The sequence below is a fragment of the Cobetia sp. PS-4MA genome (assembly GCF_057670765.1).
This window is the reverse complement of the sequence record NZ_CM173107.1, coordinates 2,245,540-2,303,210: the sequence shown is the minus strand read 5'-3', so window position 1 is coordinate 2,303,210 and position 57,671 is coordinate 2,245,540. Positions and strand designations below refer to the sequence as shown.

Sequence of the window (57,671 nt, the reverse complement as noted above, 5' to 3'; positions counted from 1 at the left end):
CACTTTTTTCCGCTTGATATAGGCATAGATCGTTGAGATGAACCCCTATCATGGATACAGAAAAGTGTTCTGACGTTACCTCGTGTTGTATCCCGGATCGCCTGGCTTTTTCAATAAGATTATGAGCTTCTTCAGAGCGCCCTAGCATAATAAGCAGGCGGAGCCGTGTCATTAATAACTGTGTTGTGTTTCCTACACCGCTTGCGTCCAGCTCTTTTTGCGCTTCTTGACTATTCCCTAGTTCCAACCAGCACTGCGCACGTAGATTTGCTGCAGCTATTTTTTTTGCGACAGGAATATTACCATGCAATATCTCAAGCGCCCTTTGGGGCTGGCCCGAATTGAGTAGCATTAACGCATGCAAGGACTTAAGTGTAAAATCTTGCGGCCAGCGTAGACGGCATTGCCGAATATAGCGTTGTCCAAGTCCATGGATATGGGTAATTTTTAGTAGATTGCATAGTCTACGTGCTTCTAGTAAATTTCGCTTCGACTGACGGCAAGAGCGGTAGATAGAAAGGGCGGCGTGCGGCCCATCGGTGCACAGTGTAAATTCGACATTTACGTCATTTTTTGCTTGTTGTGTTAGATGCCTAGTTAACCTTTCTTTTAATGCGGAAGGCGAATGATACACTTGCGAGGCAATAGTTTTTTGAAATAGTGTTAGTACGACATCTTTGTCTTTCGGTCCATGTGAAAACATGGCATCACATGTTAAAGATACTTCTTTTTTTTCTGCCAGCTTTTCAGCATTAAATAGTAATTGAAGTTTCTCCTTTTCATTCAGGTATTGTATTTTTTCAATAATAAACTGAATAATACTGTGATAGTTGTTCCGACTTACCTGTGAGGCGGCTTGCGTGGTGTCTATCAGAGATATTGCATGTAAAAGCATTTGTATGTCTTGTTGAGAAACGTCATTTTTTTCCTTGATTGCTTGATATGTATTAATAAGATGAGAAGAGTATTCACCTTTTTTAAAATTGGCTATCAATGATAACCAGAGCTTCCTGCCGTTAAGATGGTTTGTGTGTTGTGCGAGCAGTGTTTGCAATACACTTATTGCAGCTTCGATTCGGTTATTGGCTTGATAAAATCGCGCAATTGCCAACATCACACTGGGGTGAACTGTCTTCGCATCGTATAGCATGCGAAGTAGTGAGAAAGCAGGTGATTTAAGATTGATCATACGCAGCAAATCTAATTTCGCACAACATAGTCCTGCATGTAAATGATGTTTTATCAACTCTTCGTCGACTAATGAGAGTGCTTGCGAAAACTCTCCCAGTGCCATAAGAATTCTAACTCTCAGAACCTGTAGTTCTGGATCATTTGGCCTACGTGTGTGTGCTCTTGTAACTCGTTCAGATGCAAGCTCTATTAAGTCTAATTCTAGTGCCACTTGTACCCATAATTTCCAGATGACAGGGTTAAAGATATTATAGGTAATGGCATCCGTGAGCACTTTATCCGCTTTTTCAAGCTGACGCTTATTAATCGCATACTGTGCGATATGAACTGCCAGGGTTTTGCCTAGGGCAATGGCATTAGTATGAATTGGCTGGTGAGTCAAGAGAGAAATGACAACAGAATAAGCAGCATCGAATCTACCATAGGATTGGTACCAGCGCGCTATTGCCATCTGTATTGCGGGATGAGGATCTGTATTTTTTCTTGTGTTGCTGACGAATTCTAAGCCTCTCGTTTTGAGTTCCTTGCCCCGTAATAGATCAAGCTTAAGACATACAAGATCCGGCGCCATCGGCCATTGGATAAGCGCTTTATCTACGATGACTTGAGCTTCTACATCATTCCCTTGTGCCTTTTTAATACGCCCGTAGAGCTCATGTATGGGGCGATGATAGGGGTGGTCTGAGATAGCTTGCACAACACGATGACTGGCTTCCTCCAAGTCATTTTGCCGATAGGCGAGTAGTGCCCAGTACTGCCAAGTACGTGCACAGGGAGTCTGTGCTTCTAATCGAAGTGCGAGCAACTGTGCCGCTTGTTCAAAATGACTATTGGCGATCGCCTGTTGAATTTTGTGCAGCGAGGGTTGGCTTTTATTTTGTGAGCGATATTCATGTACGGACAATGTTGTCATTACCTTGTTGAGGTCTGAGTAAAGAGTTGACGTACTCTTAGGTAAAACATAATAGCGGAGCCATGAACACAAAAACACCCACGTAACAGATTGATTCTGTCACGCGGGTGTAGGTGTACTACCTTATGCTCTGGCGGAGCTTATCAGGCGGCTTGGGTCGCCAGTTGCGGCTCCTCAATGCCAAAACGCTCACGAATGGCCAGTGGCAGCAAGCGGCGCGCAGAAATGCGCGGACGCTTCATTTCGGTGATGGTTGTGTCCATGCCGTACAGTGACAGGTACTCATCATAGTTTTCGAAGGCCTTACGATCGACGTAGTCGATGTAGGTCTCTGCGGCAGCACCATTCGCCAGAATTACTTCGTGATTTTCTGTCTCGATATGATAGTAGGTGACTTCCTTGGGAAGTTCACTCGCTTTAACGGTGGTGATCGTTGAGCCATTGACGAGTGCGCCGGCGTTGATGACCAAGCCATCGATGATCATGCCGTGACTGGCAGTGACTGTCAGATCCTGGTTCGGCAGTCCTGGAGCAATAGCGTTTTCTTGGAAGCGAATAGCCTGGAACTTGTCTTGCGCCTTTGCCGGGCGGACTGTCTGACGACCCACCCACTTGACGGCCACGGTATTACCTTCGGCAGTCACGACCATATCGCCAATTGACAGATTTTCGACAGCGATCTCACCTTCCGGCGTGGAAATCATGGTGCCTTCAGCGAAGCAAACCAGGGTGAAGCCGTTTGCACCGTTTAGCAGGCTTGGATCATCAATGTATGCCTGAGCTTCCGCTTCTGTCATGGGGATATTGGCGACGACGTCCCCTTCGCCTAACACCCCACTACCTGAGTTGGTGATATGCAGGGCGCCATTTCGATAAGCTTCTGTGAATACTCCCTCATCCAGCTGCCAAGTATCACCAGCGATGCTCAGCGTGTCGCCGGTTCCGAGACCTGTGACATTCAGCGTGGTGGTGTCCAGAAGGCTGACATCTGAAGCGTCGTAAGTGAAGTTACCAGCGCCTTCTCCGGTGAAGTTCACATCGTAGGAGCTGAGCCCAGATAGAGCAGAGATACTGGAAGCATCGACGCTGATGCCGCTTGCACCATCAATGTTGTAAGTGACACTGCTGAGGGCGCTGACATTCAGCAGGCCCTGGTCGATATTGAGCTGGCCACCGTTAGTCGCCGTGAAGGTCGGCTGGGCGCCAACTTCAACCCCTGCGATGCTGAGCACATTGGTTTCAACACCGTCGGACACCAGCTCAGAGGAGCCCAGCGCGGTGATGTTGACACCATCGTTTGGAGTATCAATGACTTCTGTTTGAGTACCAGCAAGATTCAGATTGAGCACTGCCATCGCGATGTTCCTTTTGCGTTACGGTTTCACTGTTGTGTCTGCACACCGCGACAGCTAATGCCGAGGTGTGCAGGGCAATAAGCGTTATTTTTTCGTTTAACCATATATTGTTGTCGAAGGTCTCCGCCTTCGTGTAACTAAGAGTATGCGCAAGAATATGTCAATTTCAATCGCAATAAGGAAGAAAGTAGTACTCCGAGCGGAATAAATTCCTTTTTTCCTATGCTGGGCAAGAAGTTAGGAGAGTTCTAAAATACAGAAAGACCCCATTCTGACGGCGACTATAGTTGGTTCAACGATAAATAATCCTAAATATCGTTAAATTACCGAATAAGATAAATTTAAGGCTAAAGTCTTATGGTTTACCTTTACTTGATGATGCGATGTGACACGTAGCCGAGTATCACGAGGCAGAGGATTGCGTCGTTTCTGCGCCCTGGGGATTCGAGACTTCGTCAGGAATCAACGACAATGCTAGCCAGGAAAAACGCCGGATTCGGCCATGCAGAAGTAGAGGGGCAGCGTGAGGCGCTCATGTGGACCTCGGTGAGCGAAACATGTCACGGGGAGTTGCCGCCCGCGTTGTCGGTAAATGCCATCACCTTTAAAACGCGAAGCATGCTCAAGGACGTTTTCTGGGCTGTATGCCGACACGTGAGGCTGCCCTGCCAACTTGCGTGCGCAAGGCCCAAGAGTTGACGAGAGGGATGAGTGAGGCAGGGGCGAACCAGTGAGTGTACACGCAGTGAGTCGCCGTAATTGCTCACGCATTGACAGCCCCCATGAACAGCGCGGGCCGTGCAAGAGGTCCTATCAGAGAGTCCCGCCGGGGCAGGGGAGGCGGGAGTGCCACTACCCAGCCAAGTGATTGATTTGGGGGTTCACGCTCAATAAGGGCCGTTATCATGGCCGTTGACAGGTATCGGCGACTGCTCATGTTAGCTGACGTATAGTGGCCTCCTGGGTGGAGTGTGGTGTGTCATGACCAGGAAGGGATGGTGATCAGCGGGGGCTGGGTTCATGGAAAAATTGTCAGTGTTGCGCGACTGCGTCGCATCCTGCCGGCGGTGGCTGGTACGGGGGCTTCTGGCGGGGGGGGGTGATCGTGTTCACCCTTTCGCTTGAGGTAACTGCCGAGGCTCAGGCCTCCGAGACCAGGGCAGCGATCAGGATTGCCAATGATTATAGTCCGACCACCTTGATGGGGGGCTGATCGAGGAATATAGGCAGCGTGTCACGATCCTTTCCAATGACACCTTGTCATTCTCGACACGGTCAGATATCCCGCCGCAGTCGCATCTCCCGGCCATGCGGGCCAAGGTCATCGAGATGGCCTCGACGCTTGCCAGTGCATTGTCGCGGGACGATCCGATGTTTGCCTTATCGACCTTGCCGGGCATCACTCGGACCCTGGAGGAGGCCCAGCGCCTGTACCGTCTATCACGCCCCGTCTATGGAGAGTTGCTTGCTGCTCGTAATCAGCGCTTGCTCTTTGCCGTGCCGTGCCGTGCCGTGCCGTGCCGTGACCGCCCAGTGGCATCTCGTCCCGAAAGCCGATTGATAGCCTTGAAGCGCTGAAGGGCCTGAATATTCGGACCTTTGATACCAATGCCTCACGCTATTTTCTGGATCTTGGGGCCGAGCCGCATTTGCTGAGCTGGGAAGTATTGCAGGCCAGGCTCGGAGATGATGATCTTGATGCGGTTCTCACCTCAGCCTCTGGAGGCATCGTGCTGGGGCTGGAGGAGGCGTTTGCACATTACACGCCAATCAATTACGCCTATCCATTGAATATTGTCAGCATCAATCAGGAAGCGCTGGATTCATTGAGTGCTAAGCAGCAGAAAGCGCTACTCAATGTGGCGGATGAGATGGAGCGCCTTGGCTGGCAGAAAAGCCGCGCCAGCGAGATATCGGCCTATGAAGAGCTCATGGCGATAGGGGTGACGGTTCAGGTCAGGCATGCCAAGGCTCTCAATAGTGCGATGGCAGCCTCCAATCAACGAGTGTTACAACAATGGCTGCAGAAGGTTGGCTGGGAGTACCGTGATCTCGTGAACTATTACCTGGCATCCCGTGTCGAGAGTAATGGATAAACGCCATGCTCTTGGGAGGGCCGCCATTCTTGTCGGTGCGTCAGCGCGATTCTCTTTTGCCATCATGGAGACACCACCAAGAGGTGTTCTCAAAAAGCTAGTGATATGCCCGCGAATCCTAGAATGCCAGGTTGGGAGTCGAAGCGTCAGTGTCGTGCGTCGGGGTCACGCTCAGTGTCATTCCAGTCAATGACATGGCTGATAATCTTCCAGCCTGCCTTACGGGCAGCTTTCTCGGCCTGTATACGAGCTTCGACCTTGGAAATGCTATCAGTTTGCACCGTAAAAGGCTCCTCGAGTGCCAGTCGACGTTGCTTCACGCCAAGCGTAACTCTGAGTCCCTTGAGGGGGGTGGTTGTCTTGCGAGCACGAGGGGCTGGGCTGCGCTTCGATGTAGTGGGGTAGGGGGAATTGCTGTCGGAAGTAGGCCGGGAGCTTTTGACAAAGCGATCAAGCTCTTTTTTGATGGTTTCTTCAAAATCTTCTATGGAGAAATCACTCATCTCTGCTGTTCCCATGATATGTGATGGGGATGCTCAACACTCTTATTTCACATCAGCCCAAAGGATAAGCCTAGGCTGTGAAATAGTCGTGGCCTGGGTCGTGCCAATGTACGCCAATCTGACGGCGTCCATGGGCGAGAACGGTCTTGCATCACCTCGCCTCGAAACCGAGACTCTCTGTCAGGCCAAGAGTAGCCCCTGTTAGCATCTTTTGTAAGTACAGGTTACCGCTTTCTGATGACAGATAATGCGGGAGGGTTGATGGTATTCCGGCATGCCCTGCATTGCTCCGTCAATATCGGTAATCGACTTTTGCTCGCCTACCTTAATCGGTGAATTGGGCATGAAAGACGCTCGTCGTTGATGTCGCCTACGAAGAGTGACGAGGATTGTGATGTCAGGCAGCATGCCAAGGGGATGCCACGGCAAGACCTGGGCACGATACCTCATATCATCCACCTTGAAGGATAAAAGATTCCCACTGTGGAGGGTAGCCCTCATGGGGCAATGGAGAACGGTGGTCGTCACGTGCCCTCTCGCCCGATACTCTCGTCAGTTACCTGCAGGGGCGGTCGCTACCAATGACAGATATCAGGTGGTGGCGCTGCTTGGGTGAGACAAAGCATCACTGCGGGGTCTTCTCACCGCTTGTGTTCGAGCGCTGCGGCATGTTTCGGGTTGGTACCCAAGCCCCTACGTAATGTGTGTCTCCATATCGGCTGATATCGCTCTATTCAGCGTGGCGTCGCTCGTAAATCTTTTGGTGTCCTGATATCCCCCAACATTATGGCTGGAATGCGTAGGAATCGTCTGCGACATGATGAGGACTGAAGTGGACCCCATCCTTTGGACCACCTGACGGGTCGTCTAAGCTCGGATCAGGTCATCATCGGCGTCAGGCCGCCTGGGTCAGTGGTTGAGAGAAGTACACTTCATCAGGTGTAGCATCGTCCAGCCCTTGGTGGGGCCGCTCCGTGTTGTACCAAGCGAAGTAACACTTCAGATCCCTTCGCAAGTGGGCGCCACTCTCGAAAGCCTTCAGGTAAACGCACTCGTACTTCACGCTGCGCCAGAGTCGTTCCACGAAAATGTTGTCCTGATAGCATCCCTTGCCATCCATGCTTATCCGGACATCATGGGCTTCCAGCACTTCGGTGAACGCCTGGCTGGTAAACTGACAGCCTTGATCTGTATTGAATATCTCGGGCTTTCCATAGCGCGCCAAGGCTTCCTCCAAAGCATCGATACAGAAGTCCGTATCCAGGGTGTTGGAGACCCGCCAGGCCAGCACGCGACGGCTGTGCCAGTCCATGATGGCCACCAGGTACATGAACCCGCGCGCCAAGGGAATGTATGTGATATCGGTCGCCCACACTTGATTGGGGCGGTCGATGACCCGCCCCCGCAGCAAGTAAGGATAGATCCGATGCCCCATGCCCGGCCGGCTGGTGCATGGCTTTGGATAAATAGCCTGTAGGCCCATCTCGCGCATCAATCGCTGAACGCGCTTGCGGTTCACCGCGTATCCCTGGCGATTGAGATGGGCTGACATCCGTCGTGAGCCATAGACCGGTGTGCGCAGATGCTCCGCGTCGATCAGACGCATTAACTCCAGGTCATAGGCCCCTAGCGCCTTGCGCTGATAGTACATTGAGGAGCGACTGATACCGAGTAGCTGGCACTGACGCCGGAGGCTGATGTCGGGCGCCTGCGGCTCGACCAGTGCCACGCGCTGGGCCCGGCTCAACGACCGAGCCCGCGTGACAAAAAATCCCGTTCCACCGTCAGCTTGCCGATCTCGCGGTAGAGCGTATCGATCTCCTCCTGGGTCTTCTGAGCGGTTTTACCGGAACTCTTGCTCTCGAAGACGCCGGTGGCGTTGTCCAGCAGTTCGCGTTTCCACTGACTCACCATGGTGGGGTGGATCTCGAAGCGGGCCGCGATCTCCGACGTGGTCTGCTCTCCCTTGAGGGCGGCGAGGGCTACCTTGGCTTTGAACTCACTGCTGTACTGTCGACGTTTCCTGCTCATGATCAAGCTCTCCTGGTCGGTCTGATCAGAGCTTAGCGCCTGGTCCGAATTCCGGGGACCACTTCAGACTGCCCCCTCTCGATGTAGTGTGACGTTTCTCCGGACTGAGTGCCTCTCACTGTCACGATAGGGTGAGTCACTGTGACTAGCGTCCACGCGAGCTGTTTGTATAATGCCCTCTCTCTAGGCGAGTAGCATTCAACGCACACGGAACCCTCTCTGCTGTTACCAATAGCGTATCGTCTACTAAGGGGATGTACGTAATACTCCGGGTGTTGTGTAGGGAATAATGTCTTGCGGAGCGGAACTGTAAAATTGCTTCATGAATGTGGAGATAATCCTCATGCAGCTTAGTAAAGGAGCTGAAAATAGCATAAGTACCTGTGGGACACGGCGTTATGTGCAGAGGGGGCTCTCGGAGGTCATCCTGACCCTCGAGGATTCCTAGGATGTTTCTCTCCTTTTGCGTGTAGAAGCTGCGTGACTGGGCAGGCATTGGCGCCAACGCTCACACATAAAATTACACGTATAATGTCGATGTGCTGAGTATTATCATCCAGGCGGTGCGTAGAACCAACGCGCGCCACGGCGACAGTGTATGACCGAAGGGCGCGGCAGGCTGTTATCTATAGGACAAGACTCATGGTATCGAGAGCTTGACGAGACGTCATCGGGGGGGATCGTGTCAAGTGATATGGGATAAGCCGGCAGGCTTGCGTTCGCGTAAGGTTCGTCGTCGACAGTGAAGAGCAGGGCAGGCATCTAGGTTAACAGCTCTCAAGGATAGGGAATGACACAGAGACTTTTCTTGGTATCGCTTGGTCTGGTTGCTTTCGCTATTGCCTTGCTGGGGCTTTGGCCTCGTGCCGGTCATGAGGCCAATACGATACTTCTGATCATGCTGACTCTACTGGCAGCCGGCCAGACAGCCTGGCATTGGCGTAGTGCGCTTCTCAGTCGATTGTTTCTTGGAGCGGCATTGACGATCAATACGGTGCTGATCGGTACTTTTCTTTTCCCGGAAAGCTGGGTCAGTGCCGATCACTGGAGGGCGTTACTGACTGGGCTACCCGGTGACTGGTACGTCGCCAATATACGGCCTCCGATGTTAATTCTCCTGTCCTGCCTGGGGCTTAGCTGCTGCGCTTTGTTACGCATGCGTCTGGGGTATGGCGCCGCCACCCTGCTGGCGCAAACCACTCTCGTACTGGCATTCACCATCGTCACCCCCCCCCCTGAGCAGTCTTTAGCCAGTATGCCCCTAATTGGAATGGATCGCCTAACACTGCTGATCTACCTGGCAATTCTGTTATTAGCGCAATGGCTGGAACTGCTTCCAGTGTTGACACGTAACTGGCGAGACAATCTGGTACCCCTGATGATTGCAGCGGGTATTACCTTCATCTGTCTGTTGGCATGGCAGCATCAAAGCAGGAACGAGAACGAGCGTATTGCCCAGGAGACCTACATCCTGGGCGACAGGATCGCGATACAGCTATCTTCTGAGGTTGAGGGGCAGCTCGCTGCCATGCGACGGTTCGCCAAGCTCTGGAGCTTGATGGGTCAGACCTCGGCGCGTGAGGAGTGGGAGCGATTGGCACGGAACTACTACAACGATTTTAGCCACTTTATGAACATCGCGTTCATCGATCGTGACAGCGTGATCAAGCTGGTATTTCCCGATGAAGGAAAAAATCATGAATTACTAGGCGTGAGGCTCTTTGATGCTCAACCTGACAGCCCCTTGCGTAACCCGCTTGAACTGGGCATTGAAGGTCATACTGGCATCATTGATCTTCTGCAAGGCAGCAAGGGTATGGTGACCTACTTGCCAGTACGTGCCCCCCGTGATGATGACATTTTCGGGGCTATTGCCATGGTGGTCGATCTCGATTCCTTGCTGGATCATGCTCTCAGGGCCGCTCATAGTGACATTTTCGCTATTACCTTGTCAGAGCGTGGCCAAGTCTTCGTCCATGTCGGGCCGGAAAGCCGTCTCGCTCCCTGGGGGCATCAAATTCCTATCGAACTCCCCGCCTCGAACCTGATGCTGAGCCTTCAGCCGACGCAGCATTTCCTCACGGTAGCTCGTGGGCGCTTACCCGAAGCCACTCTCCTGACGGGCATCATGCTCGCGTATCTCGTCTTTATGGTGCTCTACATGTATCGACACGTGTTTCAGGAACATCGTGTCTTTGAGCAAGCCAATAATGGCTTGAAGAAAGAGATGGCGCGTCGTGAGAAATTAAAAAACGAGATTCAGTGGCTGGCACGCCATGATGAGTTGACTCGACTGCCCAATCGTCATTTTTTTCTCGAGCAGGTACATCTTTTCAAAGAGCAGATGCCGCTGACGATAATGATACTGGATATCGATTTCTTCAAATCGATCAACGATAAGTTGGGGCATCTTGAAGGTGATCGCTATCTTCAGACGGTAGCCTCGGTATTGAAGGTGCCTGTTGAGTCGGCTGGCGGGATATTGGCAAGATTTGGTGGAGAAGAATTTGTCGTTTTTCTACCCGATTGCCCCCGGGCCGTTGGTCGTATGCTCGCAGAGGAGTTGCGTCGTAATGTACAAGCAGCAGGGCTACCCCAGCCGGCTACGGACAGCGTCGTGACCGTCTCGATTGGGATGGCGTGTCTGGCCAAAGAGCCCTTTGCATTGGAATCACTGCTTCAAGCGGCTGACGATGCGCTTTATCGGGCCAAGTCCAGTGGACGCAACCAGGTTCAAGTTGCTGATTGACATCTCATAAGGTCATGCCTTTCCCGTGATGCCTTTGGGCAGGCTGGGGTCTGCTCCATGGACGCAACTCCTAGTGCAAACCCTATCTGCGTGATATCCAACCTCCAACCTGACTTGCAGTTCTTGGGAGGGAAGAGTGTTTTGCTTCGTGCGAAGCATCTCCCATGAAGAGTCATGGGAGCGGTTTTCAGTGGCTTCCTTGAGCCCTGGGTTAGGCGGTAAATCGTTATTGCTTCGGCTTCAGGATATTTTCCATATAGATAGTTTGCTTAGTATCTAGGTTCACGTATCATTCATGTTCTCGGTCCGTCAACGCCACACGAGCGTAAGCCATTCGTTTGGTGCTACTACCCAGTGAGAACTCACACCATGTCATTTTCGATCAACCGACGTCAGTTACTGGCTGGTGTAGTGGTCAAGTGTTTTTGGCCATCGAGCTTTGAGCATTCCAGTAGTTCTTTTCTGCCAAATTCGGCGGTAACCCATCGTTATGCTTGTGCGGCCTGAGCCTGCTGTAGTAACCGATCATATAATCAGTGACAGATCGCTTCGCCGCAGCAACATCGGGATAGCCGATCTCTGGCACCCATTCCGTTTTCAGGCTTCTGAAGAAGCGCTCTGTTGGGGCATTGTCCCAGCAATTGCCACTGCGACTGAGACTCAGGGTCATTCGGTAGCGCCAGAGCATCTGCCGGAATGCCCGGCTGGTGTACTGGCACCCCTGATCCGAATGAAACAGGATATTCCGTGGCTCTCCACGCGATTCGTAGGCCATGGTCAGCGCCTTTTTTACCAACGCCGTGTTCGGCGATAGGGACAATGCCCACCCCACGGGTTTACGAGCATACAAGTCGATGACGACTGCCAGATAAGCCCAGCGTGCCCCTGTCCAAATATAGGTAATGTCGCCGGTCCATACCTGATTGGGCTCCTTTACATCGAACTCCCGATCAAGGGCATTCGGTATATCTAGGTGTGGTTGATCAGCCTTCTTGTAGGCGTGCCTCGGCGGCTGCGAACTCATCAGCCCTAACTGCTTCATCCGTCTGCCGGCCCGATAGCGACTCAACTGTATTCCTGCCTGCGTGACCATTTTTGCGATGCTGCGAGCGCCAGCAGAGCCGTTACTGACGGCATGCGCCTCGACAACCCGGTCCAGCAGCTTCTGCTCTGTCTCACAAGGTCTTCTATCCCGACCACGCCAAGCCCGGTAGCTACTGCGATGCACCCCAAACACCTGACACAAGTGCTGCACCGCATAGCTCTCTTCAAGTCGCTCGATTATCGAGAATTGCTCAGGGAGTCCGACATCAAGAGAGCGGTAGCCTTTTTTAAGATTGCCTTCTCTTCTTCCACTCGCCGCAGCTTGCGCTTCAGTTCCTGGATCTCACGCTGTTCCGGTGTCATAGCTTCACCTTTCAGCGGTGCCTTGCCTGCCCGCTCAGCACGAAGCCTGTGAACCCAATACTCCATGGTGGATTTGCCAACCCCCATGGCCTCACACGCCGCTTTCAGCGTGTAGCCTTGGTCGACCACGAGCTGGGCCGCTTCCAAGCGAAATTCCGGGCTAAACGTTCTCTTCTTCGTCATCATCTGCACCTGACTGTCTTTGTAAGCCATCATACACTCAAAGTCAGGTGGCCAGATTCACTGTGCCACTACATCCATCGCATGTCGGCTCATGGTTTGCCGCGCTGAACCTCAAAGCCCTCGTGTCGCCGGTTTTCGGTAACACGGGGGCTTTGTTTTAGGAGGCTCTCCGTTGGGACGGAGACTGGATTACGGTGCTTCTTCAGCGATAGCGCGGGCCATGGTCGGGGCCAATGGGAGGCGGGGGAGTAAAGTGGCCTGATAGGCGTGATAGAGGTCCGGCTTACCCGACCATAGTTCATCTGATGGACGGTTTTGGCGATCCAGCTCCTGCCACCAGCTGCCATGTTCACGATCGATCATGAATTGATCGATCGTGTCCCAACACTTGCGGTACCAACGCTCATACTCGGCATCCCCGGTTCGCCGCCAGAGCGCAGCGGCAGCTGCACTGGCCTCTGCGACTGGCCAGTGCAGACGTTCGTGCACCACGGGCTGGTCATCCCAATCGTGGGTATAGATCAGTCCTGGTTCACCATCGACATCCCAGCCCAATTCGCAGGCTTTCTGAAAGAGTGCTCGTGCGTCGCCCAGTAACCAGTCTGGAGGTGTCTCGCCCTCACGTTTAAGGCCGGCTTCCAGATGCAGGAGAAGGCGAGCCCATTCGAATGCATGGCCCGGTGTGGCACCGTAAGGACGGAATTGATCCTTGGGGGTGTCACGATGATACTCTCGCCATGGTTGCCACTTACGATCAAAATGCTCAATGATGCGATACCGATTCGCTCTGGCATGTTGATGAATGATCTTGTCGGCCACCGCGAGCGCTCGATGCCGCCACAGCGGGGATTCCAATACATCGGCCAGTTGAAGGAAGGCTTCCGTGCCGTGCATATTGCTGTTGGCCCCACGATACGCTTCTTCCTGCTGCCAATCGCGGGAGAAGCTTTCGCGTAGGCTGCCTTCTTCCTCCGACCAGAAATGGTCCTCGATCGTAGCGATCACCTTCTCCAGCAATGGTCTGGCCGATGAATGCCCCGCCTGCCATGCGCTGGACGCTGCGAGTGCGACGAAGACCTGGATATAGGCCTGCTTTCCGTCATCTGCCTCGCCTTTGGGAAGACCGCCGTACCAACCGCCATATTCGCTATCATGAAGTGGACCGGCTAGTGCTGTCAGTCCATGTTCCACCAAGACAGCAGCCCCCGGTTCGCCACGCATTTCGGCCAACGAATAGCAATGGACCATACGCGCCGTGATCATGGTATCGGGCTGCGCATCATGGGGCAGTTCACCCCGCTCATCCAGCGCGGCGAAGCCGCCTGCAGGGTGCCGAGAGGCCCGGTAGAAGTACAGCAGCCGCTGTCCTTCCTTTTCCAGCCAGTGATGATGGGACGGGCGTGCCAGCCAACCTCCACGGCCCTGTGTTGTACTACTGATAGATGTGCTCATCTCAGGGTACCTTCAGTGAAAAGGGGATCCTTAGTGCCGGTATGTCATCAACCATTGACGATGGTGCCGCCATTGGGATGCAGGGTCTGGCCACTGATGAAGGAAGCGTCCAGCGAGGCCAGGAACACATAGCAGGGCCCTAATTCACAGGGTTGAGCGGCCCGTCCCATGGGGGTGTCGGCACCGAAGTTCTCCAGCATCTGCGGGTCATGGGCGCCGAGCGTTGCAGGCTGCAGGGGGGTCCAGACCGGGCCAGGGGCAATGGCATTGACGCGAATGCCACGACCGACTACCTGATTGGAGAGCGAGCGGGTAAAACTCACGATGGCCCCCTTGGTCGCAGTGTAATCGACCAGAAAGTCCGGCCCGATATAGGCATTGACCGAGGTGGTATTGATGATGGCGTCATCCTCCCCCAAATGGGGCAGTGCGGCCTTGGTGAGATAGAACATGCTGTGCATGTTGGTGGCGAAGGTCTGCTCCCACTGGGCGTCTTCCAGGGTGGTCAGGTCTTCACTGACCCACTGTGTACCGGCATTGTTGACCAGCACGTTTAGGCCACCAAAGGTCTCAACCACCTTCGCCACGGCATTTCGGCAGAACTCGGCGTCTCGCAGATCGCCCGCAATCAATAGGCACCGGCGCCCCTCTGCCTCTACGAGCCGCTGAGTTTCTTTAGCATCATCTTCTTCGCTTAAATACATCACGGCCACATCGGCGCCTTCACGTGCAAAGTGGATGGCGGCAGAGCGCCCGATACCACTGTCTGCACCGGTGATCAGTGCCACCTTGTGCTCAAGTTTGCCACTGCCACGATAGTCGTCGCGAATGAAGATCGCCTTCGGCTCCATCAGGCTTTCCTTGCCTGGCAGTGTCTGTTGCTGCGCATGAATCTCGGTCTTGGCTACCATGCCACCCTCCCTGATGACGCGATGCGTCGAATGTGTGAGCTCTCTTCCCCATCGCTATGGACTCGACAACACCAGCGATGGGACTACGAACGTTTAGGTGTTGAATAGCTTTGCAATTACGACTTTGTGCTATTCCCGAGAGAATAAAAGATGCGTTTCACGCAACGATGGGAATCGTTTCCAGTAATTCGATGGCGTGAGCGAGAAAGGACAAAAGAGCAATAAAGGGGGGGCAGTGACATGCGGGGTAGTGACAAAATTGAGCGATCGATCGTTGTGTCTACTCCATAGGCCACACCTGCTCGAGGCTTTGCAGTGCCGCCTGAACGCTGGGATCAGCGGCCTTGTCACGCCGCCATACCACGCTGAGTGCGCAGGGCAGACGGGTGTCCGGCACGATATTGAGCCCCCGCTCCTGCCGCTCGGCCAGCGCCAGCACATCACGCGCCAGTGACAGCCCGACCCCCGCGCGTACCAGGTCCAGCATGCAGACTTCCTGATCCACCTGGGCGACGCGATGCAGCGTAGCCTCCACGCCGCGCATGGCATGTGCCAGCAGGCGGGAATGTACCGAGTTGGGGGGCGTGACGATCCACGGCAGGGCCGCCAACGAGGCCCAGTCGGTCGCTGCCAGCCGCGATGACCAGCCCGCCGGTGCCAGCAGGTAGTACTCGAACAGCGCCAATTCCCGGTAGTCGAGGGTGCTGTCGCCCGGCCCTTCTCCCGGTGGGGCGAGATAGAAGCCTATCTCCAGCTCATCCTGCTTGAGTGCCTTGAGCACACACCCGCTCATGCCATGTTGCAGAGACGTCTCTACCCCGGGTGCCTGTGCCAGGAAATGGCGCAGGAAACTGCCGAGACGAATGAATTCCGGGTCGATGATGGTGCCGATGCGCAGGGTGCCACGCAGGGTACTGTGCAGGGCAGAGGCAGCCTGCTCGAACTGGCGGGCACTGGCCAGCGTGCTTTCGGCACTGGAGAGCAGGGCCTGACCATCGGCGGTCAGCTGCAATCCGTGGGGATGACGATCAAACAGAGAGAGGCCCAGGCTTTCCTGAAGCTGTTTGAGCTTGAGGCTGACGGCAGGCTGGGTGAGGTGCAAGGCCTCGGCGGCTCGTGACACGCTACCGGTGCGCGCCACGGTGACGAAGGCGTGAAGACGGGACAGATCCTGCATCGAAGGCTCTCTGGGCAAGGGGGCGAAGGATCAACAGCGACATGGTTCATGTAGCAGGTCGCCTGCATTCTTGTCTCAGTGTCCCGCCGATGACCTATTCCCCTTTGGTCTAGCGATGCCACCGAAAGCGCTGCCATGACGCCCGAACATTCCCTCCGCCGTATTCCATTCCACGCTCTCACTCGCCCGCAACCCCGCCATGACTGGGCTGGTGAGCGATGGCGGCTGTCTGCGTTCGGGGGCGTTCGTGATATCAGCAATCGTTATATCGCACCCAAGAATAACTCAATTGAACGTTCCGGCCGGCGGGGTAGATTCAAGGTACAGCCTTCATGCATTCAGCTCTCATGACCAGCTCTCATGTCCAGCCCTTATGACCAGCCCCTATGGCTGAGCCGCCGGGACGCTCCCCGCGCACGCTTCAGTCACTACGCCAGCGGAGACGATTCACGCCATGACCACGCCCCAGCAGACCATCGCCCATTTCATCAACGGCCAGGTGACCCACGGTGACTCCAGTGCCACACAGGATGTCTTCAATCCCGCCACCGGCCAGGTGACCGGCCAGGTCGCGCTGGCACGCGACAGCGACATCGATGCTGCCGTGGCGGCCGCCGACGCCGCCTTCCCGGCCTGGGCCGACACCCCGCCGATTCGTCGTGCCCGGGTGATGTTCAAGTTCCTCGCGCTGCTCAACGAGCACAAGGATGCGCTGGCGGAGGCGATCACCCGCGAGCACGGCAAGGTGTTCACCGATGCTCAGGGCGAGGTGGCACGTGGCATCGATATCGTCGAGTTCGCCTGCAGTATCCCGCAGTTGCTCAAGGGTGACTTCACCGACCAGGTCAGCACCGGCATCGACAACTGGACGATGCGCCAGCCGCTGGGCGTCGTCGCCGGTATCACGCCGTTCAACTTCCCGGTGATGGTGCCGATGTGGATGTTCCCGGTGGCCATCGCGGCAGGCAACTGCTTCGTGCTCAAGCCGAGCCCGCTGGACCCCAGCGCCTCGCTGATGATGGCGGACCTGCTCAAGCAGGCGGGCCTGCCGGATGGCGTCTTCAACGTGGTGCAGGGTGACAAGGATGCCGTCGAGGCGCTGATTGATCATCCCAAGGTGCGCGCACTGTCCTTCGTGGGCTCGACCCCGATCGCCAATCTGATCTATGAGCGCGGCGCACGCCACGGCAAGCGCATCCAGGCACTGGGCGGCGCCAAGAACCATATGGTGGTGATGCCGGATGCCAACCTCGATAAGGCGGTGGATGCCTTGATCGGCGCGGCCTACGGCTCCGCCGGCGAGCGCTGCATGGCCATCAGCGTGGCGGTGATGGTGGGCGATGTGGCGGACACCCTGGTGCCGCGTCTGGCCGAGCGTGCCCGCGAGCTCAAGATCAAGGACGGCATGAACCTGGACGCCGAGATGGGCCCGATCGTCACTCGTCAGGCGCATGAGCGTATCTGCGGGTATATCGAGAAAGGCGTCGCGGAAGGCGCCGAGATGATCGTCGACGGGCGTGAGTTCACCGGCAACGACATCGGCGGCGACAGCACTGAAGGCTTCTGGATGGGCGGCACGCTGTTCGATCACGTCACCCCGGACATGACCATCTACAAGGAAGAGATCTTCGGCCCGGTGCTGGCCTGTGTCCGCGTGCCGGATATCGCGACTGCCATCCAGCTGATCAATGACCACGAATTCGGCAACGGCGTGAGTTGCTTCACCGAGAGCGGCAGTGTCGCGCGTGAATTCGGGCGTCGCATCCAGGTGGGCATGGTCGGCATCAACGTGCCGATTCCGGTCCCGATGGCCTGGCACGGCTTCGGTGGCTGGAAGAGCTCCCTGTTCGGGGATACCCACGCCTACGGTGAAGAGGGGGTGCGCTTCTATACCAAGCAGAAGTCCATCATGCAGCGCTGGTCGGATTCCATCGATGCCGGTGCCGAATTCGCCATGCCGACGGCCAAGTAAGTCGCTCACGCTTTCGGTCATCTGCACCGGCGTCATCAGCATCGTCGCCGTCTGTATTCCTGCCATTGGAAAGTACACGCCAGCTGTCTGGAGAGGGACGCGCCATGTCAGACAACAAGAACAACCCGCATCGATCCCCAGGGGGCGAGCGGGACGCTCGCCCCGTCAAACCGGGAGACGATCTGCCGGAATTCGATTTCATCATCGTGGGGGCCGGTTCCGCCGGCTGCCTGATGGCCAATCGCCTCAGCGCCAACCCTGACCACCGCGTGCTGCTGGTCGAGGCGGGTGGGCGCGACAACTATCACTGGATCCACATTCCGGTGGGCTACCTGTACTGCATCAACAATCCGCGCACCGACTGGCTGTACCGCACCGAGCCGGACAAGGGGCTCAACGGACGTTCGCTGATCTATCCGCGCGGCAAGACGCTGGGGGGATGTTCCAGCATCAACGGCATGATCTACATGCGCGGTCAGGCGCGGGACTATGACCACTGGGCCGAGGTGACCGGCGACAGCGAGTGGCGCTGGAAGCAATGTCTGCCGGCCTTCATGCGCCATGAGGATCACGCGCGCCTCGACGAGGGCGGGGATGCCGGCCCCGAGCATCGCCAGTTCCATGGTCACGGTGGCGAATGGCGAGTCGAGCGGCAGCGCCTCAACTGGGAAGTGCTGGACGATTTTGCCAGTGCCGCCGAACAGGCCGGCATCCCGCGCACCGAGGACTTCAATCGTGGCAGCAACGAAGGGGTGGCCTATTTCGAGGTCAATCAGCGTTCCGGCTGGCGCTGGAATACTGCCAAGGCCTTTCTGCGTCCGGCACTCAAGCGCGGCAACCTGGCGCTGTGGCACTCCACCCAGGTCAATCGTCTGCTGTTCGCGGGCGGCGAGCAGGGCACAGGAGCTGGCATAGGGGCGGACGCAGCGAAGGACGCCTCCAGTCTGCACTGCACCGGGCTGCAGGTGGTGCGTGACGGCAAGCTCATCAACCTCTCAGCGAAGCGTGAGGTCGTGCTGTGTGCCGGCGCCATCGGCTCGCCGCATCTGCTGCAGGTCTCGGGTGTCGGGCCCAGGACATTGTTGGAGCAACATGGCATCGAGGTGGTGAAGGACCTACCCGGCGTTGGCGAGAATCTGCAGGATCACCTGCAGATCCGCTCGGTCTACAAGGTCACCAATGCCAAGACCCTGAACGCCATGGCCAGCACGCTGCTGGGCAAGATGGGCATCGGCATGCAGTACCTGTTCAAGCGTTCCGGACCCATGAGCATGGCGCCATCGCAATTGGGGGCCTTCACGCGCAGCAGCGAGGACTACGCCCATCCCAATATCCAGTATCACGTCCAGCCGCTGAGTCTCGAGGCCTTTGGGCAGCCCTTGCATCCCTTCCCGGCGATCACGGCGAGTGTCTGTAATCTCAACCCCACCAGCCGTGGCTCGGTGCGGCTACAGAGCGCTGACCCGCGCCAGGCCCCGGCGATCGCGCCCAACTACCTGAGCACGGAGGAAGATCGCAAGGTCGCGGCGGACTCGCTGCGGGTCACGCGGCGCATCGCCTCCCAACCGGCTTTTGCGCGCTATAAGCCCGAGGAAATCAAGCCGGGGGTCGAGTACCAGACTGATGAAGAGCTCGCCAGGCTCGCCGGCGATATCGGCACCACCATCTTCCATCCGGTGGGCACCACGCGCATGGGGCGCGCGGATGACCCGATGGCCGTGGTCGACAGCCGTCTGCGTGTGCGCGGCATCCAGGGATTGCGGGTGGCGGATGCCGGCATCATGCCGACCATCGTCAGCGGCAATACCAACTCGCCGACCTTGATGATCGCGGAGAAGGCCGCTGGCTGGATTCTGGAATCAGCTGTCGGAGGAGACTGATACGAGACCCTGCATGCCCCCAATGCGTCAGCCATTGCTGATCGCTCAAGGCCGACTCGTCTGACTCTGAGCTTGCATGGGTCAGCTCGAGCCAGGCGCATGAGAAGTGATCAAGCGCTGAGCGTCTTGTGACACGAGGTCAACGTCGAGGCTTCTGCGTGTGACGTTGGCGCATCGGCTGGCGTGATCCTCGCAATGCAAGGGACGGAAAGACTGCCGCGTCAGGTATTGGCTTCTGCGGGACAGTCGCCGCCCATGAGAGTTTGAGACCCACAGGCCGCCGACATTGACGTGTCGGCGGCCTGTTCGCGTCTGGCGGAAACATTGTCGAAGAAGGCGCAAGGAAGGCGCGAGGAGAGGGCAGGAGGGGGGAGTGTGCAGCGCAAGATTGATGAATGAAATTCATGTGTGCATGAGAAAATACTGTGTCGCGATTCATGTTCCCCGCGGTTGCCGGGAAAGTATAATGCGCGTGGAATAAAAAAATGTATAATACCGCGCTCTTTTCATTACGAAAAATTATTGAACACAACACAGCGAACTGTCCGAGCAAGAGCGACGTCTCGCCCCTCTTGCTCGGGCTTTCTCACTAAGGTGGTAGCCGTGCAAGAAGCCGTTCCCCCCGCCAGTGATGGCGATCATCTGGACCCCCGTGTCTTCATACCCGCCGTATTGGTCATCCTGGCCTTCATCGGCCCCGTCATCCTGTTCCCGGAGGCCAGCACCGCGCTGATCAATGCCGCCTTCGCCTTCGCGACCGGCAAGTTCGGCTGGCTGTATCTGGTGGCCGGCCTGAGCGTCGTCGGTTTCCTCATCTGGCTGGCCTTCAGCCGCTACGGCAACGTCCGCCTGGGCGGGGCAGAGGACACGCCCGATTTCTCCTATTTCAGCTGGGTGGCGATGATCTTCACCTGCGGGATGGGCATCGCGATCGTCAACTGGGCGTGGGTCGAGCCGATCTACTATTACACCTCGCCGGCCTATCACGTGGCGGCCAAGAGTCGTGAGGCCGCGGAGTGGGCGTTGGCCTTCGGTCAGTTCCATTGGGGGCTGACGCCGTGGGCCTTCTATTGCCTGCCGGGCCTGCCGATCGCCTACTCCATGTACGTCAAGAAGCGTGATGGCGTGCGTCTGTCCGTCGCCTCGCGCGGCGTGCTGGGCCGCCATGCGGATGGCGCCTGGGGCGTGCTGCTGGATTCCATCGTCGTGTTCGGGATCGTCGGCGGCGTCGGCACCTCGCTGGGGCTGGCGGTCCCGCTGGTGTCACAGCTGGTCAGCGGCATCCTGGGCGTTGAGGCCAACTTCGGATTGGAAGTCGCGGTACTGTGCATCTGGACGGCGATGTTCTCGGCCAGTGTCTGGTTCGGCCTGGCCAAGGGCATCAAGATTCTGTCGGACATCAACGTGATTCTGGCGATCTTCCTGCTGGCCTTCACCTTCATCGTCGGTGACTCGCAGTTCATGGTCGAAGGTTTCGTCAACAGCCTCGGCAAGACCTTGGGCAACTTCATCCCGATGAGTCTGTGGACCGACCCGGCGGGTGACTCCACCTTCTGGAAGGACTGGACCGTCTTCTATTGGGCCTGGTGGATCGCCTACGCGCCGATGGTGGGGCTGTTCGTGGCGCGTATCTCGCGCGGCCGTACCATCCGTGAACTGATCATCGCCGAGTTGGTATTCGGCTCGCTGGGCACCTGGGTGTTCTTCGCGGTGTGGGGCGGTTACGCGCTGGACCTGCAGATCAGTGGTGCGCTGGACATCAAGGCGCTCTTGGACAGTGGCGGTATCCCGCTGGCGGTGGAAGGCATCCTGCAGACCCTGCCGTATGCCAAGCTGGTCACGGTGGCCTTCATCCTGCTGTGCTTCATCTTCCTGGCGACCACGCTGGACAGCTCGGCCTACGTGCTGGCCTCGGTGACCTCACGCAAGCTGTCCGGGTATCAGGAGCCCAAGCGCTCGTTCCGCTTGATCTGGGCCTTCCTGATCGCGGCCGTCGGCGTTGCGCTGATCCAGTTGGGTGGCCTGCAGACCGTGCAGACCTCGACCATCGTGGTGGCGCTGCCGATGATTCCGGTGATGGTGATTCTGGCGCTCTCCATGCTGCGCTGGCTCAAGAATGACTTCCCCAAGGAAGAGCTGAATCCGGTGCTGGTCATCGATGACATGCCGGCGTTCCAGCGCAAGTCGAAGAAGGCGAAGCGCCAGGCGTAGTGGCTGGATGCGCTGAAAGATCTGTCGCAAGACTTGATGACAACGGCTCCTCACTTACGGCTCCTCAACATGAGGGGCCGTTGTCGTTTCTGGCAGTGGAGCGAATCAGGGTGCCTCCGGGGTGTCGATGGGCCATGACCTGAGACTTCGCGATGCCTGGATTGCATGACGGGTTTGTATGACAGGAATGTATGCCTGGATTGTATGACTGGGTGCAACAATCTTGGCCTGCTCTGCTGGCGTTCAGGCCATGGGAAAGCTCTCGCTCAAGGCAGGCGATTCTCACCTCTGGCGTGAAAGCCTCGTCATCGGGACATCTGGCTCAAGGCACACGCGGCAAGCTTGGCCCGCGAACAGGAAACCACGCCGCAGTTCTTGCTTGAGAGTGGCAGCGATTGATGCTTATTCTGCATCGTGTTAGTTTTTCGCTATTTCAGGGTTGGGTATTATTTATTTTTGCTATGGAAACTTCTCGCTAATACTCCTCGCCTCGTTACTCCCTGATTTTACGAGGAATTTCCGAGATGCTGAGCGTACGTTTTCCCATGAAGACCCTGACAGCCGTGGTGGCGCTGGGGCTTTCTGCAAGCAGTCTGGCGCAGCAGGAAGTGATGACACGTTCCAATGGAGCGCCGATCGGCAACAACCAGGACTCCCTGACCGCAGGTCCGAATGGCCCGACATTGCTGCAGGATCACCACCTGCTGGAAAAGCTGGGGCACTTCGAGCGTGAGCGCATTCCGGAGCGCGTGGTTCACGCGCGCGGTATCGGGGCCTACGGTGAGTTCCGTGCCACCGCGGATCTGACCGACCTGACCGTCGCGGCACCTTTCCAGGACAAGGGCCAGGTGACGCCGGTCTTCGTGCGTTTCTCCAGCGTGATCAACAGCAAGGGCTCGCCCGAGACTCTACGCGACCCGCGTGGCTTCGCCGTCAAGTTCTATACCGACCAGGGCAACTGGGACATGGTCGGCATCAACTTCCCGGTGTTCTTCATCCGCGATGCGATGAAGTTCCCGGACATGATCCATGCCCTGAAACCGGACCCGCGCACCAACCTGCAGGACCCGAATCGCTACTTCGATTTCTTCAGCCATATCCCGGAAAGCACCAACATGCTGACCTATCTGTACTCACCGCTGGGCGTGCCTGCCAGCCTGCGTGAGATGGATGGCTCCGGGGTCCACGCCTTCAAGTTCGTCAATGGCGAAGGTGACTGGAAATACGTGAAGTTCACCTGGAAGTCGCGTGAGGGCAACCACGGCATGTCGCCGGAAGAGATCGCCAAGGTGCAGTCCACCGACTTCAATCACCTGACGGATGATCTCTACACCCATCTGGACGAAGGCGATGACCCGGTCTGGGATCTCTATATCCAGACGCTGGACCCCAGCCAGCTGAACAGCTTCGACTTCAACCCGCTGGATACTACCAAGCTGTGGCCGCAAGACCTGATCCCGGCACGCAAGGTCGGTGAGCTGACGCTGAATCGCGTCCCGGACAACTTCTTCCAGGAAACCGAGCAGGCGGCCATGTCGCCGGCCAACCTGGTGCCGGGCATCGAGCCGTCGGAAGACCGCATGCTGCAGGGGCGTCTGTTCGCCTACGCCGATGCCCAGCGTTATCGCCTGGGGGCCAACTACTCTCAGCTGCCGGTCAACGCCCCCAAGGTGACGGTCCACAACAACCATCAGGATGGCGCGGGCTACTCCGCTCCGCGTTCCGGCTCCATCAACTACCAGCCGAGCCGCAACGCCGACTCGCTGGTGGACGACAGCCAGTACGAATACAAGCGTTACACCCTCAATGGCACTACCCAGCAGCAGCCCATCGGCAAGGAGCAGAATTTCGCTCAGGCCGGGGAGCTGTACCGCTCCTTCTCCGAGGAAGATCAGGATGACCTGATCGAGGTGCTGGGTGGGGATCTGGGCAAGGTCAAGAACGACGAGATCCGCAACATCATGGTCAGCTACTTCTATCAGGCCGACCACGAATACGGCGAGCGTCTGGCCAAGATCGCCCACGTGGACATGGACGATGTCGAGGAACTGATCGACGCGCAGCAGAAGTGATCTGACGCCTCGCGTGACAGGGCAGGGGGGCAATGCCTCCCTGCCATCTTCCCGACCGATTTCTGGACCAACCTCGAGGAGAGAGTCCCATGACCTTGACCGTGAATGCCCCCATCAGGCAATCCATCACGAACCTTGTCACCTTGATGCTCGCGCTCAGCGTCGCCGTCATGAGTCTGCTCGCCCTCCCGACGCAGGCGGACGAGGGCATGGACATCATGGATGCCGCGCGTGAGGGCGACAACGCCGCCATCGAACGCTACCACGACCAGGGCGGAGACCTGTCGATCACGGAATCCCACGGCTATACGCCGTTCATCATGGCTGCCTACTACGGGCATACCAGCACTCTGGCCCTGCTCAAGGGGTATGGGGTGGACGCCTGTGCCGTGGATGAAAGAGGCAGCAATGCCTTCATGGGCGTGGCCTTTCGTGGGCATGTCGAGACGGCAGACTGGCTGTTGGCCAATACCGACTGTGATGTGAATCATCGCAATGCCAGTGGCCAGACGGCGCTGATGATGGCCTCGCTGTTCGGGCGGGAAACCATCATCAGGCATCTGCTCGATGCCGGGGCCGACCCCGGAATTGCGGATCAGCAAGGCAATACCGCCGAGTCTCTGGCCGCCGCTCAGGGCCTGTCACGCATCGTCACCCTGGTGAAGTTCAACCTGTAAGGCGTGCAGAGGTTGCCTCTGCCATGCCCGAAGCACCATTGGACGGCTCGGCCGTCCTCTACCCGAGTGCCACTCCCGTTGGGGCGCTCACTCGACACCACCTGGAGTCTCTCTGAATGAAACGTCTGGTTCCCCTTGTCTGCCTGTCCATGCTCACTGCTGTCAGCACTCTCAGCCACGCAGAAGATAGCGTCTCCGATGCCCGGGTACGTGCTGCCTTGAGCGAGCCTCTGATCGCGGGTCACGCCCACGCGGCGTCCACGCGGCAGGCCGTCTTTGCCGCTACCGGCATGAGCACCTCGGCAGGGCGTTTGCAGCAGGCGCTGGAGCAGCCGCTGCAAGGCGTGCGCGGTGCCGCCGGTGGGATGATGAAAGCCCGCTATCAGGCCAATGATGCTGGCAAGAGTGTTTCTGCAACTCGAGTGGAGCACGCGCTCAACGACAGCGTGTAAGGCTTCGCCTTTCGAGTGATTGAGTGTCTGGCGACCAGCAACAACACCATCAATGGCTGACTCATGACGAAGCCCGTCCTTGCCTTGCGCTCGATGACTCGAAAGATCTCTGGAAAGCCCTGAAGAGAGACTCGCAGCAAGTCTCAGGAAAGCCCCCAGGACCACACGAGGAACTCTGCCTCCGCGCTCAGCGCCGGCCGAAAGGCCGCGATGGCATCCTTGCGCAAATGCATGTGACTGACTCGGGCCATCGCCCCTGATGCAGCAGCATGCAGGACGTGTCTTTGCCCAAAGATGACCTTGTCTGAAGCTGACCCTGCCCTGAATGTCCTGTCCCGACATTCCTTGCCCGCCTCCGTGCGGGCTTTCTTGTCTTGCGCGCCGGTTCGCGGTGCATCAGCTCTCCAGGAATCCGGCCCTGGCCGATCAGGGGTCGAGGCGTGCCACGCGCTGCGAGATCTCTCTGATCAGCGCTGGAAGCTCGCGTGCACTGCGCATTTTCAGTGCCCCGGAGGACGTGCCGAGGCCGTCCTCATGGTGGGCGAAGTGGATGACATGCATCCCGGCATCCAGCCCGGCTTTCACGCCGACGGCGGCATCATCGATCACCACGCAGCGCTGCGGCGCGAACCCCATCTGCTCGGCGGCGAGGCGATAGAGGCGTGGGTCCGGTTTCCAGACGCCCAGGGTGTAGGCACTGAAGATATGACCGTCAAAGAATCGCGCCAGCCCGGTGGTATCTAGCGCCAGGCGTACCTTGCGTTCAGGTCCGTTGGTGACCACGCCGCATGGGTAGCCGGAGAGCTCCGCCAGTGCCTGCGGCATGCCGGGCATGGCCGTGAGGCGAGCCGTCATCAGGTCCTCGAGGGTGGCACGCATGCGGGCCTCCATCTCATCCAGCCGCTCGGGGACCAGCGCGCCATGATGTGCCTCGAGTTCCGCGACGATGCTGCGAAAACGTACGCCCCGGAAATGATCCAGATACCGGGCGGCCGTGAAGGGCAGGCCGTAGCCGGGTAACGTGCTGGCAAGCGCTTCTGCCAGCAGGACTTCGCTGTCTACCAGAGTCCCGTCGGAGTCAAACAGCAGGCAGAGTTCGGCCATTGATGCCTCGTGGAGTGTCGGAAGTGATAGTTACGACATTAGCAGTTTCCTGAGGGTGGCGGCCATGGAACAAGTCGTTGAATTCACGCCTCTCATGGCGCGCGAAATGCGTCCGGATGGCGGAGTTGCCAGGCGGGACTGATATGGGCGACTGAGTTGGGCGAGCCAATGAGAATACGTCTTCTTTGGATACTTGTTGATAGTGTCAACCAACTACCCATATAGTTGCCCTTTAGCAACCAACTGATGGAAGACCATGGCAACGACCGCTTTGCATGAAGTGCTGCATCGTCTGATGCACGTCTATCGCAAGCAGCTGCGCGATGGCATCCAGCAGCACGGAATCGACTTGCCTGTCCTGCACATCCGGATGTTGAAGAGCATTGTCCGGGTTTCCGAATGTACCGCCCACAAGGTCGGGCAGCTGCTCGGGCAGGACAAGGGGCGTGTCACTCGCGTTCTGAACGAGCTGGAGGCCCGCGGGCTGGTGTCACGACACCAGAACCCGCAGGACCGGCGTAGTCAGCTGCTGCAGGTATCCGCAGCGGGGAGTGACATGCTGGAGCGAGTCAAGGTGCTGGAACAGGAGACGGCCCAGCGCATGGCCGGTGATCTCGGTGATGAGGAGATCGCGGCCTTTCTGAACACGGCGACTCGCATGATGGACAACGTCTCCGCATGCGGGGATTTCAGTGCTGATGTGCCCAATGGCAATGACGACAGGAGTGCGTGAGATGGCCAAGCCCGCGATGCGAGACCTCGAGGTGATTCGTACCCAGCGTGTCACCGAACACATGTTGCGCGTGACGCTGGGGGGCGAGAATATCGGCTCCCTTCCCGAAGACCAGGAGAGTGCCTACATCAAGCTGGTCTTCGCGCGTGGGGAAGGTGAGCGACCAATGATGCGCACCTACACCATTCGTCATCAGCGCGCGACCGAGATCGATGTCGATTTCGTGCTGCATGAAGAGGCAGGCCCGGCGTCTGTCTGGGCGGCCAGTGCCAAGCCGGGTGACAGCATCACCATCGGCGGCCCGGGGCCCAGGAAGTTGATCAACATGGCGGCCGACAGCTTCTTGCTGGCGGGTGACATGACGGCCTTGCCGGCGATCAGCGTCAATCTGGCCGAGCTACCGCTCCAGGCGCGCGGTCACGCCGTCATCGAGGTGACCAGTGACGCTGATATCCAGACACTGGAGCATCCGCCGGGGATCGAGTTGCATTGGCTGGTCAATCCACAGCCCGACCCGGAAGGGCGGCCGCTGCTGGAGAAAGTTGCCGCACTGCCTCGACAGGAAGGCCAGATCTCTGTCTGGGCGGCCTGTGAATTCGGCAGCATGCGGGCGCTGCGTGCTCACCTCAAGCAGGCCTACGAGATTCCCAAGTCCCACTTCTATGTCTCCAGCTACTGGAAGATCGGGCAGTCAGAAGACGGCCACAAGCTGGCCAAGCAGCAGGATGCCGAGGCGGAAGAGGCCAATTGATCCTTGCATCAATCGTGATCAGCGACTTGTCTCGCCATGAAAAATGCCCCACAGGCCAAGCCTGTGGGGCAATCTGACAGTCAACATGTTGCGAGCATTAGAGGACTGGGTCAGAAGCTGTAGCTGGCACCCAGGCGGATGTCGCGGCCCGGCTCCAGCATGCTGTCACCGCTGCTGAGCAGGAAGCTGCTGTGGTCGCTGTAACGCTTGTCGAACACGTTGTTGACCGCCAATGTCAGCGTCAGGTCCTGATATGAGGCGGGTGTCCACTGGGCGCGGATGTCGTGCGTCACGTAGCCCGGCTTCTCCTCGTCGCCTTCTGCCACGCGTTCCAGGCGTTCCACCGCATTGAGGGTATAGCCCAGGGTGACGTTGTGGTTCGGCAAGCGATACTGGTGATCCCAGGTCCACTTGTCGCCGGTGGAGGCGCCGATGTTCATCTCGTCGCCCAGCGGGTCGCCATCGTTGTTCTTCATCACCACCTTGGCATAGCCCAGACGCGTGTCGTAGCCGCCGACTCCCCAGTTCAGGCTGGCTTCATAGCCACGGCTCTCGACTTCGCCATCCTGGTTGTAGAGCACTGCCGGGTCACTGCCGCGATCATAGGCCTGATAGTTCTCGATATCGGTATGGAAGCCGGTCAGCGCGAAGCCGAGACGATCTCCTTCCATCAGGGCATCTCGCTGATGCCAATCCAGACCGATTTCACGTTGACGCGCCTTCTCCGGCTCAAGTCCCTGCGCGATGGAGACTTCATCGCCGATCAGAATCACTTCTCGCGCCTTGGCGCCACGAATGGCCTCGCCATATCCTGCATGCAGGGTGAGGTTGTCAGTCGCATCGACACTCAGAATCGCGTTCGGGGAGACCTCGCTGCCACTGACGCTGCCGGCCTCGCCGTAATCACTGTCGTAATCATCCAGGCGTGCACCGACGGACAAGGTCCACGGGCCCAGTGTCATGCGGTTCTGGGCGTAGACTCCCAGGTTGCGTGAAGTGTCTTCGTTGTTGGGGCCGGAGCTGCCGGCATCATCGGAACGACGGGTGCCCTGATCGTAGAAGTCCACACCAGTGGTCAGAGCATGTGCCACATCACCCGTCTTGAGACGGAAGGTGTTGCGAACATCCGCGCCGAATTCGCTGGAGCGGCTGGTGCTGCCCGCCTCGACACGGTCCAGTTCCTGAGTGGTGTGGTAGAGGGTGGTCTTGGTGTCGATCAGATCATTGCCCGGATGCCAGGCATGATTGATGGTGAAGGTCTCACGCTCCATTTCCTGATAGGTCGGCTGCTGCCTGCTGAAGCTTGGCATGTGCGGACGCGTGAAATAGGTGCCGTGATCGGTAGTGCGTTCGGCACTGATGCGCAGGTCCTGATCATTGACGTCTAGCAGTGATATCTTGAGCAGGTAGCCACGTTGCTGGCCTGCGGTCTGCTCCTGCTCACCGCCACCGCCAACTTCATAGTCATCGCTGTTGCGGCCGCTGATATACCCCATCAGGCCGAGATTTTCCCCCAGACGACCATAGAACGCCGTGGTGCCGGAAGTGGCGTCCGCCGCACTTTCGGTGCCGACGGATACGCGTGCGCCCAGGTCTTGGCCGGGCTGGAGCAGGTCCTGCGCATCCTTGGTCTCGAAGCGAAGGCTGCCGCCAAGCGCACCCGGGCCGTCATCGGCGGTCGCCGGGCCTTTATCGACTTCCGCCTGCTTGAGCAGTGCCGGATCAATGGTCAATCGGCCGGTATGGTGGAAAAGGTAGCCGCCCTGACGCGCGCCATCGATGGTGACGTTCAGGTTGGTGTCTTCCAGACCGCGTACATAGACCTTCTGGCCGATGGCGATGCCGCCGCCGCCGACACTGACGCCCGGTTCGGAGCGGAACAGGTCTTCCAGATCGCGTGCCTGACGCTGATCAATCTCTTCAGCGCTGATCACGACATTCCGTTCGAGGCGGTCTTCGCTGATGACGAGGGTGGATATGTCGTCGGCCGAGGCGTGGCCCGAGAGGCTCAGGGTCAACGCACTGGCGGAGAGGACGGCTGCGGTAAGCGGATGGAGACGGAGATGCACGTTGATTCCCTTACTTGAATAGTTATATCTTGCGGCTGGAAATGCTAATAGTTCTCAGCAATGAATTGCAAGATTCTTGCACAGTTTTTGCCTGAAAGGTTTGTTGGTGTCGTATCGGGGAGAAAGGTCGCGATTGAGTTGCTCGCGCAAGGCTATGCCACGTGCAAGCCGATAGGGTGGTGGGTCAAGGGGAGCTGGATAAGGGTGGCTGGACAAGGGGGCCGGGTATCGGTGCACTCTTGGTCGTGCTCGGTTATCGTGGACAGCATCTCCCTCCCTTGTGGACCACCGTTACGTGAGGCACCAGAGTGGATCAAGCAGAAGCCCTGTACGAGGCCGTCAATCAGCTTATCCGTGTCTATCAGTTTCGCGACAGGGAAAGCATCTGCCATCACAACGTCTCCGTCGCTCAATGCTATGCGCTGGAGACGTTGGTCAAGCGCGGGCCGCTGAGACTGCAGGCGCTAGCAGACGAGATGTACCTCGACAAGAGCACGACTAGCCGGGTCGCCGACTCGCTGATCCGCAAGCATTACGTGCGCAAGATCGAAGACCCCAACGACCGGCGTGCCGTTGAGCTCTCGCTGCCCCCGGAGGGCAGAGCGCTGTACCAGCAGATTCACGCCGAGCTGGTCGCGGAAGAGGCCTCCATGATCGAGGGTCTGTCGCCGGAGGTCGTCGAGGGCGCAGTGACGCTGCTCAACAAGCTGACCCTTGCCGCGCGCCAGCGCCTGGGTGACTGATTGAGCGCCTGGGAGTAGACATTAGCCCCGCTTATTCATGAGGCCGGCCTGAAAACGAAGATAGCAGATGGTATTCTCTTGAAAATTCAGTGTGTTCCGCCAAGAACCTGAACCAAGAGAGCCATCCGCTATGGGTGAAAGCCTATCTACCTGGACGCCCTCGTGCAACGGCGCTGTGCGTGTCGAGCTGAGCGGCCAACGAACCACCAGCGACAGCGGCGCGCTATTGCTGCGTGAAGCCCTCGACAACAGCGGCGTGATCGAGGCGCTGGAAGACAATCTGGTCGACCTCCGTAACCCGCTACGCGTCCGCCACTCACTGGCCATCCAGTTGCGGACCTTGGTGCTGCAACGGGCGATGGGCTGGATCGATCTTAGCGATACCGACGCGCTGCGCCACGACCCGCTCTGGCAGTTGGCCTGCAGTGATGCGCGTGGGATGACGCCCCTGGCCAGGACCGACCGTCTCAAGCCACGCTGTCGCGGCTGCTGACCTGCCTCGGGCGCAACGACAATATCGATGCCGTACACGAAGGCCTGCTGCGGCTGGTGGTCTGGCGGCTGACGCCGTTGAAGAACGGGGAGCGACCCAAGCAGCTGACGCTGGACATCGACGGCCTGCCGATCGAGGTCCACGGCCACCAGGGCGGTTCGGCGTTTCATGGCCTGTACGGGGCACGCATTGACTCGCCGCTGGTTGCCTCACTGGCCGAAACCGGTGACATGGTGGTTGGGCTGCTGCGCGAGGGCAACGCTGGTCCGGCCGAGAACGCTGATACCTGGATCCCGCATCTGGTGCGGCGACTTAATGAGAGCACCGGCGCCCAGGTTCGCGTGCGCATCGACGCCGGTTTCACCGACAACGCGACGCTGGAGGCCCTGGAGGATCGGGAGATCGAGTACCTGGGCCGGTTGCGCAGTCACACCGGTCTATAGAAGCTGGCAGCACCGCTCCTGAAGCGGCCACCCGGCCGGCCACCCGAGCAGCCTCGGGAGTGGTGCCACGATCTGGAGTACCAAGCCGGCTCCTGGCCGACACCGCGTCGCGTAGTGCTGGTGGTGCAGGAACGCCCCGATGACCTGCTGCTGCATGCCTTCTTCCTGGTCACCAACCTCGGCAAGTTCGACTGGCCGCCGGAGAAGATCCTGGCGCTCTATCGCAAGCGGGGCAGCGCCGAAGCCCATATGGGCGAGGTGAAGTCGGCGCTCGACGTGCACCTCTCGTCGACCAATCGTGGCGCCCCCACCGTTCAGGACGTGATGGCCCGCAACGAGGTGAGCCTGCTGCTGAGCCTCTACGCCTACCAGGTCCTGCATGGCCTGCGCTGCCTCCTGGAGCGGCAAACCCGACAAGGCTGGAGTCTGAGTCGGATGCGCGAGCAGGTGCTCAAGGTCGCCGCCACGCTGAGGCTGCACGCTCGGCGAATCACCGTTCATCTGGGTGCCGCCGCCGACAAGTGGTGGCCGACGCTACTGAAGGGGCTGCCGAAGCTGACCGCACTGAGCTGACGCTCCTGCGAGACCACCACAGCACCAGAAGTCGAGCGGCCGCAGCGGTCGGCGATCACGGCTGCTTGGACGGCCGCAATCGATTCCAAAGAGTTATAAAAAAGCGAAAAAAGGACCGCGCTCCGGCATTACTTAATAGCCACTCGTGCTGAAGAGTCCGGTCCTGGTAAGCGATGTCAACAGCCACCACCTTCAAACCGTGCAATCAGCCCCCTCGTGAATGAGGCGGGATGACAGCTTCGAGGCGCATCCCGAGCGGTTCACGCGCGGGCGCCCCAAAGTGGCGATGCCGCCGGCCAGTGTCTCGATCAATCCGGTACAGCCCGATGACGACGACCCGGCACCCTACAGCGTGGTGAGCTTCCCGACCCTGCCGGTGGCAAGCGACACCGCGACGAAATCGACATTAATTTTTAACAAGCTGTCCGAATCAGGTTGACAGGTTCCGAGTGCGTCCCGGCACGTTGGAGTGAGGTGGGCATGAATATGCCGCCAAGGGAAGGTTGGGGAGTGTTCAAGGGCGAAAGATTGGTAGTTCCGGACATTCCTCAAACAGTTTTTGGAATGTCCGGATAATGGCAGTTTCTAAGTCAATGGGGGCTTGGTAAGTGTGCCTTCAGACAAAATCCGGTGCTATCAGTCGGGGCATAGCAAGTATGAGGTCCGGGAAGAAGATTAGTAGCACTATGACAGCTAGCATCATAGCAAGGTAAATCATGGTCATCCCCAGCGCCTTCAATAATGGAATACCACCTATTTTGGCTGAAATCATAAGACACAAGCCATAGGGGGGAGTCACCAGGCCCATACCAAGTGCCATCACTCCAATTACACCGAATTGTATTGGATTAACTCCAGCCGCCATCGCTAATGGATAGAAGATGGGGGCCATAATAGCCATGGCGGGTAGCGAGTCCATAAAGGTACCGATTAGCAGCATTACGGCTGTCATCACTAGTAGTAGCACGATGGGATCGCTGATGCTGACGCCTTCCATCAATTTTGGTGGGATCTGATAGAAACTGATCAAGTAGCCGAAGATGGAGGCTCCAACCAAGCTGAACAACGAAAGAGAACATAGCTTGACGGTATCGGTCGAGGCAGCGAACACTTGCCGAACACTGAGTTCACGGTAGACCACAAACCCGAGTGCCAGTGCATAGAGTACTGCAATTACTGCAGCTTCTGTCGGTGTAACGATACCACTAATGATGCCACCGATGATGACAATGGGGATCCCCGCGGCCAGTAAGCCATCCTTACCTGAGCTCATCAGTTCGGCCATTGAGGCGCGCTTGCGCACGGGCACATCGTACTTGCGCACGAATACCATATTCAGGCCGAGTTGAGCCATTCCGATCATCAATCCTGGGATGATGCCGCCCAGGAATAGTCCAGCAATCGAGGTGTTGGTCAATGCACCCCAGATAATCATGTTGATCGAGGGCGGAATGATGATACCCATGACGGAAGATGCTGCCGTGACAGCAACCGAGAAGTTTACTGGGTAACCTTCACGTTTCATGGCAGGGATAAGTACGGTGCCGATACCTGCACTGTCAGCAGTTGAGGAGCCGGATACGCCGGCGAAAAGCATACTGACCAGTACGTTGACGTGTGCCAATGCTCCTCTGACGTGTCCTACCAAACGCATGCACAGAGTGATTAGGCGGTCCGTTATTTGAGCGGCATTCATCAAGTTTCCTGCTAGAAGAAATAGCGGGACTGCCAACAGCACGAAGGAGTCCATTCCGTTGTACATGCGCTGGAACATGATCCAAAAGGTGAGTCGTGGATCCAGAAAGATAATGCTGGTCGCGGTTAGAACCAAGGCCATGGCAATAGGTACACCAAGGACAATAAGAATGCCTAGTAGCGCAAACAAAGCCCAAGGCAAGATGGAAATTATATCCATAGGCAGCATCAGGTATTGCCCCCCTGTTTTAGTGCGCCATTGGTAGGAGATAAAGAGGTTATAGTGCCTTCATGTGCGGACATGTAATTGGGCGCCATGTCATCCACGGCGTTTGGAGTGTTAAGAAAATTCTCCATGGCTGGCATGCCGTGCAGTGCAGCGTATAGCAGGCGTTCAAAACTGAATAGAATGATGAAGACGCCAGAGGCAGTGAAAACACTGTAGACATATACCATCGAGATACCAGAAGCAGTTGCACTGCGTCGCAGGCCGGAAATACCGAAGTCCTTTCCAAACCAGACGAAGATAATACCGGTGGCCAGGCAGGCCAGGTCACGTATCCAGCGTGTTACTTGATCAGCGCAAGTACCGCTCGGGAAAGCCTCCAACACAAAATGATCTGCATGCAGCACACCTACCGCCGTCCCCAACATGATCATCCACTGGAATGCAAAACGACTGAACTCCTCTGTCCAGAATAAGCGGGGGAGTAGTGGCAGGTTACGACTAATAATCTGATAGATGATGAGTGCGATGAACCCGAACAGCAATGCGAGAAGCAAAGCATACAAGACTCTTTCAAGCACACGGTTCAAGCGTGTCAGTGCGGAGAGAATAAGCGACATAAGCGCTGTCCTCGTCTATTGGGTTAGAGGCCGGCACCCCGTATGACGAGATGCCGGTTCATCGTCAGTTCCGCTTAGTTGACACTCTTTATCATCTGGTAAAGGTCAGTCAGATCCATATCGGCGACTACTTTCAGAAGAGGTTCTTTGACCATCTCCTGCATTTTATTGCGATCAACTCTGTGTAGGGTCATTCCTTGTTTAACAAGTGTGTCGAGGGCTTCGGCATCTTGTTCGAGCTGCGCCTTGCGGGCATAGGCGGCTGACTCACGGGCTGCCATCGTGACTGCTTGCTGTTCGCTTTCGTTAAGGCGCTCCCATGTCTGTTCTGACATGGTCAGAAGGCGAACGGTAATGTCGTGATCTGTCATGACAAGGTGCGGGGCTACTTCGTTGAATCGCATCCGTAAGACCCATTCCGGTTCGTTAAGTAGACCGTCGATGGCACCCAGTTGCAGACCGGTATAAATCTCTTTCCAGGCCATGACCGATGGCTTGACTCCAATAGCCTGCCAAGCAGCGATCAAAGGTTTGGTTGGGTTGGTACGTATCTTCAACCCTTCTAGGTCTGCAAGGCTATTCACTGGTTTGGTGCTGACAACTTCGCGTTTACCACCGCCAAAGTAAGCCAATACCTTGACTCCAGTTTCCTGTGAGATGCGGTCGGCGATCTGTTGGCCCACTTGACCATCCAAAACCTTCTGCCAGTGATCGACATCTCGATAGAGAAAAGGTACCGAGAAGATGTTGGCAGAATGAGAGAAGTCCGTAATTAGTCCCGGGCTGACGATGGCCATGTCGAGCGCACCAGCCATTTCTTGCTCAAACATTTCCGTCTCATGCCCCATGACCGAGTTCCCGAGGATGGTGACGCTAATTTCACCATCGGTTTTCTCAGACAGCAGCTCACTGAATCGCTCTGCGCCAAGCTGATAAGCTGTTTCAGCCGTGCCCCCGTGGCCAAACCGCAGGTCCATGGCATGTGTCGTAGTTGAAGCCCCAAGGACTACTGTCAATAGTGAGCCCTTGAGAAGAGTGCGAGGTAGGCGACGAATTTTTTTTGGATCGATCCATTTAATGTTCATGATTAACTCCTGGCGTGGCATTGTTGTTGTCAGTGGGTGGCGCAGTGTAAGGGGCGAAGCGATTAGTGTCTGGCGCAATTGGATGCGATATTCAATATCTGATTCTCATGCACCTAAACTAGGTTGATTATGTAAGTAATTCTTAATTGAGGCATGCAGGAATATTTCCTTGGATGTCGATCTCGCGGAGTGGTTTACCACACGAGTCCCGAATCACCAGGCTTGGTGATAGCACAACCTGCTCACGTGGGGCCGTGGGAGCAGCTATTCGGCGCAATGCCAATCGAGCCGCCTGTTCACCAATCGCATAAGGATGCGTGGCCACACTTGTCAGAGGCGGATCGCCCAAAGCTGCCTCTTCGACATCATCAGTGCCGATGACTGCGCAGTCTTTACCCGGTGTTAGACCTATGCGCTTGAGCCCCAGCATGACACCGAAGGCCACCATGTCGTTGTGACACATGACTGCCGTGGGCCGAGGGGTTTCCTGCATTAACTCTTGAATAAGCAGGAATCCATCCTTGCGAGTGACACCTTCGCCACGAATCAGGCGGCGATAAACAAGCCCATGGCGTAGGAGGCACTCATCATAGGCCTTGAGGCGATCCTGACTGACGGCGTGCTCGGCGCCGCCGACGAAGGCGATGCGCTGATGACCAAGTGATACCAAGTGATCCATCCCCAGTCTTACGACATGACGGAAGTCAGTGCCTGCGTAATCGAACGGTGGGGTGCCGATATAACGCAGAATTTGGACGCAAGGCATACCCCAGCCTTCGAGCGTTTCGATTAAGTCAGGTGAGCTGCCGGCGGCAGGACACAGAAGGAGCCCATCGACACGGTGTTCGCGCATGCGTTCAAGGAAACGTTGTTGGCGAGGCACTGAGTCTTCGCTGTTGGCTAGGAATGACACATAGTCCTGCTGGGTTAGTTCCGCATTGATACCTGCCACCATGGCACCGAAGAATGGATTGGCAATATCATAGACCACGACGCCCAGCGTTTGCGTGGGTCCTCCACGCATGGCAGCGGCACCGCGATTGTAGACATAGCCTAATGTCTTGATCGATTGCTGGACCTTGCGACGTGTTCGCTCCGCCACCAGTGGGCTTTCGCGCAGTACCAGCGATACCGTGCTGCGCGAGACACCAGCATGGGCGGCAATGTCTTGCAGAGTAACGCTACTGTTGTCGCGTGGGAGTCGAGTATCGGTCATGAGAAGGGCGATTCCTGTAGCAATTTGCGCTGGTCAGGCGATGGAAGTCACTGGATGTTCTGCATCTTTTAGATTGATCCAAATCATACCGTCAAATTAGCGCCTATTTCGTAATTCATCGACTCTTCTTTGGTCTAGAGTCTTACGCGGTCGCCTAGTGGCAAGGCAATAAATTAAATAGAGGATCTTCTAGTCAGTACTTCTGAGTTTACCGGGCTTATCGGGTGATTACCCGCTAGCGCCAGAAGCATGTTATCCACTGCGCGTTGGGCCATTGATGCACGCGTCTCATGGGTGGCCGACCCGATGTGAGGTAAGGCAACCACGTTGGGCATATGCGGGAGGGGAGATTCAACTGGCAGTGGTTCCTGCTCGAACACGTCCAGCCCTGCCGCGCCAATTTGCCCCGTGTTTAGCGCTTCAATCAGCGCCTTCTCGTCGATGACCTTGCCGCGCGAGATATTGATAAGAATGCCGTTGGGCTTCATGCGCTTCAAGGCAGCTGAATCGATTAGCTTTTCAGTATCTGCATTCAGTGGCACGCTCACGCAGACGAAGTCGGAAGTTGCCAGCAGTTCTTGCAAGTTTAAGCGCAGTGCCCCCAGTTCCTTCTCCAGCTCGGGTTTTGGCGATGCCATGGTATAGCGTATTTGCATGCCAAATCCTAACGCTCCTCTGCGTGCGATGGCGGCACCAATACGTCCGAACCCTACCATCCCCAGTGTCTTTCCATGAACATCGCTCCCGAAGAGATCAGGTCCAATGCTAGATTTCCAGTGACCGTCTTTTACCCAGTTGGCCAGTTCAACTGCTCGACGTGCAGTCGCCATGATCAGAAGAAATCCAGTATCTGCTGTGGTTTCGGTCAATACATCCGGTGTGTTGCACAGCAGAATGTTTCGCTCGGTCAATGTGGCTAGCGGATAATTGTCGTAGCCCACCGAGATGCTTGCGATGGTTTCCAGATGCGGCGCGCTATCGATAAGCTTTGGTGTGACCTTGAGCCCAGCAGTGATGAGACCATGTGCCCTGGAGAGCGCCGCATGAAAGGCTGGGCTATCCGCGTCTTCATGATGCTCGAAGTAATCGACATCGTGATGCTGTCGGAGCTGTGCAAGCTGTTCCTCGTTGAGTCGGCGAAAGGCAACGATACGTTTTCTCATGAGGTGTCATTCCTGTGTCGATAAAAACAAAATTTTTGTGCTGCTTGGCGTCTGCTTATCAACCGGGCTATTGGGTGAGATCTTTCAGTTGATCACGGTTTGGTAAACCCTCCATGTCACCTATAACCTGGACGGCACGAGCTCCTATTAAATTGGCACGATGCAATGCTTCAGATGGAGTGAAGCCTTCTAATAAGGCGCTGATAAGACCTACGGCAAAGCCATCACCAGCTCCAACGGTATCTAGGACGCGTGTTACCGGAATACCTTCGACTGTGTAGGACTCAAGCTGGCCATTGAGGAGGCCTCGATAGTAGCTACCTTGTGGGCCGAGTTTGATAATGACAGCTCGCGCACCGCGTTCGAGATAGAAGTCAGCGATGGCTTCTGGTCTCTCATGGCCACTTAGAAGCCGCCCTTCAGATAGTCCAGGTAATACCCAATCAGCTCTTGCTGCCAGAGCATTGAGAGTCTCACGCATCACGTTTTCGTTTTTCCACAAGGAGGGGCGCAGATTGGGGTCGAACGAGATACTGGCTCCAGCATCGCGAGCCTTAACCATCATGTATTCGGAAAGCTCGCAAGTGACTGAAGATAGCGCGGGGGGAATCCCTGTGGCATGTAAATGACGCAATTGTGAGAAGTCGATATCTTTCGCATCTTTAATGCATAGCTGGCTTGCAGCACTGTTACGGCGGTAGTACTCCACTGCAGGATCCTCGCTATCATTGGCGCGTGCCTTGAATACCAGTCCGGTGGAGTGTAGGGGGTCGGTATGCAGGAACTGGCAGTCCAACCCCTCACTAACGAGTGTCTTGCGTAGATAGCGTCCAAAGCTGTCGTCACCTACGCGACTCAACCAACCGACATGAAAACCCAGCCGTGCCAGCCCGATAGCGACATTAGTATCTGCGCCTGCGACTCGGCGATGAAAGTGATCTACGCATTCTAGAGCACCGGTTTCATCGGCTACCAGCATGGCCATCGCTTCGCCAAAAGCGATTATCTCTGGAGAATTTGTTTGAGGGTGTGATTTGTTCACGAATACTCCTGGAATGAGTGAGTGAGAAAAGAAAGATCCAGCCTTTGGTAAAGCGGTTACAAAAAGCGCGACTAGAGACGAGGTAGCTATTGAGTAGTAGTTATCGCTCTCAGTCGCTCGACTTCGCGACGGGTAATGCTTGTCAGGGCGGCTGACAGATAGCGGAAATCGATATTTCCCATTTCGTCCTTCGCAAGAGATGATGTAGGTTGCAGGGGATATTCAATTGCACGCATGACATCTTTAGGGAAATGGCGGAACATTGAAGACCACTCGATAAGATCTCTATCACTTGGTACGCACGCGTGGCGTTTACCTGCGGTGTCAGAGCTCACGCCTTTGCAGTGTACATAGCGTACATGCCGGCCAAGGCGCTCCGCGGCATGCTGTGCGCTGGCCCCACACCATTGCCAGTTACCGATATCGAACGTCATGCCTAATGAACATCCAGCATGTTCGGCATCTTTCAAACAGGCAATCATCGCGGAGAGAGAGCCACCTCGTGAGGTCTGATCATTCTCGATCAGTATTTGAGGGACTCCGCTATCGGCAAGCAAGGACGACAGCGCTTCCCAAGTATCTCGACCGGCACCACGATAGTCACCCAGTGCGAACTTGATGCTTTCTGCACCCAGTGCATTTGCTTCGCGTAGTCGTCTAGATACGCTTTCGGCAGGACGCGTTGCATTCCAGAGTCCATCTGCGGTGGAATAAATGACGCCAAGTGCACGTTCTGCGCATTGCGCGCCTAGCATATCGAAAGCTTGGAAGTCAGTAGGTAATAATTCGCGACGAATCTCGACCTTGTCGGCCTCGGCCTCATGTATCCAGTCCAGGCTAGCGGCCTGCCCCTGTGCCAGCATTAAGGTACTACCGAAAGCAGAGGTGCAGACGGCAACCTGCGGAAGAGTTGAAGAGCGATCAAGTTTTGGTACCGATACCATTTTCAGGTGTGAGCTCATTTTTCTGGTCTCTTTATGATGGTTTAGACATGTCTGAAATGAAAACTTGATTGATTCAGATAGCGTGGAGGTCAGGGCAGGATGTTGAGCCACGCTTGATCAATGTTGGGTGATAGCGGATATGGCGTGATTGCCCGACGTAAGCCTCACGACTGCGTTCTAGAAGACAGGCAAAAGCCCGTCGTCCGATTTCTTCCGTGGGCTGCGCCAATGTCGTGATACCAGGCGTCAATAAGCTGCACCATTCCAATTCATCAATGCCTAGGAGGCCAATAGAGCCGGTATTTAGCTTGAGTTGTTTGAGGCAACGTGCCGCCATCAACGTCATGTTGCCATTACCACAAAGGATGGCAGGTTGACTTGCCGTGGATATGAATTGCTCTACCACGGGCACCAATGACGTCAAACCATCGGACATCGACAGTATGAAGGTCTTACCATTGATTGTGCTTTCCTGCGCGGTTAGTTGGTAGGTGAGTCGTGACAAGCGCTCCTGACGTGAGCTTGCGTGGTTCACCGGTTCGCTCAGGTAGAGAACGTCTCGATACCCAGTCTCGATAAGATGCGCTATGGCCATGTCGATGGTGGCATCATTATCGAGACCGACCATGTCAGCCTCTACCCCCGGTAATTGTCGGTCCAATAACACCATTGGTAAGCCAGTTGAGGCTAGCTCTGCAAGCTCTTGGCTGACACGTCCGCTGGCATTGACTACCAAGCCTTCAATGCCGTAACTAATTAACTGTGCGATATGGGCCTGCTCAAGGCGAGAGTCATTGTCAGTATTGCAAATCATCAAGGAGAAGCCTTGTTCGCGTGCAGCTTGCTCTATGCCATGCATGACAGCCACCGAAAAGGGGTTACGGATATCTGCGACCAGCATGCCAATCAGGCCGGTGCGCCCCCCTTTAAGGCTGCGTGCCATTAGGTTTGGGCGATAATTGAGACGGGAAGCCGCGCGAGCGATGCGTTTCTGAAGATCGAGTGACAGTTGCTCGCGAGCCCCTCCAAAATAACGTGAAACGCTTGTCTTGGATGCGCAAGCCTCTTGCGCAACTTGCTTTAGAGTAGCGCGGCGACTGTGAGCGGGGGGGCTAAGTTCATCTGGTGGCATGTCACGCTCGTATTATCGAAGTAATGGTATCGTTCCCATCGTAGTGTTCCTTAATTAGGTTGCAAGCTGGTCTTTGGTCTCAGGTAAAGGGGGCGCATAGCTATTTTCTTACGCCCCCAGGGTTGATCTACATCAGGGAGGTCATGTGGTCGTATGGCTTTTAGGCGGCGCAGACGCGGCTCTGCTAGGTTCAGGTCTCTTCACACTCGCTTGCCGTCCACCAGACGCGGCAGGTCATGGGTGCTGTCACGCAGGGTCGGGCTCAGCAGTGCCTCGGGCAGATCCTGATAGCACACCGGACGCAGGAAGCGTTCGATGGCCGTGCTGCCCACCGAGGTGGTGCGGCTGTCAGACGTTGCCGGCCAGGGGCCACCGTGGACCATCGCCTGACAGACTTCGACACCCGTCGGCCAGCCATTGGCGAGAATGCGACCGGCGCGACGCTCGAGCACCGGCATCAGGGTGCGGGCGGCGTCGATATCGGCATCGTCCTGGTGCAGGGTGGCGGTCAGCTGGCCTTCCAGGTGCTCGCAGACCGCACGCATCTCGTCCAGATCGCGACAGGCGATGACCAGCGAGCTGGCACCGAAGACTTCTTCCTGCAATGCGGCTTTATTCAGGAAGTCGCTGCCGGTGGTGCGGAACAGCGCGGTCTGACACGGACTTGCGTTGTCGCCATCCAGTGCGCCGCGCGCGACTTCCTGTACCTGGGGCAGGGCGGAGAGCTTCTCCACGCCACCCCTGTAGGCGTCGTGGATACCCGGCGTCAGCATTGTCTGGCAGGCACTGGCCGCGACATTGTCGGCGGCGGTCTTGAGGAAACGCTCCAGCGCTTCGCCTTCGAGGGCCAGTACCAGTCCCGGGTTGGTGCAGAACTGGCCGGCGCCCATGTTGAGCGAGGCGATGAAGGCCTGTCCTAGCCCTTCGGCACGGGCTTCCAGCGCGGCCGGCATCAGCAGTACCGGGTTGATGCTGCTCATCTCGGCGTAGACCGGGATCGGCTGAGGACGTGCCTGGGCGGTCTTGAGCAGTGCGGTACCGCCACTGCGTGACCCGGTGAAGCCTACGGCCTGAATGCGCGGGTCATTGACCAGTGCCTGACCTAGGGTGTTGCCGCTGCCGTAGAGCAGTGAGAAGACGCCTTCCGGCAGATTGCAACGTGTCACGGCGCGCTGGATGGCGCCGCCGATCAGCTCGGACGTCCTCGGGTGAGCGGAGTGTGCCTTGACGATGACCGGGCAGCCAGCCGCCAGTGCCGAGGCGGTATCGCCACCGGCCACCGAGAAGGCCAGCGGAAAGTTGCTGGCCCCGAAGACGGCGACAGGGCCGAGGCCGATGCGACGCTGGCGCAGGTCGGCGCGAGGCACCGGGCTGCGTTCCGGCATGGCCGGATCGATGCGCACATCCAGCCACTCGCCGGCGCGTACGACGCCGGCGAACAGGCGCAGCTGACCGCAGGTCCGGCCACGTTCCCCTTCCAGACGAGCCCGCGGCAGGCCGGTTTCATGAAGGGCGCGCTCGGTGATCTGCTCGCCGATGGCCTCGATTTCCTCGGCGATGGTCTCGAGGAAGCCGGCGCGGGTTTCAGTATCCGTTTCCCTGAAGCTGTCAAAGGCGTCGTGTGCCAGCTGGCAGGCCAGCTTCACCTCACGGGCACCACCGGCCGGATAGCCCGGCGCCAGGCGCTCACCGTTGGCAGGATTGATGGCGTGTACCGGCTTGCCGTCGGACAGCAGACTCTGCTGTCCGATGATCTGGTGTCCGCGCAGTGTCGTCTGATCGGAAGGTGACATAACGCGTCTCTCTTTTCGTGGGGCGTTCTTTTCGTGGGCACAGTCCGGGATGTCTCGCCTCCAGCGCCCTCATGGGGCGCGATGCGGGACAAGGGAATGCTCGTCTCGACTGACGGTGCATGGCGGAACTGTTGCGTGCCGACATGTCATGAGGCCGAGGGCGAGACATTCAGGCTGCTGGGGTGCGTCTAATGGGCGCGATGCCGTCGTAGGCGGTATTTCTCACGGGCATATCTGGCCGCCATTGATGTCGATCACTTGGCCCGTGATGTAGCCACTGGTGGCGTGGGAGGCGAGGAACAGGAAGGTCGGTGCGCATTCCTCGGAGGTGCCGAAGCGGCCCATGGCGATGCTGCCGGCGATCTTGGCACGCAGCTCTTCACTCTTGTCGGCGTGGAAGACGGTATCGATGGTGCCTGACGACACGATGTTGAAACGCACGTTGTCCTTGGTGAATTCCTTCACCCAGTTGCGGTGCAGATTGTGCAGCATGGCCTTGGTGCCACCGTACAGGGAGGCGCCCAGGCCACCGCCCTCGCGGCCCGCGATGGAACCGGTGCTGATGACGCTTGCGGTGGTGCCGGAATCCTTGGCGGAGGCCTTCAGATGCGGCATGGCATATTTGGTCGTCATGATCGCGGAGCGCAGGTTCAGATCCATCACCAGGTCGAAGGCGGCATCATCCAGGCTCTCGAGTCCTGCGCGCACGCCCAGACCACCGGCATTGTTGACGAGCACGTCCATGCCGCCGAAGGCCTTGGTGAAGTCTTCTACCAGTGCAGCGCAGCCTTCGCTGGTGGACAGGTCGCGCGCGAAATATTCAAAGCGAGCACCGGTGGCTTCCATCTGGGCGATGGCGTCGCGAGCGGCGTCATCCTGCTGGCGGCTGTTGATGCCGACCACTGCCCCTTCACGGGCGAAGGCCACGGCGGCTGCCAGACCAATACCCTTGGTGGAGCCGGTTATGAGGACTTTCTTCTGCTTGAGATCGGTGAACATGTGGGATTACTGACGGTGGAATGCCGTACGCTCTTGGAGGCGGCATGGCGAATGAAAGGTGGAGGAAGTTGCGGCGAGCATTGGCTCCCTCTCGGCACGAGTCACCTTAGCCCAGCCAGATACGATCGACAAACAAATAATTACAACTGTCGAATGGTGCTTTAGTGCAGTTCGCCGTTGGGTGTTCCTAGATCACCCGGCTATGACGCCGGGCAGGACGCGGGCTAGTTCCGGGATAGGGCAGGCGAGCTTCCCTAAAATGAAGGAAAGGGTGATTTGTCGTAAATTGATAGATAAATCATCAATATCAATGGTTTATGTGTTGAATAGTAGTCGGTTATGCGCAGAGTAGGTCGTGGATTGCGGCCATTGGATAAGGGTCTCGCTAGCCTGGTTCGGCTATTCTAGAGGTAGATCCCGTCCCCCCCACGACAGCCAACCCTCACTTCCTCGATGATGCTCAATTTTGGATTGGTCTAAAGTTTAAGTTGTTATAACTTATAAATTTCGTGCGTCCCGCTGACACTGATCTCAGTGCCTGAAGCAGCCAACGCCAACCTTCATGACGCTGTCCCACGCTGCAATGCCGCTACAGACATAGCCACGCAACGCCTCCATAACGAGACAACGAGAGAGTCTCGCCATGCGTAAATTGTCACAAGTTCTCTGTACCTCCGTGCTGACCCTGTCCGCCTCCGCGGTGATGGCAGCTGACTACCCCCTACAAGCCCATCACGCTGATCGTGCCATGGTCTGCCGGTGGTGGCAGCGATGCGGTCGGCCGTCAGCTGGCGGCGGGTCTTCAGGAAGAGCTCGGTCAGCCTGTCAATGTGGTCAACAAGACCGGCGGTTCCGGGGTGGTGGGTCACATGTCCATGAAGATGGCGCGCCCCGACGGTTATACCCTGGGGCTTGGCATCGCAGAGATTGCCACCTACCAGCATATCGGTACCGCGCAGCTGTCCTATGAGGACTTCACGCCTATCGCGCTGCTGAATCTGGATTACGCCTCTTTTACGGTGAACGCCGATTCCGAGTGGAAGACCCTGGATGATGCCCTGTCGGCGCTGAAGGCCAATCCGAGCGATTACACCGTCTCCGGCTTCGCGCCCGGGGCTGCCTATCATCTGTCCTTCGCCGGCTTCCTGGATCAGCAGGGCATCAATCCGAATGACGTGACACTGGTGCCCAGTGAAGGTGCCGCGCCGGGTCTGCAGGAGCTGGCAGCCGGTGGTGTGGATATCGTGTTCTCCTCGCTTCCGGAAATCGAATCCATGCGCAAGTCCGGACGCGTCAAGGCGCTGGCGGTGCTGGCCAATGATCGCGTCGATTCCTTCGAGGATGTGCCTTCTGCCAAGGAGTTGACCGGCTCCGAGTGGAGCCAGGGCTCCTGGCGTGGCCTGGTCGGGCCTAAGGGGCTGCCGGAAGAGGTGACCGCACGCCTGTCGGAAGCCACCGAGAAGGTCTGGAAGTCCGAGCAGTTCCAGGACTTCATGTCCGGTCGCGGTTACGGCACCGTCTGGGAAGATGCCGAAGGTTTCCGTGCCTTCATGAAAGATCAGGATGAGAAGAACGCTGCCACCATCGAAAAGCTGGGCCTGGCCAACTGAACGCGCGGGTCGCCGTGAGCGTCTGCCATTCAGCGTGTTCGATCGTTTCTTTCTGAGTCTTCATGAGTAACCGCACATGCGTACCAACGACAAGGTCACGGGTGTGGTGACGGCAGCCTTCGGGGCTGCCGTCATATATGCCTCCCTCGACTTGAAGAACCTGCCGCGCCAGGAATATGGGGCCGGTACCTTTCCCACGGTCATCGGCGCACTGCTGATGCTGTTCGGAGCCATCCTGCTCGTCCGTGGGCTGCGCAATCGTGAAGTCTGGTTTGCCTGGCAGCACCCTGTGCCGCTGATTACCTTCATTATGACATTGGCAGCCATCTGCGCCTCCATCGTGGCCTATATCTACCTGACGCCTGTCATAGGTTTCCCGGTGGTGTCCTTCGTGCTGCTTACGTTGCTGCTCTATGCCTTCCACCATCGTCGCTGGTTGCCTGCCGGTGGTATCGCGCTGGTGGCCACGGGAGTGATCTGGGAAGTCTTCGGCCAATTGCTGCACGTTCCGCTTGAGCTGGGCCTGCTGAAAAAGGTGATCTACTGATGAGTGACTTACTGCAAGCCGCCACGATGGTGTTCACGTGGGAAGTGATGCTGATCATTCTGGCAGCCTCCCTCTTCGGGCTCTTCATGGGCGCCATCCCTGGCCTGACGGCCACCATGGCCACGGCACTGCTGGTGTCGGTCACCTTCTTCATGTAGCCGCTGCCGGCCATCGCCGCCATCGTGTCCGCGACTGCCATGGCCATCGTGGCCGGCGATATTCCCGGGGCGTTATTGAGGATTCCCGGCACACCGGCCTCGGCGGTCTATACCGAGGAAGCCTATGCGATGGGCAAGCAGGGCAAGGTCGGGCTGGCACTGGGGTTAAACGTGACCTGCTCGATGATCGGTGGGGTGATCGGGGTGATGATCCTGGCCTTCTTCGCGCCGCGCATTGCCGAGTTCGCCATCCAGTTCACCAGTGACGAATATTTCTGGCTGGCTCTGCTGGGGCTTTCCTGCGCGATCCTCGTCTCCGGCAGTGACCCGCTCAAAGGCGGGATCTCGATGCTGGCGGGGCTGGTCATCGCGATGGTGGGCATGGATAGCGTCTCGGGTCAGATGCGCTTTACCTTCGGCAACTATGACCTGTTGGCCGGTATCTCCATTCTGCCGGTGCTGATCGGGCTGTTCGCGATTTCCGAGCTGATCCGTCGCATGCCGGAAACCCGCAATGCCGCGCCGCTGGTGCCGCCCGTCATCAAGCGTCCCTTCGAAGGCGTTGGCGCAGCACTCTGGAAATACAAGGGCGGTGTCGTTCGCGGCGGTGCCCTGGGAACCGTGATCGGGGCCTTGCCGGGCGCCGGCGCCGATATCGCGTCTTGGATCAGCTATGCCGTGAGTCGCAAGCTCTCCAGGACACCGGAGAAGTTCGGCAAGGGACATCCGGAAGGCCTGGTATCGGCCAGTTCCGCCAACAATGCCTCGTTGTCCGGTGCCTATATTCCGGCATTGGTCTTCTGGATCCCGGGGGATACGGTCACGGCGATCATCATCGGCGTCCTAATGACCAAGGGCATCACGCCGGGTCCTGACGTCTTCGTCGACCAGGCACCGTTGGTCAATGCCATCTTCATGGTCTTCGTGCTGGCCAATCTGCTGCCGTTGCCGCTGGGCTTCATGGCGATCCGTGGGGCGCGACACATCCTGTCGATTCCCACCGGTATCCTGTTCCCGCTGATCCTGATGTTCTGCATCGTCGGGGCGTTCGCAGCCAACAATGCGATGTTCGATATCTGGATCATGCTCGGTATCGGCCTGGTGGGCTTCTTCATGGCCGAAAACGACTTCCCGGTTGGGCCGATGATTCTGGCGGTGATTCTGGGGCCGATCGTCGAGAGCAACTTCATGCGCTCGATTCTCAAGTCCAATGGGGACCTGGCGGCCTTCGTGGATCGTCCCATCGCCATGGTGTTGGCGATTGCCGCAGTGGCGGTCTGGACCATGATCATCGTCAACGGGGTGAAAGCAGGGCGTCGAGTACCGCAGACACCGGCATCGGAACTCCCTCAGGATGCCTAAGTGAGATGACGCGTCGGACCGAGAGGGGCTTGCGGGGGAGCGACCATGGAGGGTACTGCCCCTTAGTCTTTTCTCATGAGGCAGGGTTTCCGGTAGAATCGCACACCATCTGATATGCCTGAAGGTGGACCAAGTGTGATGAGAAAGGGCGACATGACACGATGAGTGACACAGCCAAGCATTCACTGGCGTTGGTGGTCTACGAGAAGATACTCGCCGCCATCATCAGCGGTGATTATCCCGTCAACAAGAAGCTGCCGACCGAGGCGCGATTCTGCGAGCTGTATGAGGTATCCCGCCCGGTACTGCGTGATGCCTTGGCGCGTCTGCGTGAGGACAATCTTGTCGTGTCGCGGCGGGGGTCAGGCAGTTTCGTCATCAATCGGCCTGATAGTGCCGTGCTTGAGTTCGCACGGATCTCCAGCATCGCCGACATACAACGCTGCTTCGAGTTTCGCACCAATGTCGAGGCCAGTGCGGCGGGCCTCGCCGCGCAGCGGCGCACGCCAGAGCAGCTGGAGCACATACGTCAGCGTTTCGAGGCCATCAATCAGGCCAATCTCAATCATGATCGCGCCTGCGAGGAAGACTTCGAGTTTCACCTCGCGATTACCGAAGCCGCCAGCAATCACTACTACGCCACCGTGTTGCGCTCGCTGAATCAGAGCATCAAGGAGGGCATGAATCTGACGCGCGGCCTGTCACTGCGTGCCTCCGAAGAGCGCCTGCGGATTGTCCAGGATGAGCATCAGGCGATCATCGATGCGATCGCCGGCAAGGATTCATCAGCCGCGGAAAGCGCCATGCGCGCCCATCTCGAGGGGGCTCGTCGGCGCATGTTCGAGGGGGTGCACACGCCCTAGCCTCACAGGGTGCGAGCGGTCCACCTGCCATTTCAGCTTCACGACAATGCCTCTGATCATTTCTGATCAGAGGCATTGTCGTCTCTGGAGCGCAATGCTGACCCTGTGATGGCTGCGCTCGTCACTCGTCTGCCAGCCAGCGCCTCGCGACCGCGAAGGCGCGTGGCTTGTTGCGGCACCAGGACAGTTCTCCCGGGCGCTTGTGAATGCCGGCTCGGTGAAGCTTGAGAATTAGATGGCTGGCGATCGCCGACAGGAGCATCGGCACATGCTGGTGGCGCATGTCATCGATCCGAGACTGCAGAGCGACGATGACCGTGCCGTCCATGCTGGGCACATCGTCCATGCTGAGAATCACGTTCTAGATCTTGTTATTGCTTATGCCGTATTAGGCGGCAATTGCCTCGACTAACAGCTCCAATCGTGCCCTATAGCGTCGAGTGCATCTCTATGATCGGGCGCTCGCACTCGCCGCCTCCCTCAAGTAGGGTTGTCTGAAAGCGAGATTCTTGGAACAGGCGTGGCACTGGGACAATAAGCCCCTGACGGTTCGCCTGCCAGGGGCTTTCACGCTCATGGACCAAGCCATTTACCCAGCTTTCTCAGATAGGCGAGATCATTGGCAGAACCTGACCGGTGACAGGCTGCGCGCGTAGCCCGGCAGGGGCTCGTGCGCCACCGTGCGTGCCACCAGATCGCCCGTCTCGGCCGAGAGGGTGAGCCCCAGATGGCCATGCCCGTAGGCGAGGAGCAGGCCGGGGCATCCAGGCATTTCTCCCACTACTGGTAGGCCATCGGGGGTGGAGTGGCGCACGCCCATCCAGTGGCGGGCGACGTCGAGCGGCTGACCGAATAGAGTCTCGCCCCATTGTGTGAGGGCTTGCCAGCGCTGTGGTGAGGCGGGGCGCGAAGGGGCACAAAACTCGGTAGTGCCCGCTAGGCGAATGCCTTCCGCCATTGGCGAGGCGTAGAAGTGATGCGCCAGCCAGCCCACCGGGCGTGAGAGTGGCAGCTGGGTGGCGAGTTCGATGTGATAGCCGCGCTCACTGACCACCGGCAGACGCTTGCCGAGTCCCGCCAGCAGCGTATTGCTCGCGATACCGGCGCAGATCACCACATGCGGGACCTCGTGGGAGGTGGTGGCGGTGTCGATGCGCCACCCACCACTGGCCAGCGGCGTGAGGGCGTCGACCTGCTGCGCCGTCCACTCAAGGCCACCGTCTTCAAGCTGTGAGAAGAGTTGGTGGCTGAGTGACAGCGGGCTGGTGAGGTGGCGGGTGTCAGGGAAGAACAGGCCGCCTGCCAGCCTCTTCGGGTTGAGCGATGGTTCCATGTCCCGCAGCTGGCTTGTGCCCAGTGCTTGACATTCGACCCCATCACGGCGCTTGGCCTGGGCCATCTTCTCAAGCGCTGCCTGGGTGATGGCGGTGTCGCGCTGGATCTGTAGACAGCCGTGCTGCTGGAAAAGCGGCACGGATGTGTGGGTCTGAAGATCCTCGATCAGGGCATGCTGTCGTTCGACGGCATTGGCCAGCAAGGCGATCAGATCTGCCTTGTGGCGCTGGAAATTGGTGGGCGTTGCCGCCTTGAGGAAGCGCCAGCCGAAGTCCGCCAGGGCGGGGGTGTGGCGCAAGGCGATGGCAAGGGATGGCTGCCTGCTCAGCAGGTGGCCCGGCAGCTGGCGCAGGGTATCACCGCTGGCCATCGGCGAGGTGGCGTAGTTGGCAATCAGACCGGCGTTACCGAAGGAGGTGCCTTCGCCGACGGGATTCGGGTCATACAGTCGAACGTGATAGCCACGCGCCTGCAAGGCGCGGCAGGTCGCCAGACCGATGATACCGGCGCCGATGACGGCAATGCTGTCGTGGCTCGTCGCTTCGGCGGCGGGGGATTGCGGGGTCATCGTGCTTACTCTCTTAGCCGATCATGCCGGGCGGGCAGCCCGACATGATCGGCGTGATGAAGACGGTGGCAGGGACGTGACAGGTCTTGGAAGACTTGCTGGTCGAGCGGTGCAGACCCTGCCGATGGCTCAGTTGTCGCGGTAGAACTTCCAGGAGGCGATGGCGATGCCCACGGCGGTGAGGATGCTCAGCAGACAGATGGTGTAGAGAGTGAATCCGAACATGGTCAGGTCCTCAGGAGTGAGTGGGCTGGGTCGCGGTATCGTGATCTGGAGCAGCATTCAGCAGTTGATAGACCAGAGTGAAGACCGTGATGTTGACGATGACGCCAGCAATCAGCGGGGTGAGCCCGGTGAGGGCTTCCAGCTCCAGGCCACTCCATTTCCACATGCTGGTGGCCAGGGCGCCGGCGATCATCGCGGCCACACCAGCACGCTTGCAGCGAATCCTGAACAGCACGGCGAAGATGAACGGCAGCAGGATGGTCGGCGCCCACAGGGCGTAGCTCAGCAGCAGCGCATCGATGATCGAGGTGGCGTAAAGCGCGAACACGATGGCGCCCAGCCCGATGGCCAGATTGACGCCGCGCTCGATCCACAGCTGCTGCTTGCCGGACATGGCGGGGTTGATGAAGGGCTTGTAGATGTCGGTCACGAAGATGACCGCTGCCGAGTTCAGATAGGAATCCGCCGTTGACATCACCACCGCCAGCAGTGAGGCCAGCACCAGCCCGGTCAGCCCCAGCGGCAGAGCGTCGCGGATCAGTTCCGGCATGGCCTGATCCGGCGAGATCTGCGGATAGAGCACCAGCGCGATCAAGCCGATGGTGGAGCTGACGGCATAGAACAGCAGACCGAAACCACCGGCCAGCGAGTAGCCGATCCTGGCATGACGGGAATCCGGTGCGGACAGGGCGCGCTGGGTGTAGGGCGGGACGAGGGTCTCGCCGAGCAGGAAGGCGATGAAGATGCTGATGAACATCAGCGGCGTGTAATCGCCCATGAGGCTGAAGTGTTCGCTGGGGAGTGCGGCGATCAGGGCATCCGGGCCACCGATCTTGTCGAGCCCGACGATCATGGTGATGGGCAGGAAGACCGCGAGCATCACGAACTGCACCACGTCAGTCTGGATCACGGCCCACATGCCGCCGGCCGTGGAGTACACCAGTACCACTGCCATGCCGATCAGGATGCCGGTGCTGATCTCGATGCCTAGGATGGCATTGAAGACGGTGCCGATGGCCAGCGCCTGGGCGCCGAGGATGCCGATGCAGAAGATCAGGGAAAAGATGCCGGTCAGCAGGCGGGCGCTGCGACCATAGTGATGCGCCATGATGTCACCGACCGTCTGTGCCCCTGCATAGCGCTTGAGGCGTGGCGCGATGTAGAGGCCCGCGATGATGGTAGCGATGGGGAAGGCGGAGGCCGCGAACATGAAGGCGTAGCCTTCATCGAAGGCCTTGCCGGCGCGTCCCATCGAGGCACCACCGCCGAGGAAGGAAGCGGCGAGCGTGGCGAACAGCACCGGCCAGATGATCTTGTTGCCGGCGACGGCGAAGTCGGCACTGCTGGAGGTCTTCCTGGCACTGCGATAGCCGATGTAGAGCAATATCGCGAAATACAGCAATAGCCCCATGAGGTCGATCATATGCATTGTCTGTGGCCCTTTGTTGTTGGTTATGAGGGTCTGATCAGCTTCCTCCCGCTGGGGGTATAAGCACAACTAAAGGCTGTCTATTAAGTCATAAGAACAATTTAGAGCCTATACACGAGAGGCTAGTCTTGAGCGTCCAGCCTCAAGCGTCCATTCTCGAACGCCAGGCACGAGGGCCTTGCCACGAGAGTCCCGTCACGAGAGCCCCGCCACAAGAGCCCAGTTGTCATGAAACTCAGACATAACCTGCGTCAGTTGCAGATCTTCCAGGAAGTGGTGCGCACGGGCAGTCTCTCCCAGGCAGCGCGTCGGCTTGGCTTGACGCAACCGGCGGTGAGCACGGCGATCGCCAATCTGGAGAGTGACGTCGGGTTTCTGCTCTTTCGGCGTAACCACTATGGCACCCAGTTGACACCGGAAGCCGTCCATCTGGCGGAGGGAGTCGACAAGGTGCTGGCATCGGTGGGGCATCTGGATGAACTGACGGATGGTCTGCGGGATGGTCACGCCGGCAAGCTCACTGTGGCGTCGATGCCGGGGCTTTCGCCGACGGTGATGCCTCGAGTGATGTCACGCTATCTCGCCGACTTCCCCAGGAGTCGTCTGTCGCTGCAGACGTTCAGTTCACGCAAGATCGCCGAGTGGGTCGCCGAGGGCCAGTTTGATCTCGGGGTCATCGAGGCAGACGCCGCGGTCGAGGAGCTGGTGCTGGAGGAGTATCAGCTCTGCATGGCACTGGCCGTGCCTGTCATGCATCCATTGGCGCAACGCGAGGTCTTGTTCCCACAGGATCTGGCCGGGGAAACCATCATCACGCTGGATCAGCACCATCAGAGTACCTTGAAGCTAGCGCGTGCCTTCCAGCAGGCAGACATGACGCTGCAGGCAAGCATCGAGACGCATCTGTTTCCCTCGGTCGCGATGCTTGTCAATGAAGGGATTGGCATTGCCTTGATCGATCCGGTGACGGCGGAGGCGATGCTGGCGCGCCGCGATTGCCAGCTGCGCGTGGTGCCATTCGCGCCGACCATCAACCTGGATGTCGCGCTGGTCACCTCGCGTTTTCATCCCGTTTCCCGTCAGGGGCAGCGCTTCATGCCCTATCTGACGGCGGAGCTTGCCGCCTGGCAGCAGCGCTCGAAGGAGCGTTATGCCGTGACGATGCCGGAGGATGGCGAGGATGCCGCCCCCATGGTGTGAAGCCACTCATGATGGGTCACCGTCACGGACCTGGTCATCTCCCTCGGCGATACTGTCGACAACAATACCCTCGACAAATAAGCACCAAGGCCCCACCGCTGATGGGCGGTAGGGCTTGGGTTACCGTTTCAGGCGTGACCGAAGGGTCAGGGCCGCAGAGCCCTCATTCCAGACTCGCCCCATAGCCGAAGCTGGCGGCCGGTTCGGCGGCGGTCTCGACCCACACGCTCTTCACTTCGCTGTATTCGCGCAGCGCATCCAGTCCGGAGGAGCGGCCATAGCCACTCTCGCCGTAGCCCCCGAAGGGCGAGCTCACGTGGATGGTCTTGTAGCCATTGACCCAGAAGGTACCTGCACGTACCTGACGCGCCACGCGGTGCGCGCGACCGACATCACGTGTCCAGACGGCGCCGGCCAGCCCGAAGCGACTGTCATTGGCGATGCGGATGGCGTCGGCTTCCTCCTCGAACGGTATGGCGACCACGACCGGGCCGAAGATCTCCTCCTGCGCGCAGGTCATGGCGTTGTCGCCCAGCAGCACCGTCGGCGCGACATGATAGCCGCCGGTGTCCGGGATGGGCTTTGCTGATCCATTCGCCAGACGAGCGCCATCTTCAAGAGCGCCAGCCAGCATCGCCTTCACATGCAGGTATTGCTTGGCGTTGTTGATCGGGCCAATCTGGGTCGCCGGGTCCTGCGGGTCACCGAGGGTGAATTGCGTAGCGGCCTCGGCCAGCGCGCTGGTGAACTTCTCGTAGATAGAGGCCTGTACCAGTAGGCGCGAACCCGACACGCAGCTTTGACCAGCGCCGGAAAAGGTGGCCGCCTGAGCGCCGCGCAGTGCCACCTCGAGATCGGCATCCTCGAAGACGATATTGGCCGACTTGCCACCCAGCTCCAGCACGCTGGGAATGCTGCGCTGCGCCGCGGCGGTGGCGATATGGCGGCCGGTGGCGGGGGAGCCGACGAACACCACCTTGCGGATATCGCCCTCGGCGATGAACGCCTGGCCAATGGTATGGCCGTAGCCTGCGATGACGTTGACCAGTCCGCGTGGCACGCCGGCGCGCTCGATCAAGACACCGAGGGCCAGCGAGGACAGCGCCGTCAGCTCCGAAGGCTTGAGGATCACCGCATTGCCGGCGGTGATGGCGGGGGCGATCTGCCAGCCGGCGGTGAAGATCGGCGCATTCCACGGCGTGATCTGCAGCACGGTGCCCAGCGGCTCATAGGTCACGTAGTTGAGGTGTGAGGTCGGGACCGGAATCACCTCGCCGTGCAGCTTGTCTGCCCAGCCCGCGTAGTACTCGAACATTTCGGCGACCTTGGCCACCTCGACACGGGCATCGCGAATCGGCTTGTTGGCGCTTAGCGCCTCGAGTTCAGCCAGTGTCTCGGCCTGCTCACGAATCAGGCTGCCTATCTGATAGATGACGCGCCCACGCGCCTGGGCGGTCATGGCAGCCCACTGAGGTTGCGCCTGGCGTGTGGCGGCATTGGCGAGCGCGACCTGAGCGCGATCGGCATCCGGGAAGGACAGCATCAGGCTGTCATCATGGGCGTTGCGTACCTCGATGGCGTCACCCGTGCCGGTGACGAACTCACCGCCGATCAGGCTGCTGACGACAACACTGTCGTCAGGAGATTGGCTGCTGCTCTGAAACGCCTGCATCAATTCGGCGATGCGCTGAGCAATCGGGGAGGTCGGGGTCATGTCCTGGGTCAGCATGGATTATTCTCCGTGGCCAAAGAGGGTCGGGTCAGTGCGTTGCACGATGGCGCAGAAGTCTTCGCTGTCATCCAGGCTCGCGCGGCTCTCGTCCCAGAGCTGCGCCACGGCGTTGGCAAGGGGGAGCTCCAGTCCAAGCGTTGCTGCCAGATCACTGGCCAGCCCGACATCCTTGCGCATCAGGCCCATGGTGAAGCCGGAATCAAAGGCCTTGTTGATCACCCAGCTGGGGAACATCACCTGGCTTGCGCCGCTACGTCCCGAGCCCGCATTCACGCCTTCCAGCAACTTTTCTGGGGAGACACCCGCCCTGGCGGCCATGGAGACGGCCTCCGCCGTGCTGATCAGATGGCAGGCGGCGAGCATGTTGTTGGCGATCTTGGCGACGTTGCCCGCCCCACAGCTGCCAACGTGCACGCGGCTGCCGCTCATGGCTTCCAGCACCGGCATGGCGCGAGCCAGCACTTCCTCCTCGGCACCGATCACCATCGACATGCTGCCACTCGCCGCGCCCTTGGGGCCGCCGGACACCGGGGCATCGATGAAGTCGATACCACGAGTCGCCAGCGCCGCCGCCACCTTGCGGCTGGTCTCGGGAGTCGAGGTAGTGGTGTCAATCACGATCAGGCCGGGCTTGCCCAGGGCCAGCAGACTGATGGCGTCCTGTTCGGTTTCCTGAGCGCCTTCCTTGCCCAGACATAGCTGCTCTACATGCTCTGCCTTGGGCAGCGAGAGGATCACGATGTCGATCCTGTCCAACAGTTCTGCCAGTGAACTGACCGGCGTGACACCTGCCGCAGCGGCCTTGTCACGGGCAGCCTGTGAGAGATCGAATCCGAAGACGGGGAAGTCATGGCGAGCAAGCGTTGCGGCCATGCCGCCACCCATGTTGCCCAGTCCGATGACACCGACGGTTGTTGTCATTGTGTGATTCCTGTCGTGGTGAAAGGGGGATGGTCATCCGGTGACTCGAGTATGGACAGCGCTTCTGTGTTCCAGCAATAATCCGAAATTCACTTTAATGTTGCCTTCAAGGCAATGCTGGGGGCGTGATGAGTCTGGTGCAGGAACGACGTATCAGTCATTTCCACGAGGCCGCCAGACTGGGCAGCGTGCGGGCAGCGGCGGATTTCCTGAATGTGGCACCGTCTGCGGTCAGCCGACAGATCACCCAGTTGGAGCATGAGCTGGGCATGCCGCTGCTTGAGCGTCATCGACGTGGGGTCAAGCCGACGGAAGCCGGCGAGCGGGTGCTGGAGTACTACCGTCAGCGTCTGGCGCAGCAGGAGGTGCTGCTGGAGTCGTTGCAGTCATTGAAGGGGCTGCAGAGTGGCTCATTGGTACTGGCCATCGGCGAGGGCTTCATCGAGGGACTGGCTGGGCCCTTGAGCCGTTTTTCCGCTCGTTATCCGGGCATCGAGCTCAAGGTGAATCTATGTGGCAGCAATGAGGTGATCCGTCAGGTCGTCGAGGACGAGGCGCATCTGGGGCTGGTGTTCCATCCGGCAAGCGATCCAAGGATTCGCGCGCACGTCTCGCGCCCTCAGCCGGTATGCGCGGTGGTCAATCCAGCACATCCTCTGGCGCGCCAGGCGACCACGGCTGTGCCCGAGCCATTGTCGCTGGCGGCGCTCGACGGATATGCCCTGGCGCTGCCGGAGGTGTCGTTCGGCATTCGCCAGATCGTCGCGCAGGCGGAGCATCAGGCCGGGGTGATGCTGAGCCCGACGCTCACTTGCAACGCGCTGGCGATGCTCAAGCAGTTCGCGCTGCAGGGCGGCGTGACCCTGCTGCCGGATTTCGTGGTCAGTGAAGAAGTGGCAGCGGGCAGGCTATGTCGACTGTCGCTTCAGGAAGCGCCTTTCATCACGCCGCATGTGCAACTGATCAGTCGATTGGGCCGGCAACTGAGCGTCGGTGCCGATCGACTGCTTGGCCTGCTGCGCGAGGACATGACGGCCTTCAATGCACCGGAGGTAGGCTTAGTTTGTCAATCGCGCTGACGGTGTAGGATTCAGCACCGGGTCGGCGCGCAGACGCTCGGCGGCAAGATCCAGGAAGGTGCGTACCTTGGCCACGGCGCCGCGACCCTCGCTGTGCAACAGGTGGATCGGTAGCGGCGGTGGTTCGAGCTCCTCCAGTACGGCCTGCAGGCGGCCCTCGGCAAGATCCTCGCCAACCTGATACGAGAGCACGCGGGTGATGCCCCAGCCACTGTGTGCCGCCTCGATGCAGGCAGCAATGCTGCTCATCGTTAGCCGTGGGCTTACGCGTACAGAGTGTTCTCCCTCACGGCCGAAACGCCACTCCTTACCGTTGTTCAGTGTGCTTGAAGCAATGACGCGCTGTGTGGTCAGCGCCTCCAATGAGGTGGGAATGCCTTCGCGGGCGAAATAGGCCGGTGAGCCGCATACGACTCGTCGCACACTGCCCACACGGAGTGCCGAGAGCCCCGAAGAGGGTAGTGAGCCGATGCGCACGGCGATATCGAAGCCTTCCTCGATCATGTTGACCACGCGGTCCACCATCACTACTTCGGCGCGCATCTCGGGATAGTGCTCCAGATACTCCATCAGCAGCGGCATCACG

At 58.2% G+C, this 57,671-nt stretch carries 45 protein-coding genes and 1 pseudogene (2 of these 46 only partly in view); 20 read left to right on the top strand and 26 right to left on the bottom strand.

From position 1 onward, the window contains the following. On the bottom strand, window positions 1–2,095 hold the 5' portion of the coding sequence (locus AC26AR_RS09790; RefSeq protein ID WP_488106881.1) for a glycosyltransferase. 779 nt of this gene lie to the left of the window's left edge; 2,095 of the gene's 2,874 nt are visible here — the first part of the coding sequence; the start codon lies at window positions 2,093–2,095; its stop codon lies beyond the left edge, outside the window. A 152-nt stretch (window positions 2,096–2,247) separates the two neighbouring features. After that, entirely contained in the window at window positions 2,248–3,459 is a 1,212-nt protein-coding gene (locus AC26AR_RS09785; protein ID WP_488106880.1) for a Hint domain-containing protein, read from the bottom strand. A gap of 1,538 nt (window positions 3,460–4,997) precedes the next feature. On the opposite strand from AC26AR_RS09785, the gene AC26AR_RS09780 reads away from it, so the two are divergent. Next, entirely contained in the window at window positions 4,998–5,555 is a 558-nt protein-coding gene (locus AC26AR_RS09780; RefSeq protein ID WP_488107899.1) for a type 2 periplasmic-binding domain-containing protein, read from the top strand. Between the two features lie 146 nt (window positions 5,556–5,701). Here AC26AR_RS09780 and AC26AR_RS09775 read toward each other — a convergent pair whose 3' ends face one another. After that, a complete protein-coding gene (locus tag AC26AR_RS09775; RefSeq protein ID WP_136939195.1) occupies window positions 5,702–6,058 on the bottom strand; it encodes a hypothetical protein in 357 nt (118 codons plus the stop codon). Between the two features lie 895 nt (window positions 6,059–6,953). Beyond that, window positions 6,954–8,089, bottom strand: a protein-coding gene (locus AC26AR_RS09770) for an IS3 family transposase (RefSeq protein WP_488106879.1) whose coding sequence is annotated in 2 segments (ribosomal slippage) — window positions 6,954–7,831 and window positions 7,831–8,089 — 1,137 coding nt in all. Because the reading frame shifts where the segments join, the coding sequence is not laid out codon by codon here. A 790-nt stretch (window positions 8,090–8,879) separates the two neighbouring features. Here AC26AR_RS09770 and AC26AR_RS09765 point away from each other — a divergent pair. After that, on the top strand, window positions 8,880–10,838 hold the full coding sequence (locus AC26AR_RS09765) for a GGDEF domain-containing protein (protein WP_488106878.1): 1,959 nt from the start codon (window positions 8,880–8,882) through the stop codon (window positions 10,836–10,838). A 415-nt stretch (window positions 10,839–11,253) separates the two neighbouring features. Here AC26AR_RS09765 and AC26AR_RS09760 read toward each other — a convergent pair. From AC26AR_RS09760 to AC26AR_RS09745, 4 genes are all read right to left on the bottom strand, one after another. Beyond that, a protein-coding gene (locus AC26AR_RS09760) for an IS3 family transposase (RefSeq protein WP_488107898.1) occupies window positions 11,254–12,428 on the bottom strand; the annotation gives its coding sequence in 2 pieces (ribosomal slippage) (window positions 11,254–12,176 and window positions 12,176–12,428; 1,176 coding nt in all). Between the two features lie 189 nt (window positions 12,429–12,617). Then, the gene (locus tag AC26AR_RS09755; protein ID WP_488106877.1) at window positions 12,618–13,880 is read right to left on the bottom strand and encodes a D-mannose isomerase; all 1,263 of its coding nucleotides are present in this window, start codon (window positions 13,878–13,880) and stop codon (window positions 12,618–12,620) included. Window positions 13,881–13,927: 47 nt separating this feature from the next. Further along, window positions 13,928–14,791 carry an SDR family oxidoreductase gene (locus AC26AR_RS09750; RefSeq protein ID WP_404626731.1) on the bottom strand — a complete coding sequence of 288 codons (864 nt, stop codon included), beginning with the start codon at window positions 14,789–14,791 and terminating at the stop codon, window positions 13,928–13,930. A gap of 280 nt (window positions 14,792–15,071) precedes the next feature. Then, window positions 15,072–15,968, bottom strand: a complete 897-nt coding sequence (locus tag AC26AR_RS09745) for a LysR family transcriptional regulator (protein ID WP_404626733.1) — start codon at window positions 15,966–15,968, stop codon at window positions 15,072–15,074. 454 nt (window positions 15,969–16,422) lie between these two features. Between AC26AR_RS09745 and AC26AR_RS09740 the strand changes: the two genes are divergently transcribed. The 6 genes from AC26AR_RS09740 to AC26AR_RS09715 all read left to right on the top strand — a co-directional run bounded on the left by AC26AR_RS09740 (window position 16,423) and on the right by AC26AR_RS09715 (window position 25,232). Continuing rightward, window positions 16,423–17,940, top strand: coding sequence for a CoA-acylating methylmalonate-semialdehyde dehydrogenase (locus AC26AR_RS09740; protein WP_488106876.1), 1,518 nt, complete (start codon window positions 16,423–16,425; stop codon window positions 17,938–17,940). Between the two features lie 233 nt (window positions 17,941–18,173). Further along, on the top strand, window positions 18,174–19,820 hold the full coding sequence (locus AC26AR_RS09735) for a GMC family oxidoreductase (RefSeq protein ID WP_488107897.1): 1,647 nt from the start codon (window positions 18,174–18,176) through the stop codon (window positions 19,818–19,820). A 603-nt stretch (window positions 19,821–20,423) separates the two neighbouring features. Further along, window positions 20,424–22,031 carry a BCCT family transporter gene (locus AC26AR_RS09730; protein WP_488106875.1) on the top strand — a complete coding sequence of 536 codons (1,608 nt, stop codon included), beginning with the start codon at window positions 20,424–20,426 and terminating at the stop codon, window positions 22,029–22,031. A gap of 524 nt (window positions 22,032–22,555) precedes the next feature. Beyond that, a complete protein-coding gene (locus AC26AR_RS09725) occupies window positions 22,556–24,103 on the top strand; it encodes a catalase (protein WP_404626739.1) in 1,548 nt (515 codons plus the stop codon). Window positions 24,104–24,192: 89 nt separating this feature from the next. After that, a complete protein-coding gene (locus AC26AR_RS09720; RefSeq protein WP_488106874.1) occupies window positions 24,193–24,780 on the top strand; it encodes an ankyrin repeat domain-containing protein in 588 nt (195 codons plus the stop codon). 116 nt (window positions 24,781–24,896) lie between these two features. Beyond that, the gene (locus tag AC26AR_RS09715; RefSeq protein WP_488106873.1) at window positions 24,897–25,232 is read left to right on the top strand and encodes a hypothetical protein; all 336 of its coding nucleotides are present in this window, start codon (window positions 24,897–24,899) and stop codon (window positions 25,230–25,232) included. Window positions 25,233–25,658: 426 nt separating this feature from the next. Here the strand turns inward: AC26AR_RS09715 and AC26AR_RS09710 are convergent, their stop codons facing one another. Further along, complete coding sequence (locus AC26AR_RS09710; protein ID WP_488106872.1) at window positions 25,659–26,336, bottom strand: HAD family hydrolase; 678 nt, start codon at window positions 26,334–26,336, stop codon at window positions 25,659–25,661. Between the two features lie 256 nt (window positions 26,337–26,592). On the opposite strand from AC26AR_RS09710, the gene AC26AR_RS09705 reads away from it, so the two are divergent. Both AC26AR_RS09705 and AC26AR_RS09700 read left to right on the top strand, forming a co-directional pair. Next, the gene (locus AC26AR_RS09705) at window positions 26,593–27,069 is read left to right on the top strand and encodes a MarR family winged helix-turn-helix transcriptional regulator (RefSeq protein ID WP_404626743.1); all 477 of its coding nucleotides are present in this window, start codon (window positions 26,593–26,595) and stop codon (window positions 27,067–27,069) included. Window position 27,070: 1 nt separating this feature from the next. Next, on the top strand, window positions 27,071–27,820 hold the full coding sequence (locus tag AC26AR_RS09700; RefSeq protein ID WP_404626744.1) for a siderophore-interacting protein: 750 nt from the start codon (window positions 27,071–27,073) through the stop codon (window positions 27,818–27,820). A 110-nt stretch (window positions 27,821–27,930) separates the two neighbouring features. Here the strand turns inward: AC26AR_RS09700 and AC26AR_RS09695 are convergent, their stop codons facing one another. Beyond that, window positions 27,931–29,889 (bottom strand): TonB-dependent receptor domain-containing protein, encoded by a 1,959-nt coding sequence (locus tag AC26AR_RS09695; RefSeq protein ID WP_488106871.1) that lies wholly within the window; start codon window positions 29,887–29,889, stop codon window positions 27,931–27,933. 308 nt (window positions 29,890–30,197) lie between these two features. On the opposite strand from AC26AR_RS09695, the gene AC26AR_RS09690 reads away from it, so the two are divergent. The 3 genes and pseudogenes from AC26AR_RS09690 to AC26AR_RS09680 all read left to right on the top strand — a co-directional run bounded on the left by AC26AR_RS09690 (window position 30,198) and on the right by AC26AR_RS09680 (window position 32,580). Continuing rightward, window positions 30,198–30,632: a MarR family winged helix-turn-helix transcriptional regulator gene (locus AC26AR_RS09690; protein ID WP_488106870.1), complete on the top strand. Its 435-nt coding sequence runs from the start codon at window positions 30,198–30,200 to the stop codon at window positions 30,630–30,632. Window positions 30,633–30,762: 130 nt separating this feature from the next. Continuing rightward, a pseudogene (locus tag AC26AR_RS09685) lies at window positions 30,763–32,141 on the top strand (IS1380 family transposase). 220 nt (window positions 32,142–32,361) lie between these two features. Continuing rightward, window positions 32,362–32,580: a hypothetical protein gene (locus tag AC26AR_RS09680; RefSeq protein WP_404626749.1), complete on the top strand. Its 219-nt coding sequence runs from the start codon at window positions 32,362–32,364 to the stop codon at window positions 32,578–32,580. A gap of 177 nt (window positions 32,581–32,757) precedes the next feature. Here AC26AR_RS09680 and AC26AR_RS09675 read toward each other — a convergent pair whose 3' ends face one another. The 10 genes from AC26AR_RS09675 to AC26AR_RS09630 form a co-directional block, all read right to left on the bottom strand. Next, window positions 32,758–34,065, bottom strand: coding sequence for a TRAP transporter large permease (locus AC26AR_RS09675; RefSeq protein WP_404626751.1), 1,308 nt, complete (start codon window positions 34,063–34,065; stop codon window positions 32,758–32,760). After that, window positions 34,065–34,682 carry a TRAP transporter small permease gene (locus AC26AR_RS09670; RefSeq protein ID WP_488106869.1) on the bottom strand — a complete coding sequence of 206 codons (618 nt, stop codon included), beginning with the start codon at window positions 34,680–34,682 and terminating at the stop codon, window positions 34,065–34,067. The genes AC26AR_RS09675 and AC26AR_RS09670 overlap by 1 nt, the downstream gene beginning before the upstream one ends. A 74-nt stretch (window positions 34,683–34,756) precedes the next feature. Further along, window positions 34,757–35,767: a TRAP transporter substrate-binding protein gene (locus tag AC26AR_RS09665; RefSeq protein WP_404626753.1), complete on the bottom strand. Its 1,011-nt coding sequence runs from the start codon at window positions 35,765–35,767 to the stop codon at window positions 34,757–34,759. Between the two features lie 142 nt (window positions 35,768–35,909). After that, a complete protein-coding gene (locus AC26AR_RS09660) occupies window positions 35,910–36,983 on the bottom strand; it encodes a LacI family DNA-binding transcriptional regulator (RefSeq protein WP_488106868.1) in 1,074 nt (357 codons plus the stop codon). A 173-nt stretch (window positions 36,984–37,156) separates the two neighbouring features. Beyond that, window positions 37,157–38,146: a 2-hydroxyacid dehydrogenase gene (locus AC26AR_RS09655; RefSeq protein ID WP_404626756.1), complete on the bottom strand. Its 990-nt coding sequence runs from the start codon at window positions 38,144–38,146 to the stop codon at window positions 37,157–37,159. 67 nt (window positions 38,147–38,213) lie between these two features. Beyond that, complete coding sequence (locus tag AC26AR_RS09650; protein ID WP_488106867.1) at window positions 38,214–39,188, bottom strand: sugar kinase; 975 nt, start codon at window positions 39,186–39,188, stop codon at window positions 38,214–38,216. An 86-nt stretch (window positions 39,189–39,274) separates the two neighbouring features. Continuing rightward, window positions 39,275–40,150, bottom strand: coding sequence for a sugar phosphate isomerase/epimerase family protein (locus tag AC26AR_RS09645; RefSeq protein WP_404626760.1), 876 nt, complete (start codon window positions 40,148–40,150; stop codon window positions 39,275–39,277). A 55-nt stretch (window positions 40,151–40,205) separates the two neighbouring features. Next, complete coding sequence (locus AC26AR_RS09640; RefSeq protein WP_404626762.1) at window positions 40,206–41,264, bottom strand: LacI family DNA-binding transcriptional regulator; 1,059 nt, start codon at window positions 41,262–41,264, stop codon at window positions 40,206–40,208. A 200-nt stretch (window positions 41,265–41,464) separates the two neighbouring features. Then, window positions 41,465–43,057, bottom strand: a complete 1,593-nt coding sequence (locus AC26AR_RS09635; RefSeq protein WP_488106866.1) for an aldehyde dehydrogenase (NADP(+)) — start codon at window positions 43,055–43,057, stop codon at window positions 41,465–41,467. A gap of 222 nt (window positions 43,058–43,279) precedes the next feature. Beyond that, window positions 43,280–44,056 (bottom strand): SDR family NAD(P)-dependent oxidoreductase, encoded by a 777-nt coding sequence (locus tag AC26AR_RS09630; protein WP_404626764.1) that lies wholly within the window; start codon window positions 44,054–44,056, stop codon window positions 43,280–43,282. 743 nt (window positions 44,057–44,799) lie between these two features. On the opposite strand from AC26AR_RS09630, the gene AC26AR_RS09625 reads away from it, so the two are divergent. The 5 genes from AC26AR_RS09625 (at window position 44,800) to AC26AR_RS09605 (ending at window position 48,596) form a co-directional block, all read left to right on the top strand. Then, window positions 44,800–45,666, top strand: a complete 867-nt coding sequence (locus AC26AR_RS09625) for a tripartite tricarboxylate transporter substrate binding protein (protein ID WP_488106865.1) — start codon at window positions 44,800–44,802, stop codon at window positions 45,664–45,666. A gap of 76 nt (window positions 45,667–45,742) precedes the next feature. Then, a complete protein-coding gene (locus AC26AR_RS09620) occupies window positions 45,743–46,213 on the top strand; it encodes a tripartite tricarboxylate transporter TctB family protein (RefSeq protein ID WP_488106864.1) in 471 nt (156 codons plus the stop codon). After that, window positions 46,213–46,371, top strand: coding sequence for a hypothetical protein (locus AC26AR_RS09615; RefSeq protein ID WP_488106863.1), 159 nt, complete (start codon window positions 46,213–46,215; stop codon window positions 46,369–46,371). Before AC26AR_RS09620 ends, AC26AR_RS09615 begins: the two co-directional genes overlap by 1 nt. 24 nt (window positions 46,372–46,395) lie before the next feature. Then, entirely contained in the window at window positions 46,396–47,733 is a 1,338-nt protein-coding gene (locus tag AC26AR_RS09610) for a tripartite tricarboxylate transporter permease (RefSeq protein ID WP_404626771.1), read from the top strand. Between the two features lie 161 nt (window positions 47,734–47,894). Further along, window positions 47,895–48,596 (top strand): FadR/GntR family transcriptional regulator, encoded by a 702-nt coding sequence (locus AC26AR_RS09605; protein ID WP_488106862.1) that lies wholly within the window; start codon window positions 47,895–47,897, stop codon window positions 48,594–48,596. 121 nt (window positions 48,597–48,717) lie between these two features. Here AC26AR_RS09605 and AC26AR_RS09600 read toward each other — a convergent pair whose 3' ends face one another. The 3 genes from AC26AR_RS09600 to AC26AR_RS09590 form a co-directional block, all read right to left on the bottom strand. After that, window positions 48,718–48,954 carry an STAS domain-containing protein gene (locus AC26AR_RS09600; protein WP_488106861.1) on the bottom strand — a complete coding sequence of 79 codons (237 nt, stop codon included), beginning with the start codon at window positions 48,952–48,954 and terminating at the stop codon, window positions 48,718–48,720. A 258-nt stretch (window positions 48,955–49,212) separates the two neighbouring features. Then, window positions 49,213–50,499, bottom strand: a complete 1,287-nt coding sequence (locus AC26AR_RS09595) for an NAD(P)/FAD-dependent oxidoreductase (RefSeq protein ID WP_488106860.1) — start codon at window positions 50,497–50,499, stop codon at window positions 49,213–49,215. A 235-nt stretch (window positions 50,500–50,734) separates the two neighbouring features. Next, entirely contained in the window at window positions 50,735–52,153 is a 1,419-nt protein-coding gene (locus AC26AR_RS09590; RefSeq protein ID WP_488106859.1) for a sodium:solute symporter family protein, read from the bottom strand. A 228-nt stretch (window positions 52,154–52,381) separates the two neighbouring features. Between AC26AR_RS09590 and AC26AR_RS09585 the strand changes: the two genes are divergently transcribed. Then, the gene (locus AC26AR_RS09585; protein WP_488106858.1) at window positions 52,382–53,353 is read left to right on the top strand and encodes a LysR family transcriptional regulator; all 972 of its coding nucleotides are present in this window, start codon (window positions 52,382–52,384) and stop codon (window positions 53,351–53,353) included. A 163-nt stretch (window positions 53,354–53,516) separates the two neighbouring features. On the opposite strand, the gene AC26AR_RS09580 is transcribed toward AC26AR_RS09585, so the two are convergent. Then, window positions 53,517–55,082, bottom strand: coding sequence for an aldehyde dehydrogenase family protein (locus AC26AR_RS09580; protein WP_488106857.1), 1,566 nt, complete (start codon window positions 55,080–55,082; stop codon window positions 53,517–53,519). A 3-nt stretch (window positions 55,083–55,085) separates the two neighbouring features. Further along, entirely contained in the window at window positions 55,086–56,006 is a 921-nt protein-coding gene (locus tag AC26AR_RS09575; protein WP_488106856.1) for an NAD(P)-dependent oxidoreductase, read from the bottom strand. Between the two features lie 128 nt (window positions 56,007–56,134). Here AC26AR_RS09575 and AC26AR_RS09570 point away from each other — a divergent pair, with 128 nt between their 5' ends. Then, window positions 56,135–57,085 (top strand): LysR family transcriptional regulator, encoded by a 951-nt coding sequence (locus tag AC26AR_RS09570; protein ID WP_488106855.1) that lies wholly within the window; start codon window positions 56,135–56,137, stop codon window positions 57,083–57,085. Here AC26AR_RS09570 and AC26AR_RS09565 read toward each other — a convergent pair. Next, window positions 57,065–57,671: the 3' portion of a LysR substrate-binding domain-containing protein gene (locus AC26AR_RS09565; RefSeq protein WP_279854814.1), read on the bottom strand. The gene runs 317 nt beyond the window's last position; 607 of the gene's 924 nt are visible here — the last part of the coding sequence; the start codon falls outside the window, past its right edge; the stop codon is at window positions 57,065–57,067. The two genes, AC26AR_RS09570 and AC26AR_RS09565, sit on opposite strands and share 21 nt — an antisense overlap.

Excerpts from the sequence above, each read along its gene's own strand:
- AC26AR_RS09785 (WP_488106880.1), bottom strand. The coding sequence starts at position 3,459 with ATGGCAGTGCTCAATCTGAATCTTGCTGGTACTCAAACAGAAGTCATT.
- AC26AR_RS09775 (WP_136939195.1), bottom strand. The coding sequence starts at position 6,058 with ATGAGTGATTTCTCCATAGAAGATTTTGAAGAAACCATCAAAAAAGAG.
- AC26AR_RS09765 (WP_488106878.1), top strand. The coding sequence starts at position 8,880 with ATGACACAGAGACTTTTCTTGGTATCGCTTGGTCTGGTTGCTTTCGCT.
- AC26AR_RS09755 (WP_488106877.1), bottom strand. The coding sequence starts at position 13,880 with ATGAGCACATCTATCAGTAGTACAACACAGGGCCGTGGAGGTTGGCTG.
- AC26AR_RS09750 (WP_404626731.1), bottom strand. The coding sequence starts at position 14,791 with ATGGTAGCCAAGACCGAGATTCATGCGCAGCAACAGACACTGCCAGGC.
- AC26AR_RS09745 (WP_404626733.1), bottom strand. The coding sequence starts at position 15,968 with ATGCAGGATCTGTCCCGTCTTCACGCCTTCGTCACCGTGGCGCGCACC.
- AC26AR_RS09740 (WP_488106876.1), top strand. The coding sequence starts at position 16,423 with ATGACCACGCCCCAGCAGACCATCGCCCATTTCATCAACGGCCAGGTG.
- AC26AR_RS09735 (WP_488107897.1), top strand. The coding sequence starts at position 18,174 with ATGGCCAATCGCCTCAGCGCCAACCCTGACCACCGCGTGCTGCTGGTC.
- AC26AR_RS09725 (WP_404626739.1), top strand. The coding sequence starts at position 22,556 with ATGCTGAGCGTACGTTTTCCCATGAAGACCCTGACAGCCGTGGTGGCG.
- AC26AR_RS09720 (WP_488106874.1), top strand. The coding sequence starts at position 24,193 with ATGACCTTGACCGTGAATGCCCCCATCAGGCAATCCATCACGAACCTT.
- AC26AR_RS09715 (WP_488106873.1), top strand. The coding sequence starts at position 24,897 with ATGAAACGTCTGGTTCCCCTTGTCTGCCTGTCCATGCTCACTGCTGTC.
- AC26AR_RS09710 (WP_488106872.1), bottom strand. The coding sequence starts at position 26,336 with ATGGCCGAACTCTGCCTGCTGTTTGACTCCGACGGGACTCTGGTAGAC.
- AC26AR_RS09705 (WP_404626743.1), top strand. The coding sequence starts at position 26,593 with ATGGCAACGACCGCTTTGCATGAAGTGCTGCATCGTCTGATGCACGTC.
- AC26AR_RS09700 (WP_404626744.1), top strand. The coding sequence starts at position 27,071 with ATGGCCAAGCCCGCGATGCGAGACCTCGAGGTGATTCGTACCCAGCGT.
- AC26AR_RS09680 (WP_404626749.1), top strand. The coding sequence starts at position 32,362 with ATGAGGCGGGATGACAGCTTCGAGGCGCATCCCGAGCGGTTCACGCGC.
- AC26AR_RS09675 (WP_404626751.1), bottom strand. The coding sequence starts at position 34,065 with ATGCTGCCTATGGATATAATTTCCATCTTGCCTTGGGCTTTGTTTGCG.
- AC26AR_RS09670 (WP_488106869.1), bottom strand. The coding sequence starts at position 34,682 with ATGTCGCTTATTCTCTCCGCACTGACACGCTTGAACCGTGTGCTTGAA.
- AC26AR_RS09665 (WP_404626753.1), bottom strand. The coding sequence starts at position 35,767 with ATGAACATTAAATGGATCGATCCAAAAAAAATTCGTCGCCTACCTCGC.
- AC26AR_RS09660 (WP_488106868.1), bottom strand. The coding sequence starts at position 36,983 with ATGACCGATACTCGACTCCCACGCGACAACAGTAGCGTTACTCTGCAA.
- AC26AR_RS09655 (WP_404626756.1), bottom strand. The coding sequence starts at position 38,146 with ATGAGAAAACGTATCGTTGCCTTTCGCCGACTCAACGAGGAACAGCTT.
- AC26AR_RS09645 (WP_404626760.1), bottom strand. The coding sequence starts at position 40,150 with ATGAGCTCACACCTGAAAATGGTATCGGTACCAAAACTTGATCGCTCT.
- AC26AR_RS09640 (WP_404626762.1), bottom strand. The coding sequence starts at position 41,264 with ATGCCACCAGATGAACTTAGCCCCCCCGCTCACAGTCGCCGCGCTACT.
- AC26AR_RS09635 (WP_488106866.1), bottom strand. The coding sequence starts at position 43,057 with ATGTCACCTTCCGATCAGACGACACTGCGCGGACACCAGATCATCGGA.
- AC26AR_RS09630 (WP_404626764.1), bottom strand. The coding sequence starts at position 44,056 with ATGTTCACCGATCTCAAGCAGAAGAAAGTCCTCATAACCGGCTCCACC.
- AC26AR_RS09620 (WP_488106864.1), top strand. The coding sequence starts at position 45,743 with ATGCGTACCAACGACAAGGTCACGGGTGTGGTGACGGCAGCCTTCGGG.
- AC26AR_RS09615 (WP_488106863.1), top strand. The coding sequence starts at position 46,213 with ATGAGTGACTTACTGCAAGCCGCCACGATGGTGTTCACGTGGGAAGTG.
- AC26AR_RS09605 (WP_488106862.1), top strand. The coding sequence starts at position 47,895 with ATGAGTGACACAGCCAAGCATTCACTGGCGTTGGTGGTCTACGAGAAG.
- AC26AR_RS09595 (WP_488106860.1), bottom strand. The coding sequence starts at position 50,499 with ATGACCCCGCAATCCCCCGCCGCCGAAGCGACGAGCCACGACAGCATT.
- AC26AR_RS09590 (WP_488106859.1), bottom strand. The coding sequence starts at position 52,153 with ATGCATATGATCGACCTCATGGGGCTATTGCTGTATTTCGCGATATTG.
- AC26AR_RS09585 (WP_488106858.1), top strand. The coding sequence starts at position 52,382 with ATGAAACTCAGACATAACCTGCGTCAGTTGCAGATCTTCCAGGAAGTG.
- AC26AR_RS09580 (WP_488106857.1), bottom strand. The coding sequence starts at position 55,082 with ATGCTGACCCAGGACATGACCCCGACCTCCCCGATTGCTCAGCGCATC.
- AC26AR_RS09575 (WP_488106856.1), bottom strand. The coding sequence starts at position 56,006 with ATGACAACAACCGTCGGTGTCATCGGACTGGGCAACATGGGTGGCGGC.
- AC26AR_RS09570 (WP_488106855.1), top strand. The coding sequence starts at position 56,135 with ATGAGTCTGGTGCAGGAACGACGTATCAGTCATTTCCACGAGGCCGCC.